This is a genomic window from Pseudoxanthomonas sp. Root65, assembly GCF_001427635.1.
GTDB lineage: Bacteria > Pseudomonadota > Gammaproteobacteria > Xanthomonadales > Xanthomonadaceae > Pseudoxanthomonas_A.
Genome location: NZ_LMHA01000002.1, coordinates 844,355 through 902,025, shown reverse-complemented (window position 1 = coordinate 902,025; position 57,671 = coordinate 844,355). Strand labels below are relative to the sequence as shown.

Annotated in this window: 43 protein-coding genes (2 of these 43 running past the window's edge); 11 read left to right on the top strand and 32 right to left on the bottom strand. The window is 67.6% G+C overall.

Going from position 1 to position 57,671, the window contains the following annotated elements; all coding sequences use genetic code 11:
• The 10 genes from ASD77_RS14650 to ASD77_RS14605 all read right to left on the bottom strand — a co-directional run.
• Nucleotides 1-2,199, bottom strand: partial view of a di-heme oxidoredictase family protein gene (locus ASD77_RS14650; RefSeq protein ID WP_055943273.1) — the 5' portion only. The gene continues 633 nt to the left of window position 1, outside the view; only the first 2,199 of its 2,832 coding nucleotides appear in the window; the start codon lies at nucleotides 2,197-2,199; the stop codon falls past the left edge of the window.
• 224 nt (nucleotides 2,200-2,423) lie between these two features.
• A complete protein-coding gene (locus ASD77_RS14645; RefSeq protein WP_055943268.1) occupies nucleotides 2,424-3,440 on the bottom strand; it encodes a glycoside hydrolase family 43 protein in 1,017 nt (338 codons plus the stop codon).
• Nucleotides 3,437-4,414, bottom strand: coding sequence for an alpha/beta hydrolase (locus ASD77_RS14640; protein ID WP_235578546.1), 978 nt, complete (start codon nucleotides 4,412-4,414; stop codon nucleotides 3,437-3,439). Before ASD77_RS14640 ends, ASD77_RS14645 begins: the two co-directional genes overlap by 4 nt.
• Nucleotides 4,415-4,469: 55 nt before the next feature.
• Nucleotides 4,470-5,315, bottom strand: coding sequence for an aldose epimerase (locus ASD77_RS14635; protein ID WP_055943262.1), 846 nt, complete (start codon nucleotides 5,313-5,315; stop codon nucleotides 4,470-4,472).
• A complete protein-coding gene (locus tag ASD77_RS14630) occupies nucleotides 5,305-6,342 on the bottom strand; it encodes a glycoside hydrolase family 43 protein (protein WP_055943259.1) in 1,038 nt (345 codons plus the stop codon). Before ASD77_RS14630 ends, ASD77_RS14635 begins: the two co-directional genes overlap by 11 nt.
• A 17-nt stretch (nucleotides 6,343-6,359) precedes the next feature.
• A complete protein-coding gene (locus ASD77_RS14625; RefSeq protein WP_055943256.1) occupies nucleotides 6,360-7,844 on the bottom strand; it encodes an MFS transporter in 1,485 nt (494 codons plus the stop codon).
• Nucleotides 7,845-7,907: 63 nt separating this feature from the next.
• Nucleotides 7,908-10,547, bottom strand: coding sequence for a glycoside hydrolase family 3 protein (locus ASD77_RS14620; protein ID WP_055943566.1), 2,640 nt, complete (start codon nucleotides 10,545-10,547; stop codon nucleotides 7,908-7,910).
• Nucleotides 10,548-10,600: 53 nt separating this feature from the next.
• Nucleotides 10,601-12,289, bottom strand: a complete 1,689-nt coding sequence (locus ASD77_RS14615) for a glycoside hydrolase family 43 protein (protein WP_055943563.1) — start codon at nucleotides 12,287-12,289, stop codon at nucleotides 10,601-10,603.
• A 62-nt stretch (nucleotides 12,290-12,351) separates the two neighbouring features.
• Nucleotides 12,352-14,235: a sialate O-acetylesterase gene (locus ASD77_RS14610; protein ID WP_235578556.1), complete on the bottom strand. Its 1,884-nt coding sequence runs from the start codon at nucleotides 14,233-14,235 to the stop codon at nucleotides 12,352-12,354.
• 104 nt (nucleotides 14,236-14,339) lie between these two features.
• The gene (locus ASD77_RS14605) at nucleotides 14,340-16,526 is read right to left on the bottom strand and encodes an alpha-glucuronidase family glycosyl hydrolase (RefSeq protein ID WP_055943250.1); all 2,187 of its coding nucleotides are present in this window, start codon (nucleotides 16,524-16,526) and stop codon (nucleotides 14,340-14,342) included.
• A gap of 113 nt (nucleotides 16,527-16,639) precedes the next feature.
• Between ASD77_RS14605 and ASD77_RS14600 the strand changes: the two genes are divergently transcribed.
• Nucleotides 16,640-17,701, top strand: a complete 1,062-nt coding sequence (locus ASD77_RS14600; protein ID WP_055943247.1) for a LacI family DNA-binding transcriptional regulator — start codon at nucleotides 16,640-16,642, stop codon at nucleotides 17,699-17,701.
• 106 nt (nucleotides 17,702-17,807) lie between these two features.
• Here the strand turns inward: ASD77_RS14600 and ASD77_RS14595 are convergent, their stop codons facing one another.
• The 9 genes from ASD77_RS14595 to ASD77_RS14555 form a co-directional block, all read right to left on the bottom strand.
• Complete coding sequence (locus ASD77_RS14595; protein ID WP_055943244.1) at nucleotides 17,808-20,375, bottom strand: exo 1,3/1,4-beta-D-glucan glucohydrolase; 2,568 nt, start codon at nucleotides 20,373-20,375, stop codon at nucleotides 17,808-17,810.
• Nucleotides 20,372-21,784, bottom strand: a complete 1,413-nt coding sequence (locus ASD77_RS14590; protein WP_055943239.1) for a sugar porter family MFS transporter — start codon at nucleotides 21,782-21,784, stop codon at nucleotides 20,372-20,374. Before ASD77_RS14590 ends, ASD77_RS14595 begins: the two co-directional genes overlap by 4 nt.
• 44 nt (nucleotides 21,785-21,828) lie before the next feature.
• Nucleotides 21,829-23,163, bottom strand: a complete 1,335-nt coding sequence (gene xylA / locus ASD77_RS14585) for a xylose isomerase (protein ID WP_055943235.1) — start codon at nucleotides 23,161-23,163, stop codon at nucleotides 21,829-21,831.
• Nucleotides 23,164-23,204: 41 nt separating this feature from the next.
• Nucleotides 23,205-24,698, bottom strand: a complete 1,494-nt coding sequence (gene xylB / locus ASD77_RS14580; RefSeq protein WP_055943232.1) for a xylulokinase — start codon at nucleotides 24,696-24,698, stop codon at nucleotides 23,205-23,207.
• 229 nt (nucleotides 24,699-24,927) lie between these two features.
• A complete protein-coding gene (locus tag ASD77_RS14575) occupies nucleotides 24,928-25,626 on the bottom strand; it encodes a DUF6445 family protein (protein WP_055943229.1) in 699 nt (232 codons plus the stop codon).
• A gap of 21 nt (nucleotides 25,627-25,647) precedes the next feature.
• Nucleotides 25,648-27,180 (bottom strand): tryptophan halogenase family protein, encoded by a 1,533-nt coding sequence (locus ASD77_RS14570; RefSeq protein ID WP_055943226.1) that lies wholly within the window; start codon nucleotides 27,178-27,180, stop codon nucleotides 25,648-25,650.
• 13 nt (nucleotides 27,181-27,193) lie between these two features.
• Nucleotides 27,194-28,213, bottom strand: coding sequence for a cupin-like domain-containing protein (locus tag ASD77_RS14565; protein ID WP_055943223.1), 1,020 nt, complete (start codon nucleotides 28,211-28,213; stop codon nucleotides 27,194-27,196).
• Nucleotides 28,214-28,216: 3 nt separating this feature from the next.
• Nucleotides 28,217-28,975, bottom strand: coding sequence for a SapC family protein (locus ASD77_RS14560; protein WP_055943560.1), 759 nt, complete (start codon nucleotides 28,973-28,975; stop codon nucleotides 28,217-28,219).
• Nucleotides 28,976-29,132: 157 nt separating this feature from the next.
• Nucleotides 29,133-32,273, bottom strand: coding sequence for a TonB-dependent receptor (locus ASD77_RS14555; RefSeq protein ID WP_055943220.1), 3,141 nt, complete (start codon nucleotides 32,271-32,273; stop codon nucleotides 29,133-29,135).
• A 449-nt stretch (nucleotides 32,274-32,722) separates the two neighbouring features.
• Here ASD77_RS14555 and ASD77_RS14550 point away from each other — a divergent pair, with 449 nt between their 5' ends.
• Nucleotides 32,723-33,781, top strand: a complete 1,059-nt coding sequence (locus ASD77_RS14550) for a LacI family DNA-binding transcriptional regulator (RefSeq protein WP_055943217.1) — start codon at nucleotides 32,723-32,725, stop codon at nucleotides 33,779-33,781.
• Between the two features lie 98 nt (nucleotides 33,782-33,879).
• Here ASD77_RS14550 and fdhD read toward each other — a convergent pair whose 3' ends face one another.
• On the bottom strand, nucleotides 33,880-34,689 hold the full coding sequence (gene fdhD / locus ASD77_RS14545; protein ID WP_156383658.1) for a formate dehydrogenase accessory sulfurtransferase FdhD: 810 nt from the start codon (nucleotides 34,687-34,689) through the stop codon (nucleotides 33,880-33,882).
• A complete protein-coding gene (locus ASD77_RS14540) occupies nucleotides 34,679-36,979 on the bottom strand; it encodes an FdhF/YdeP family oxidoreductase (RefSeq protein ID WP_055943212.1) in 2,301 nt (766 codons plus the stop codon). The genes fdhD and ASD77_RS14540 overlap by 11 nt, the downstream gene beginning before the upstream one ends.
• A gap of 172 nt (nucleotides 36,980-37,151) precedes the next feature.
• Here ASD77_RS14540 and ASD77_RS14535 point away from each other — a divergent pair, with 172 nt between their 5' ends.
• Together ASD77_RS14535 and hemN are read left to right on the top strand one after the other, a co-directional pair.
• Nucleotides 37,152-38,390, top strand: coding sequence for an MFS transporter (locus tag ASD77_RS14535; RefSeq protein WP_055943553.1), 1,239 nt, complete (start codon nucleotides 37,152-37,154; stop codon nucleotides 38,388-38,390).
• Nucleotides 38,391-38,435: 45 nt separating this feature from the next.
• Nucleotides 38,436-39,842 carry an oxygen-independent coproporphyrinogen III oxidase gene (gene hemN, locus ASD77_RS14530; RefSeq protein ID WP_200947404.1) on the top strand — a complete coding sequence of 469 codons (1,407 nt, stop codon included), beginning with the start codon at nucleotides 38,436-38,438 and terminating at the stop codon, nucleotides 39,840-39,842.
• A gap of 9 nt (nucleotides 39,843-39,851) precedes the next feature.
• Here hemN and ASD77_RS18190 read toward each other — a convergent pair whose 3' ends face one another.
• Nucleotides 39,852-40,301: a hypothetical protein gene (locus ASD77_RS18190; RefSeq protein ID WP_156383657.1), complete on the bottom strand. Its 450-nt coding sequence runs from the start codon at nucleotides 40,299-40,301 to the stop codon at nucleotides 39,852-39,854.
• Between the two features lie 155 nt (nucleotides 40,302-40,456).
• On the opposite strand from ASD77_RS18190, the gene ASD77_RS14525 reads away from it, so the two are divergent.
• Nucleotides 40,457-40,831, top strand: a complete 375-nt coding sequence (locus tag ASD77_RS14525; RefSeq protein ID WP_055943208.1) for a hypothetical protein — start codon at nucleotides 40,457-40,459, stop codon at nucleotides 40,829-40,831.
• Nucleotides 40,832-40,840: 9 nt separating this feature from the next.
• On the opposite strand, the gene ASD77_RS14520 is transcribed toward ASD77_RS14525, so the two are convergent.
• From ASD77_RS14520 to ASD77_RS14480, 9 genes are all read right to left on the bottom strand, one after another.
• Nucleotides 40,841-42,379 carry a transporter gene (locus ASD77_RS14520; protein ID WP_235578545.1) on the bottom strand — a complete coding sequence of 513 codons (1,539 nt, stop codon included), beginning with the start codon at nucleotides 42,377-42,379 and terminating at the stop codon, nucleotides 40,841-40,843.
• A 40-nt stretch (nucleotides 42,380-42,419) separates the two neighbouring features.
• Complete coding sequence (locus ASD77_RS14515; RefSeq protein WP_055943204.1) at nucleotides 42,420-42,923, bottom strand: hypothetical protein; 504 nt, start codon at nucleotides 42,921-42,923, stop codon at nucleotides 42,420-42,422.
• A 1-nt stretch (nucleotide 42,924) separates the two neighbouring features.
• Complete coding sequence (locus ASD77_RS14510; protein ID WP_055943200.1) at nucleotides 42,925-43,629, bottom strand: C39 family peptidase; 705 nt, start codon at nucleotides 43,627-43,629, stop codon at nucleotides 42,925-42,927.
• Nucleotides 43,626-44,048, bottom strand: coding sequence for a hypothetical protein (locus tag ASD77_RS18520; protein WP_235578544.1), 423 nt, complete (start codon nucleotides 44,046-44,048; stop codon nucleotides 43,626-43,628). The genes ASD77_RS14510 and ASD77_RS18520 overlap by 4 nt, the downstream gene beginning before the upstream one ends.
• Before the next feature lie 117 nt (nucleotides 44,049-44,165).
• Nucleotides 44,166-45,692: a hypothetical protein gene (locus ASD77_RS14500; RefSeq protein ID WP_200947403.1), complete on the bottom strand. Its 1,527-nt coding sequence runs from the start codon at nucleotides 45,690-45,692 to the stop codon at nucleotides 44,166-44,168.
• Nucleotides 45,693-45,895: 203 nt separating this feature from the next.
• Nucleotides 45,896-46,303, bottom strand: coding sequence for a fluoride efflux transporter CrcB (crcB, locus tag ASD77_RS14495; protein WP_055943536.1), 408 nt, complete (start codon nucleotides 46,301-46,303; stop codon nucleotides 45,896-45,898).
• A gap of 28 nt (nucleotides 46,304-46,331) precedes the next feature.
• Nucleotides 46,332-47,696 (bottom strand): replication-associated recombination protein A, encoded by a 1,365-nt coding sequence (locus tag ASD77_RS14490; RefSeq protein ID WP_055943197.1) that lies wholly within the window; start codon nucleotides 47,694-47,696, stop codon nucleotides 46,332-46,334.
• 48 nt (nucleotides 47,697-47,744) lie between these two features.
• Nucleotides 47,745-48,368 carry an outer membrane lipoprotein chaperone LolA gene (gene lolA, locus ASD77_RS14485; RefSeq protein ID WP_055943194.1) on the bottom strand — a complete coding sequence of 208 codons (624 nt, stop codon included), beginning with the start codon at nucleotides 48,366-48,368 and terminating at the stop codon, nucleotides 47,745-47,747.
• A gap of 166 nt (nucleotides 48,369-48,534) precedes the next feature.
• Nucleotides 48,535-50,898 (bottom strand): DNA translocase FtsK, encoded by a 2,364-nt coding sequence (locus tag ASD77_RS14480; protein ID WP_055943191.1) that lies wholly within the window; start codon nucleotides 50,896-50,898, stop codon nucleotides 48,535-48,537.
• A gap of 289 nt (nucleotides 50,899-51,187) precedes the next feature.
• Here ASD77_RS14480 and trxB point away from each other — a divergent pair, with 289 nt between their 5' ends.
• From trxB to ASD77_RS14450, 6 genes are all read left to right on the top strand, one after another.
• Entirely contained in the window at nucleotides 51,188-52,141 is a 954-nt protein-coding gene (trxB, locus tag ASD77_RS14475; RefSeq protein ID WP_055943188.1) for a thioredoxin-disulfide reductase, read from the top strand.
• A gap of 22 nt (nucleotides 52,142-52,163) precedes the next feature.
• Nucleotides 52,164-53,051, top strand: coding sequence for a metallophosphoesterase (locus tag ASD77_RS14470; protein ID WP_055943184.1), 888 nt, complete (start codon nucleotides 52,164-52,166; stop codon nucleotides 53,049-53,051).
• Nucleotides 53,052-53,062: 11 nt separating this feature from the next.
• A complete protein-coding gene (locus ASD77_RS14465; RefSeq protein ID WP_055943181.1) occupies nucleotides 53,063-54,199 on the top strand; it encodes a GNAT family N-acetyltransferase in 1,137 nt (378 codons plus the stop codon).
• A gap of 33 nt (nucleotides 54,200-54,232) precedes the next feature.
• The gene (gene aat, locus ASD77_RS14460; protein ID WP_055943178.1) at nucleotides 54,233-54,979 is read left to right on the top strand and encodes a leucyl/phenylalanyl-tRNA--protein transferase; all 747 of its coding nucleotides are present in this window, start codon (nucleotides 54,233-54,235) and stop codon (nucleotides 54,977-54,979) included.
• An 86-nt stretch (nucleotides 54,980-55,065) separates the two neighbouring features.
• Entirely contained in the window at nucleotides 55,066-55,284 is a 219-nt protein-coding gene (gene infA / locus ASD77_RS14455; RefSeq protein WP_055943174.1) for a translation initiation factor IF-1, read from the top strand.
• 188 nt (nucleotides 55,285-55,472) lie between these two features.
• The gene (locus ASD77_RS14450) at nucleotides 55,473-55,841 is read left to right on the top strand and encodes a hypothetical protein (RefSeq protein WP_055943170.1); all 369 of its coding nucleotides are present in this window, start codon (nucleotides 55,473-55,475) and stop codon (nucleotides 55,839-55,841) included.
• An 81-nt stretch (nucleotides 55,842-55,922) separates the two neighbouring features.
• Here the strand turns inward: ASD77_RS14450 and clpA are convergent, their stop codons facing one another.
• On the bottom strand, nucleotides 55,923-57,671 hold the 3' portion of the coding sequence (gene clpA / locus ASD77_RS14445) for an ATP-dependent Clp protease ATP-binding subunit ClpA (protein ID WP_055943168.1). 531 nt of this gene lie beyond the right edge of the window; the window shows 1,749 of its 2,280 coding nt (coding positions 532-2,280); its start codon lies off the right edge, out of view; its stop codon occupies nucleotides 55,923-55,925.

The window sequence follows — 57,671 nt, the reverse complement described above, 5'->3', positions numbered from 1 at the left end:
CTGTTCCAGCGTGGCGGCGGCGGCCTTCCAGCCGAAGCGGCCCACGCGGCTGACACCGGCATCGCGCGGATCGGCGACGATCTGCAGCCGCCCGGCCACGCCGTCCGGATCACCGCGCTGCGCGAGCGCCAGACGCTCCAGTTGCTGCTCAGGCACCGCCTCCAGCAGACCCAGGCCGATCAGCGACGGCGCCACGCGCACCGACAGCGCCGTCGGCAGCGCCAGCGGTTGGCCGGCGCGATCGCGCAGCGCGTAGTTCGGCCGGCGCAGCACATAGCCCGTGCCGTCGGCATAGCGCCCCGGAAGCTCGGTGTAACCGGTGAGCACGAGTTCGGCTTCGCGCCCGTCGATGTTGGCGCCGGCCTCGCGATAGGTGCCCTGCTGCAGGCGTAGCCCGAAGCGCGCGTCCGCCGCCTGCCCCCCTGCCCCGGCGACGCCGACGAAGACGCCCAGCCGGTTCAGCGGCGCACCGACCACGGGCGAACTGCGGCCGTTGCCGGCATGGCAGTCCACGCAGCGCGTCTGCGAGAAGCGCGGCGCGGTCTTGCCCGCATGCGCGGTGAAGACGGTGTTGCTCTCCTCGGAATGGCGACCGCTGGCGAACGAGGTGTGGATCAGCCGGCGCCCTTCCGCCCACGGCTGCATGTTGTAGCCGGCGATGTTGTGCGAGGCCTGCTGCAGCATGCGGAACGGTTCGCTGGACGTGTCCTCATGCAGGGTCATCCACGGACCGGCGCTGAGCGCCTCGCCCGGCATGGGCAGCGAATCCAGCGGGCGTTGCACGCCGTAGCCGGGGCCGCGGAACCACGACACGATGCCGTGCGAGCCGGCGCGGTAGACCAGCGCCTCCGCGTAGTAGTTGAAGCGGCCGATCACGTCCGGGTTGCCCGCCAGGAAAATGCCCAGCTCGAACTCCACCAGGTCGCCCTTGCGCATCGGCCGATGGGACTCGTTGGCGGCCGTGCGGATCTCCTTCACCAGCACGAACGCATTGCCGGGCGTGCCGGCCGGTGGCGTGTAGTTGCTGTTGGGGTCCTGGCCGAACTGCGCGTAGTTGGCGATGGGGGTCTGCGCCACCACGCCACCGGGCAGCACCTTCATGCCGCCGTTGTCCGCATACAGCGCCACGGAAGTGGGCTCGAGCGGATCCTCGCTGCGCCGACCGATGTAGCCATGGCGGAAGTTGGTGCCGTACCAGTAATGCTGCGGCTTCACCACGACCGTCAGGATGCGCTGCTCGCCGGAGGTGCCGGGCACGGCGTCGTCGTGGATGACGATCTCGTGCGTGCGCCGTTCGAAATAGTGCGGCGGGAACACCTGGTAACTGTCGTCAACGATGGGCTCGCGCGCATGCCGGTCGCGTACGCGGCCGCCGACATGCGTGACCAGCGTGCCGTCGTCCTGCGTGTAGTGGATGGGCGCGGCATCGTCCGGCCACAGCAAGGGCTGGTAGGTGGCCGACGGCGGCACCGGCGGCGGTGGCGGGATCAGCGGCTGCGACCCGTTCTGCCGCACCGCTTGCGGCTCGCCCGCGCCCAGGCGGAACTGCTGCGCGGCGACCGTGGCGCACGTGACCTGCTCGACGCTGGCACCGGCCGTCGTCGATGCACCCACGATACCCAGGCACTTGCCGCTGTTGACGTTGACGATGCGGTAGCGGTCGCTGGTGTCGACCCTCTGCAGGCGGAAACGTTGCGCGCCGCTGCCGTTGTCGTCCCACTGCTGCACGATCACGTGATCGGCACCGGAGCCTGCGGGGATGTCGGCCGACTTCTGCGTGGCCAGGTTGCGCAGGCGGTACTGGCCGGTGGTGGTCTCGGCGATGTCGAAGAACTGACGGTGCAGCGTGGCGTCGCAGGCCGATTGCACCAGCGGGGTGCCGTTGGCCGAGCTGCCCTCGCGGATCTCGATGCACAGCCCACTCGATGCGCTGGCGATGCGGTAGCGACCGGAAGGCACCGGGTCCACGTTGATGTTCTGGGGTGGCGCGACCTGCGCCTCCGCTGCGGCCGCCGTGGCGCCATTGCCCATGGACAGGTGGGGCAGCGCGGGCGAGGCACTGGTCGGCCGCGTACTGCTCCAGAAAGGTGCATCGCGTGCCTCGTCGGTCTGCGCGGTGCAGGCGGACAGCGACAGGGCGGACAGCAGGACGAACACCACCGGCACGCGGCGGCCGCGTTCATGGGCAAGGGGATACATCGGGGACCGACTCCGTGGGGACGCGTGGGGAACGCCGGCGACGCTTCCGCTTCATTCCCCAAGCGAAGGCGTGCCATCCGAAGACTGCAAGCCGTATGGTCGCAGAGGTTCGTTACGCCTCACTGTGACCCAGGGCGCATAACCCGCGCGTGCGCACGCAGCTACCTTCGCGGGATCGTAGATGCCGCGCGTTCGCGCTTGTCCCTCGTCGCGCGACGGCGCCGCTACCGCGGAGGCGGAACGGAGATGCCGGCCTCCGACTGCACCACCGGCCTCATGCTGCCATCGGCGTTGTACTGCAGGTGCTCGACCGTGACCGCGCGCCGGCCGATGGCGCCGTGCTGGTCGCCGATCGCGAGCGCGGCGTTGTGCAGGAACAGGTACCAGCGTCCCTTGAACTCGGCGATGCCGGGATGGATGGTGAAGCTGTACTTGCCCGACCCGGTCAGTTCGCCGCGGTACGTCCACGGTCCCTGCAGCGAGGTGGCCGTCGCATAGGACACCTTCTCGTCGCGGTGGGTCGCCCGGTCGAGCGAGGCGTAGGTCAGGTAATAGAGATCGCCGCGTTTGTGGAGCCACGGACCTTCTTCGAAATGCGGCGGCGTGATCTCGGTGATCGGACCGTCGATCTCGATCATGTTGGGCTTGAGCCGGGCGATGTAGCACTGCCGGTTGCCCCAGGCGATCCACGGGGTGCCATCGTCGTCGGTGAACACGGTGGGATCGATGTCCTCCCAGCTGTGCGTACCCTTCGGCGTCATCGCGTTGGTGATGAGTGCGGAACCCTTCGCATCGACGAATGGACCGGTCGGGCTGTCCGACACGGCAACCGCGATGGCCTTGCCCGGCTGCGTGCCGTCGTGCTCGACCGCGGCGTAGAACCAGAACTTCCCGTCCTTCTCGATGGCTTGCGAGGCCCAGGCATCGGCCTTGGCCCAGGCGAAATCCGCCACCTTCATGATCGGCCCGTGGTCGACCCAGGTCGCCATGTCGGTGGTCGAATAGACCAGCCATTCCCGCATGTTGAACATCTCGTCGCGCTGCGCCTGGTCATGCCCGACATAGAGATACAGACGATCACCGACCACCAGCGGCGCCGGATCGGCGGTGAACTTGTCGCGGATCAGCGGGTTCGACCGTGGCGTGGGCGGAGCAAGCGCCTGCCCGGCGGCGGCGCTTGCCCAGATCAGGGCCAGCCACGCGACAAGAAGTCGGTCGAATACGGTGCGATGCGATTTCATGGTGCTTTCTCCTCAATGCTGGCGCGTTGCTCCTCCCCTACCCGTTCAAGCCAGCCGTGCATCTTCATCCAGCTCGCGAAGGCGTCGAACCAGCCGGTACTCGTCGTCGGCTTCGCGTACATGCCGAAGCCATGCCCGCCCTGTTCGTACAGATGGAACTCGACCGGGCGGCGCGCCGCACGCCAGCGTTCGACCAGGCCGAATCCGCCATCGGCGAACAGGCCATCGTCGGCGGCGATCGCCACGAACAGGGGCGGCGCATCCGCCGGTACGTCCAGCGGTGCCAGCGGGCCGTAGATGTTGCCGATGAAAGCCGGTTTGGCGTCTTCGCCTGCGAGCGTCGTGGCCAGCGTCAGCATCGCGCCCGCAGAAAAGCCCACCATGCCGATGCGCTGCGGATCCACGCCCCACGCGTCCGCGCGGGAACGCACGAGCGCGAACGCGGCGCGTGCGTCGGCGATCTGCGGGCCGAGCCGGGCGATCGATGCCGCGGGATCGATCCTGTGCGGTGGCACCGGGCCGGACAGCATGTCGCGCATCGAACGAGCAAAGCCCTCGAGGTCTTCCGGCGTCGGGTCCAAACGGTACTTCAGCACAAACGCAGCGACGCCACGGTCGGCCAACGCGCGCGCGACGTCCCAGCCTTCGTTCTGCATGGAAAGCGAGCGGAAGCCGCCGCCCGGCGCGACGATCACCGCCGTGCCGGTCGCCTGGGCGGGATCGGGCAGGAACGGCGTGAGCGTGGCCACGCTGACGTTGCGCGCGAACACGCTGCCGTACTGGCGATGCCAGGCCTCGGCATGCCGCGCCGCCGGCAACGGCCCCGTGCCGAGCACGATCGCCGTGGGCTGGTCCGGCGTGGCGATGGCGCTCATCGCATCGTCCTGTGCACGGGCCGGTGGGGCACTCAGCGATGCCATCGCCATGAGCGCGACGCAGAACAACGTGTTCGGGTAACCGCGACTCGGGCGCATCGTCATTCTCCAATGTCTGGGGCAGGCAGCGTGGGATCCGCCCTGCCCTGCGCTGTCATTCGTCGACCGTGTGCCACGCAAGCCCGAAGGAAAGTCGCTTGTGTTGCCCCGGATGCAGCACGCGCGGGGCGAGCGTGAAGGCATCGGGCGGGCCGGTCTGTGGCTCGACGCACGTCGCATGCGCGGCGGCGTCGTAGACAACCCAATGATCGGTGTCGGCCATGAGGCGAAGACGCTGGCCTGCGCGCGTGAGCGCAATCTCGCCCCCGGCAATGAAGCAGTCGTCCCACGGGCCGGATACGGGCGCCACGCACGGCAGCGTGGCGATACCCTCGCCGTCGCGCGGATACATCGCCGTGGGCGTGAATTCCAGCCGCTCGGGTTTGCGGAACCAGGGATGCCAGCCCAGCACCACGGGCATCGCCTGATCGCCCGCCTGCACGGCGAGCTCGAGATGCAGGCGATCGCCCAGCAGGCGTACCGATTGCGTCGCGGTGCCACCGAAAGGCCAGTAGGCATCGCGCGGAAGCGCAAGCGACAGCGTGGCGCTATCGGCGTCGAGCGTAGCGATCCGCCACGGCCGCGAGAAGCCGACACCATGGATTGCGTGCCCACCGAAGTTCACCGGCAACGCATGGGGGCGGCCGTCGAAGTCGAAATGGCCACCGCGTACGCGCCCGGCCCAGGGCACCATCGGATAGCACCCCCAGGCGATGGTCGCGGGCACGCCGTCGTCCGGTCCAATGAGCCAGTCCATGCCGTCGTAGCGGATCTGCGCGATGCGGCCGCCGGCCTCCGGCGCCAGCGAGACCTCCAGCCGCCCTGCGCGCAACCAATGCAACGAGCCCGGCGGCATCGGCGCCAGGGCATCGTCGCGCGGCGACAGCAGCTCAGCCGCCATACGGATCGATGGTGCGGATACGGCCGTCGGCCTCGTGGTGCAGCGGCGTGCACTTGACCGATCGCAGGTGCGTCACCCCGCCCGACAACAACGCGTCGTGGTAGAACAGGTACCACTGTCCGTCGAATGCGCAGATCGAGTGATGCGTGGTCCAGCCGACCACGGGCTCTAGGATCACGCCGCCGTAGGTGAACGGACCGTAGGGACTGTCGCCTACGGCGTAGCACAGCAGATGGGTGTTGCCGGTCGAATACGACAGGTAGTAGCGGCCGGCGTACTTGTGCACCCACGGCCCCTCGAAGAAGCGGCGCGCATGATCGTCCGCGCGCAACGGCTGGCCGTGCTCATCCAGGATCACGATCTCGCGCGTGGCTTCGGCCAGTGTCGTCATGCCCGTGTCGAGCCGGCCGACACGCGGCCCGAGCGCAGGCGCATCGCCCACAGGTTCTTCATGCGCCGCGTCGTACGCATTGTCGCGATACTTCTGCAGCTGACCGCCCCAGATGCCACCGAAGTACAGGTAGTGCGTGCCGTCGTCGTCCTCGAACACGGCCGGATCGATCGAGTACGCCCCATCGATGGGTGCCGGCTCAGCGACGAACGGACCTTCCGGACGATCGGCGACCGCCACGCCGATGCGGAACAGGCCGCCGCCGTCCTTGGCGGGGAAATAGAGGTAGTAGCGACCCTCGCGACAGGCCGCGTCCGGTGCCCACATCTGCTTGTCGGCCCAGGGGACGTCGCGCACATGCAGGGCCATGCCGCATTCGGTGACCTCGCCCCCGGGGCTGTCCATCCGCAGCACGTGGTAGTCCTCCATGCCGAAGTGACCGCCTTCGTCATCGAAGGCACCGCCGCTCTCGATGTCGTGCGAGGGATAGATGTAGAGCCGCCCCTCGAACACGTGCGCCGAGGGATCGGCCGTGTAGATATGGGTGACCAGCGGTGGGGAGATGGCCCGTTCCGCCAGATGTGCGAGCTCGGCTTCGCTCGGCAGGGTTTCTTCTTGGATGGCAGTGTCGTTCATGGTGTCAGAGGTAGGAGTCACGCGGCCGCACCCGCGGCACGGCGACGCTGGTCGAGGTCGTGTTCGATGCGCGTCTCCATCCGCTTGTCGATTTCGTAGATGAAGAGCAGCGCCACGGCGACCAGGAAGGGAATGGAGCAATAGACGCTGACGGTCATGCGGATGCCGTCGACGACGGCCGGGGACTGCGAAGCAGCGCCGGCCTGGTAGCCGTAGTGCGCCAGGATGCCGGCGACCAGCGCGCCGCCGACGCTGAGCCCGATCTTCAAACCGCACAACATGGCGGAGAAAATGATGGCGGTGGCGCGACGATGGTTCTTCCACTCGGAATAGTCGGCCACGTCCGCGATCATCGCCCACAGCAGCGGGATGGTGATGCCGTAGCAGAACCCGTGCAGCATGAACGCGCCGAACGCCAGCGCCACCGCGGTCGGCGGAAACGCATAGAACGCCAGCAGGAACAGCGTGGATACCAGCAAGGCGCCGCCAAAGACGTCGCGCTTGCCGAAGCGGTCGGCCAGCCGCCGCGACATGCCGATGCCCAGGATCATGCAGAGGATCCCGCTGCCGTTGAACAGGCTGAAGGTGGAGGTGGCCGGATCTTCCGGCCAGGTGAAGCCGGCCAGGCCCGCGCCGGTGAGCGCGGCATTCACGGTCGCGATGAAACCGTTGAAGCCCGAGTTGTCGAGGAAGGCGGCAAGGGCCGCTTCGCTCATGTAGTACTGGAAGTAGTAGATGTAGGTGCCGCCCTTCAACGCCAGGTTGATGAACACCAGCACCGTCAACGCCAGCATCACCTGCCAGGGTCGATTGCGCACCAGGTCGGCGAGGTCCTGAATCACCCCACCGGACTGTTCCTTCGTGGGCACGATGCGTTCGCGGGTGGTCGCGAAGGTGATCAGGAAGAACACCGTACCCACCACGGCGAAGAGCGTCATCACGCGTTCGAAGCCCTGCACGCGGTCACCGTCGCCCAGGATCAGCACCAGCGGCATCAGCAGCACCTGGATGATGAACTGCGCGATCATCACCGCCACGAACCGGTACGCGGACAGGCTGTTGCGCTGGGCCATGCTGCCGGTCAGCACGCCACTGAGGGCGGAGTACGGCAGGTTGTTGGCCGCGTAGACCAGCACCAGCAACGTGTAGGTCGCCAGTGCGTACACCACCTTGCCGCGCTCGCCGAGGTCCGGCGTGCTGAAGGCCAGCAGCGACAGTACGCCGAACGGGATCGCCGTCCACAGGATCCACGGCCTGAACCGGCCCCACCTCGTCGCCGTGCGGTCGGCGAGGATGCCGATGATCGGCGTGAACACGAACGCGCCGAGCAGGCCCACCACGAAGATGATGGTCGCCGCCGTCGCCGGTGGCAGCCGGTAGACGTCCGTATAGAAGAACGCGAGGTAGGTGATCAGCGTCTGGAAGATCAGGTTCGCCGCCAGATCGCCCAGGCTGTAGCCCAGCTTTTCCCGGATCGACAACGTGTGGTCAGTGCTGGACATGCGTCAGGGATCCTGGGCGAACGGAAAGGATGCAACGGGGATGGCGCGTGCGATGCGGGAGGCTCATCGTGCCTCTACCTCGAACGTCGCGCGTGCACGGGCATCCGCGCTCGAGCCACCCACGCGCACTTCGTAGCGACCCGGTGGCACGGTATACGCGCCACGGACTTCGTCGTAACCGCGCAAGGCCTGCTCCGGCTGCAGCTCGAAGGCCACCGTACGGCGCTCGCCCGGCGCCAGATGGATACGCTGGAAGCCGCGCAGTTCCTGTTGCGGATCGCCGGGCCCGGCCTGCAACGGACGCACGTACAGCTGCACCACTTCGTCGCCCGCTCGCTTGCCCGTGTTCGATACGTCGACCTGTACGCGCACGCGGCCGTCGGCGCGCACCTTGGCCGCGTCGGTACGCAGCCCGCTGTAGTCGAAGCGCGTGTACGACAGGCCATGCCCGAACGGATACAGCGGCGTACCGCGGAAGTAGCGGTAGGTGCGGCCTTCCATCGTGTAGTCGTCGAACGCCGGCATTGCCTGGTCGGCCGTGTAGAACGTCACCGGCAGGCGGCCGGCCGGGTTCGCGTCGCCGAACAGCGTTTCCGCGACCGCCGTGCCGCCGCGCTGCCCCGGATACCAGCTCATCAGGATGGCCGGCAGGTTCGCCTGCGCCCAGTCCACCGCCAGCGCCGAACCACCGGTCAACACCAGCACCACCGGCTTGCCGGTGGCGTGCAGCGCTTCCAGCAGGGCACGCTGCGTGGCAGGCAGGCGCAGGTCGGTGCGGTCGCCACCGGCGAAGCCCGGATAGTTGACCGTCATCTCCTCGCCTTCGACATCGCCGGTCAGGCCACCGACGAACACCACCACGTCCGCGTTGCGTGCGATGTCCAACGCCTCCTCGAACGGCGGCTTCGCGCCCGGCATGCGCCAGGCCAGCCGCACGCCGGCATCGCGTTCGGCGTCGTAATACTCCAGCCGCAGGTCGTAGGCGCGTCCGGCCTGCAGATCCAGTTCCACACCATCGCTGCGCAGGCGGTCGCTGTTGGTCCAGTGGTCGAGCACGCGCTTGCCGTCCACATACAGCCGGTAGCCGTCGTCCGCAGCCGCCTCGATCCGGTAGCGACCGGATACCGGCGGCAGCAACTGGCCGCTCCAGCGGATGCTGAAGCGGTCGTTCGGCACGCCCTGCCCCGGACCTGCCTCGCCGCGCGCCTGCAGGTTGTCGGTCGGCGAACCGCGATCCCAGCGGAAGCCGATCTGCGCATCGGTGCGCACCAATGCGGGTGCGCCGGACAGGTCCTGGGTGCGGAAGTACTCACCGCGCAGACCGCGCTCGGGAGAATCGGCGGACGGTCGCAGGTAGGCCGCCTCGATCAGCGGCGTCGCGGCGGGATCGTCGCGCCCTTCCACCAGGTCCACGCCGCGCGCATAGCTCACTTCGATGCCTTTCGCAGCCTCGCGGATGCCTTGCAGGATCGTCACCGGCGCGGCCGGCGTACCGAAGTAGTTGCCCAGCAAGGCCATGGTGTCGTCGGCCGTCGGGCCGACCACGGCGATGCGCTTCAGGTCGCGCGACAGCGGCAGGATGCCATCGTTCTTCAGCAGCACCAGCGAGTGGCGCGCGGCCTTCAGCGCCAGCGCATCGTGCGCCGGCGCCTGGTTGACCGAGTACGGGATACGCGCCCAGCGCACGCGCTCGGGCGGATCGAACATGCCCAGCCGCATGCGCGCGGCGAACAGGCGGCTGACGGCATCGTCGATCTCCGCTTCGCTGATCAGGCCCTGGCGCACGGCGGCGGGCAGCGTGGAATACTCTTCGCCGCACTCCAGCTCGGTGCCGTTCTTCACCGCCAGCGCCGCGGCTTCTTCGCGGGTGGCGACGATCTTGTGGTTCTTCCAGATGTCGACGATGGCCCAGCAGTCGGAGACCACATAGCCCTTGAAGCCCCAGTCGCGGCGCAGCACGTCGCGCAGCAGGAACTTGCTGGCACTGGCGGATTCGCCATAGACGCGGTTGTAGGCGCCCATCACCGCGTCCACGTCGCCCTCCTTCACCAGTGCCTCGAACGCCGGCAGGTAGGTGTCGTACAGGTCGCGCTTGCTGGGCCTCGCATCGAAGTGGTGGCGGTCCGCCTCGGGACCGCTGTGGACGGCAAGATGCTTGGCGGTGGCGTCCAGCTTGCGGTAGACCGGATCGTCGCCCTGCAGGCCGCGCACGAAGGCCACGCCCATGCGCGCGGTCAGGTAGGGATCCTCGCCGTAGGTTTCCTGGCCCCTGCCCCAGCGCGGATCGCGGAAGATGTTGATGTTCGGCGACCAGAAGGTCAGGCCCTGGTAGCGGCCGTGCTGGCCGTCGCGGACGAACTGGTGGTGCTTGGCACGTGCCTCGTCGCTGATGGTGGTGGCCACCTCGCCCATCAGCGGCACATCGAAGGTCGCCGCCAGGCCGATGGCCTGCGGGAACACCGTCGCCTGCCCGGCGCGCGCCACGCCGTGCAGCGCTTCGTTCCACCAGTCGTAGGCGGGAACGCCAAGACGCTCGATGGCCGGCGCGGCGTTCTGCATCTGCGCCGCCTTTTCCTCCAGCGTCATCTCCGCGACCAGCGCAGCCGCGCGCGCCTCGAAGCTGCGTGAGGTGTCGAGCCACGGTTTCGCGTCGGCCGCGTGCGCGGAAGGTGCCGCCCACGTGGCCACACACAGGGCCAGCATGCACAGGCCGGGCGCGATGCGCCGGGCGATGGAAACGGAAGGCTTCGTCGTCATCATTTGCTCCTCGAAGCGCGCTCGTCGCGCGCGAACGGTCCCAGCAGGGCGCCGACGAAACCGCCGGCTCGATCGGTACTCAAGACGGTGCCATCGACCTTGCTGGCCAGGGTCTGCCACCCGCGGCCATCGCCGGTGTCGAAGGCGAAACCGTAGTCGCCTTCGTCGCCCTCGATCTTCAGGCGAAGTGCGTCGGTGGCCTCGACTTCGCGCGTGGCCAGCGTGCGCGTGGCGCCGCTGCCGTCACGGCCTTCCAGGAAGATCGCCACACGATCACCGTCCATGCGTCGCACGCCGAGGAAGTACCAGTACGCCTCGCTCTGGAACGCCGCCAGGCCGGCCGCCACGCCCGCTGCAGGCGTGCTCATCGCGGTGCTGGCCTCGAAGCGCAGGTGCTGCTGGCGACGGCCGAGGAACGCGGGGTTGCGCAGGGTGTCCAGCCCTTCCGTCAGCGGGTGCACCGCGAGTGCGCCGGGACGCACGGTCAGGTCCGCCCATGCCTGCTTCGGCACACGCACGCGAAACCAGTCGGAAGCGAGTGCCGGACCGTCGAACTCGTCGCGATGCACGAAGTTGCCGGTGGACGGCGCCTGCGTCGCCTCGCCGCGCATCCACGAAGGCGCCTTCACGACATAAGGAATGGCCTGGTCGGCCGGCAGGATCTCCGGCCAGCCATCGCGCCACTGCACCGGCAGCAGATAGGTTTCGCGACCGGTGTTGTAGTGGCGCAGTTGATAGTTGCGGCTGGCGAGGAACACCGCCCACCACGAACCGTCCGGCCCTTCCACCAGGTCCGCATGACCGGCATTGGTGATCGGCAGCGGCCGGTCCGCCGGCAGGTCGCGCTGGGTCAGGATGGGATTGCCCGCGTACGGCACGTACGGGCCCCACACGTCGCGGCTGCGCAGGACGACCTGCGAATGCTGTGGCCCGGTGCCGCCTTCGGCATCGGACAGGTAGTACCAGCCCTTGCGTTTGTAGATGTGCGGACCTTCGATCCAGATCGGTTTCTTTTCCGGTTCCACGCCGCCATCGATCAGCACCTTGCGCGGCCCGACCGGCTGGAAGCGTGCCAGGTCGATCTGCTGCATCCAGATGGCGCGATGGCCGTCGTAGCGCGCCGGTCCGGGCGGCTCGTCGTTGTTGAGCAGATAGACCTTGCCGTCGTCGTCGAAGAACAGCGACGGATCGATGCCGCCGATGGTCGGCAGCCAGTGCGGATCGGACCACGGACCGGCGGGGTCACGCGCGGTGGCGATGAAGTTGCCGCCGCTGTCGGTCGCGGTGGTGACCACGTAGAACACGCCATCATGGAATTCGATGGTCGGCGCGAAGATGCCGCGCGACACGCTCAGCCCGTCGAAATCCAGCTGCGTGGGACGGTCGATGACGTTGCCGATCTGCTTCCAGTGCACCAGGTCCGTGCTCTCGAACACGGGAATGCCCGGGAAGTAGGTGAAGCTGGAGTTGACCAGATAGAACTTGCCGTTCGCCGCGACGATGCTCGGATCCGCGTGGAAACCCGCCAGTACCGGATTGCGGTAATGGCCGGCCGGCAGCGGCGCCTCGAACGCGACATCGTGACCGGCGTATTCGAACCAGTCGAAGTACACCGGCGGCGCGGCGAGCGTCTGTGCGTGCCCGCTTGCCGCCAGCACCAGCAGCGCGCCGGCCAGCAAGCCGCGCACGCTGTTCCGTCGCACGGGTGTCTTGCGGCGGTGGTGCTGGGGGATGCGCAGGGAGAACAGCTTCATCGGGACACCTCGGCAGCAGTGAGGGGAAGTTCGAAGGGACCGGCCGGCAGCCCGGCGGCATCGCGCAGCGTGCAGACCGGACCATCGGCCCAGCAGTAGCGCACGTGGGTGGCGGTGTCGGCATGCGGGCCGCGCAGGACTACATGAGCGCCGTCGAGCACGGCATCGGCGTAGTCGCAACGCTTCGTGCCGGCATCGCACAGCTCGAAGCCGATGGGCCCGTTCGCGCCGGTCGTCACCAGCGCGCCGGTGACGCCATCGAAGGTGATCCTCACGCCATCCGCCGAGCGCGATGCCGTGCGTGCGGTCGGTCCGGACGGGACCAGCGCACGCTCGCCATACACGACATGGCGGGCCGCGCGCGCGAGCCGGCGAGCGAGTTCCTGCTTGTTCGGCGGGTGGATGTCGTAGGCATCGCCGATGTCGATGGCGACCACCAGACCCGACTGCGTGTCTTCCGCGACCACCTGCCGCTGCGCGTCGCGCAGTTGCGCCCAGCCGCTGTCGACCGGTGCGGTCGGCGGCATGCCGTAGCCGGCCAGTTGCACCACCAGCAGCGGCACGCGGTAACCGAACTGCTGTCGCCAGTCGTCGCGCAAGGTGCGCAACAACGCGGCGTAGGCGCCAGCCTCGCCCGTGTTGGATTCGCCCTGGTACCACAGCAGGCCGCGCAGGCCGTAATCCCCGAGCGGCGCGATCATGCCGTTGTGCAGTGTCGACAGGCCCGTCGCGGCCTGCCACGGCGCGCCCGGTGGTGCCTCGGCGGCTGGCGCGACGCGGTAGCGCCATCGCGCATCGAGCACGGCGCGGGTACCGTCGTCGAAGCGCAGCGCCTGCGCCTCCACCGGGCCGGCGAGGCCGCCGTCGCGATAGGTGTCCAGCACGTTGACCACGACGGTATTGATGCCGGCCTTCAGAACGCCCGCTGGCACGCGATACCGTCTCGCCTCGCCCGCGCCGTAGCGGCTGCCGACGGCCACGCCGTTCACCCAGGTCATGTCGGTCTCGTCGGCCGCGCCGAGTTCCAGCGTCGCGCCGGTCACAGCCTGTGCCGCCGTCAGCGTCACCTGCGTGCGGTACCAGACCATGCCGTTGTAGTCCGCCAGGGCCGGCACGCCCCAGCGCTCCCACGCGCCGAGCGACGCAGGCGCCTCGTGCCAGTCTTCAACGGATGCGTCGGGTTGCCACGGCAGGTCACCGGGAACGGCGTCCTTGCGCGTGGTCCACCAGTTCTCCCAATGTCGACTCCACTGCGCGATCCCTGCCGACGGATCGTCCGCGTAAGTCACCAGCACATCGAGGACCTCATCGCGGCCACCGCCGGCACGCAAGGCGGCGGCACCGGTCCAGGCCTCGATCCGTGAGCCGCCCCATGCGGCCTGGATCAGTCCCATCGGCACGTCGACCGTCTTCTGCAACTCGCGCGCGAAGTACAGGCAGGCAGCGGAAAAATCGCGCACCGTGTCCGGCGACGCGGGCTTCCATGCGGTCGCGCCGGCGAACGAGGCTTGCGGCGTCACGGCCGCCGCCTGCGGCACGGTGAACAACCGGATGCGCGGATACGACGCCGAGGCGATCTCGCTGCTGGCGTCGAGCGCACGCCAGACGGGAAGCTCCATGTTCGATTGCCCGGAACACAACCACACGTCGCCCACCTGCACGTCGCGCACGACCTGGGTCGCCTGCCCTGCCCTGACCGTCAGGGTGTGGGAGCCGCCGGCTGCGAGCGGTCGCAGCGCCACGCGCCACCGGCCGTCCGCCGCCGCACGTGTCGTAACCGTCTGCCGCGCAAGCGTCACCGTGACCGTGTCGCCTGCGCCGGCCGTGCCCCATACCGGGATCGGCCTGTTCCGCTGCAACACCGCGTGGTCCTGGAACATCGCATGCAGCAGCGGCGCCTGCGCTTCATCCTGCGCACGCGTGCCCGCGCTGCAACACAACAGCACGAGCGCCAGCGCTTTGCCTGTCATCACACCCGCACGGCTCATCGCCCATCCCCCGGTGCGAACGGAAACTGCAGGGACTGGTAGTAAGCAAGCGGATGCGGCGGCGCCGCTTCCCCGGCTGGCAATGCGCGTCCGTTGAGCGACTGGAAGTAGGCCACGCTGGCGTCGCGCCACCACTGCGCCTCGTTGCGCTGGATGCGCAGGAAGGCGGCAACGTGCGCATGCCGTGGTGCATCCACCTTGTCGCGCAGGCCCTCCCACGTGGCCTGCATCGTCTCCACCTGGCGCACGCCGCGCGTGTAGCGATGCACCAGTTCGTCCCAGAGCGGACGCCCGGATGCCATGCGGTGGTCCCACGGCACATGGTGGAACCACAGCAGCAGCGATTCCGGCACGCGCTTCACGTCGTCGAAATCGCGTGCAACGACGGGCGCGTACTGCGACACCGCATTGCTGCCGCGCGCGGTGCGGTCGAAGCCGATGCCGCCGCGATCGGCGCGGTGGTAGTACACCGAGGTCCAGTCCGGACGCGGCCCGCCGTCCACCCAGGGACCGGGACCGTAGTGGTGACCGCGCGCCATCACGTGGTGCAGGCCCAGCGGCGTCATGTAGTCCACCGCCGCGTCGCGCGAAGCCATCATCATGTCGACGACCGGCTGCACCACGCCGGGATCGCGCGAGAACGTCATCGCCACCCAGTCTGCGGCGATGGCGCGCGAGGATTGCCTCGGATTCCACGCCAGCCGGCCGAACACATACCAGTTGGCCTGGTCGAAGTGCGATCCGCTCCAGGTGCGGTCGTCGCCGATGTTGGCCACGCCGGCGATGCCGGTCAGCCTATGGCCGTCCAGCGAGCCGTCGACCACCAGCGCGACGGTGGAACCCGGACCGCGTGCATGCGTGTCGGCGCGCAGCACTTCCTCGTACAGCGGGCCTTGGTAGACGAGGTGGGTGGCGAATCCGAGGTATTCCTTGGTGATCTGGAACTCCATCATCAGCGGCGTTTTCGGCATGGCGCCGAACAGCGGGTGGAACGGCTCGCGCGGCTGGAAGTCGATGGGGCCGTTCTTCACCTGCAGCAGCACATTGCCGCGGAACGCGCCGTCGAGGCCGACGAATTCGTTGTAGGCCTGCTTGGCGCGATCTTCCGGCACATCGTGGGCGTAGACGAAGGCGCGCCACATCACCACGCCGCCGTGCGGCGCCAGTGCATCGGCCAGCAGATTGGCGCCATCGGCATGCGAGCGGCCGTAGTCCTGCGGACCGGGCTGGCCTTCCGAATTGGCCTTGACCAGGAAGCCGCCGAAATCCGGGATCACCGCGTAGATCTCGTCCGCCTTCTTTCGCCACCAGCGCTGCACATCCGGATCGAGCGGATCCGCCGTCGCCAGCCCGCCGATCTCGATGGGCGCACTGAAGCGCGCACTGAGATACACGCGGATGCCATACGGGCGGAACACGTCCGCCAGTGCCGCCGCCTTGCGCAGGTAGTCGGGCGACAGACTCAGCGCGTTCGCGTTGACGTTGTTGAGAACGGTGCCGTTGATGCCCAGCGATGCATTGGCGCGGGCGTAGTCGGCATAGCGCGGATCCTGCCAGTCCGGCAGCGTGTGCCAGTCCCACAGCGAGCCGCCGGCGTAGCCGCGCTCGACATAGCCGTCGAGGTTGTCCCAGTGGTTGAGTACGCGTAGCCGCATCGCCGGTGACTCGCGGAGGTCAAGCCCTTCCAGCGATGTTCCGGTCTGCAGCAGGCGCAGCAGGTGAAAGACCCCGTAGAGCACGCCGATGTCCTGGCGTGCCGCCACCAGCAGCACGTCGCGCCCTTCGACCTGGGCCTGCCGGAGCAGATAGCCCTCGTCGCCCAACACGTCCAGATCATGGCGGAACGGTGCGACCCATCGCGACGAATCCGGGGTGCCCAGGATCAGCATCCGCTGCCCGGCCCCTTCGTTCTGCGTGCGCGGCGCGCTGCCCAGCAGGCCGGACAGGCCGCGCATCAGTTCGTCGCGGGCGACGCGCTGGGTCGCGGTCGCGTCTGGCGCAACCACGTCACCGAGGCGCGTGCGGTACGCCCCCGCCAGAGTGGATTCGACCGGCGTGTAGCGCAGCCACAGGTCGTAGCCATCTTCCGCACGCACGCTGCCCATGCAGCCGAGCAATACGACGACGACGGCCAGCAGCCAGCCCCGCCGCCCGTCGCCGCGCCGGAGGGTTAGCGGTAACATTCGGATGTCCAGGGGACAGGCGGGCGCGAACTGTTCCATCATCCCCCCTGGTACCCGCTCCGTGCCGGCCCATCGCCGTGCGGCGCCGCCATCGTGGAAGAAGGGAACGCGTATTGGACAAGCCGAAGAAGTCGATCCGCCGCAAGAGCAGCGGCGTGACGATCGATGAGGTGGCCGCCCTGGCGGGTGTGTCGCCGATGACCGTGTCGCGGGTGATCAACAACCAGGGCAAGGTCCGCGACGCCACCCGCGAGCGCGTCATGCGCGCCGTCCGGGAACTCGACTACACGCCCAACCTGGCCGCCAGCTCGCTGGCCGCCGCGCAGCACACGCGCATCGCGCTGATCTACACCAATCCCAGCGGCGCCTATCTGCGCGAACTGCTGGTGGGCCTGCTGCGTGTCGCCTCGCGCACCGCCGTGCAACTGGTGATCGACTACTGGGACGACCTGGATGCCGAAGCCGAACGCAAGGCCGCGCGTGCGCTGGCCGGGCGCGTCGACGGCGTGATCCTGCCGCCGCCGCTGTGCGAATCGCGCGCGGCGGTGACCGAACTCGTCAAGGCCGGCATCCCGGTGGTCGCCATCGCTTCCGGCCGCTTCAGCGACGACATCTCGTGCGTGCGGATCGACGATTTCCGCGCTGGCCGGGAAATGGCCGAACACCTGATCCAGCAAGGCCACAGCCGGATCGGCTTCATCCGCGGACGCAGCGACCTGAGCGCCAGTTCGCGGCGCTACGACGGCTTCATCACCGCCCTGCACGAGGCCGGGCTGGAGGTCGAGCCCGCCCTCGTCCAGCAGGGCGACTATACCTACCGCTCCGGCCTGAAGGCCGCAGAGAAACTGCTGGCCCATCGCAAGCCGCCGACCGCCATCTTCGCCAGCAACGACGACATGGGCGCGGCGGCGATCTCGGTGGCGCATCGTCGCGGCCTGGACGTGCCGCGCGACCTGTCGGTGGTCGGCTTCGACGACACCTCGGCGGCCACCACCGTCTGGCCGGAACTGACCACCATCCACCAGCCGATCGCGTCGATGGCCAACGCGGCCATCGACATCCTGCTGCGCGGCATCAAGCGCAGGACCGACAGCACGCGCGTGCTGATGGACCACGTGGTGCCGCACCGGCTGGTCGTCCGCGATTCGGTGGCAGTGCCCCCCAAGCGGCGATAGCGCGCGGCGGGCGCTCACGCGGCTCCCGTCCCCGGGTCACGCAGGCGGAGGACCGACGCCCCGATGACGCCGGCCTGCGGCGTCATCGACTGCGGATGCACGGGGCTCACGCGCCCGGGCATGCGACGGTGGCCTCGGCTTCGTTCAACGCACCCAGCGCCACGCGGGACACGGAGACGGTCATCGTCCCCGCGGTACCGATGGCCCAGGGGCGATCCAACTTGCCGACATCGGCACCGGCCTTGGCCAGGCACTTCAGGGGCACACCGACACGCGTCCACTGCCCGACCGGCAGCGTGGCCAGCGTCGGCGCGATCGCGATCCGCGCAGAGCAACCGGTGCCGCACCCGACGGAGAGCCAGGCATCCCCGGTCGGCGCCGCATCCACGCGCAGTGTGGTCAGCAGCATCACGTCGCCGTTGCTTTCACGCTGAAGGTCGAGCGCGGTGTGCGACGGCAACGCGACGGTCGCCTCGCCCTTGCCGGACCAGGCGAAGCGACGCGCGTCTTCCTGCGCCAGATGGTCCACGCCGGTCGCGCGCAACAGGTCGCCCTCCAAGGCTTCAGGCACCTTGGTGACGGTGACGCCCTGCCCGTCGGCGGTTTCCAGTCGCATCGCGATGCCGGCGCCGGTGTCGCCGCGCGCGAAGAACACGCCCGGTGCACCTTCATCGCCGGTCACACCCGAGTCTTCCGGCAACGCGGCCAGGTCGCCCTTGTCGGCGTAAGTCAGGCCGTAGCCGAACGCGAACACCGGGTCGTAACCATCCTGTCCCACATTGTTGGCGTACTGCACGGCCGTGCGCGGCCAGCTGAAACTCAGCTTGCCCTTGAAGTCGTGCTGCACGCTGTCGTCGACCTTGCGCAGCAGCACGTCGGCGATGCCGCCACCTTCCGACCCCGGCAGCCACGCCGCCACGAACGCATCGGCCGCATTGATCTCGCGATTCATCCACAGCGGGCGGCCGCTGAGGAACACCGCCACCACCGGAATGCCGTCGGCCTTCAGCCGCTTGATCAGCGCCAGATCGGTGTCGTCGCCCGGCTTGTACAGCAGCGTCGGCAGGTCGCCCTGGAATTCGGCATACGGGTTCTCGCCGAACACCACCACCGCCACGTCGGGCTTCTGCGTGTACTTGCCGTCGACGGCGAGGATCGCTTCGCCACCGGCCGCCTTGGCCTGCTGCGCGATGCCCTCGTAGATCGAGTCGGCGTTGGGGAAGTCCTTGCGCGTGGTGCCGGTGCCCTGCCAGTTGAGCGTCCAGCCGCCGGCCTGCTTGCCGACATCGTTCGCACCATCGCCGGCGACGAGGATGCGCTGCTTCGGCGCCAGCGGCAGCACGCCGCCCGCGTTCTTCAGCAGCACCAGCGATTCGCGCACCGCCTGCCGTGCGACCGCACGATGCTCCGGCGCGCCGAGCAGGGCGAACTGGCCACCCACGGCACGCGACGACGGCTTGCCGGCCTCGAACAGGCCCAGGCGGAACTTCACCCGCAGGATGCGGCGCACCGCATCGTCCAGCCGGGCCTGGGTGATGGTGCCGGCCTTCACCGCCGCCAGCGTGCTCTCGTAGAAGCCCTTCCAGCTGTCCGAGGCCATCGCCATGTCCAGGCCGGCGTTGATCGTGGCCGGGCAATCGGTATTCGTGCAGCCCTTCACTTGGCCGTGGCCGTTCCAGTCGCCGACGACGAAGCCGCCGAAGTTCATCCGCCCTTTCAGCGCATCGGTCAGGTACGGCTTGTGGCCGTGCATCTTCTCGCCGTTGACGCTGTTGAACGAGGCCATCGCCGTCTGTGCGCCCGCGGCGATCGCCGGCGGGTAGCCGGCGGCGTGGATGCGCACCAGCTCGGCTTCGCCGATCTTCGTATCGCCCTGATCCTTGCCGTTGGTGGTACCGCCATCGCCGAGGAAGTGCTTGACCGAGGCGATCACGTGGCGACCGTCCAGGAAGTCCGGCGTTCCGACCTTGCCCTGCAGGCCTTCGACCACCGCCGCGGAATAACTCGCCACCACCTCCGGCGATTCCGAATAGCCTTCGTAAGTGCGGCCCCAGCGGTCATCCTGCGGCACGGCGACGGTCGGTGCGAACGTCCACTCCATGCCGGTGGCGCGCGTTTCCAGCGCGGTGATCTCGCCGATCCGGCGCAGCAGCTCGGGATTGCGCGCCGCGCCCAGGCCGATGTTGTGCGGGAACAAGGTGGCGCCGACGATGTTGCTCTGCCCGTGCACGGCATCGATGCCGAAGATCACCGGGATCGCCTTGCCGCCCTGCGAGGTGTCCATCGAGGCGTCATAGAACGCATCGGCCAGCGCCAGCCACTCGGCCGGCGTGGCGTCGTAGCGGCCGCCGGGATCGGAGTTGCCGCCCGCCAGGATCGAGCCCAGACGGTATTTGCGCAGGTCCTCCGGCGTAATGCTCGCGATGTCGCCCTGCACCAGCTGGCCGACCTTTTCCTCCACCGTCATCGTGGCCATCAGGTCGGTGATGCGCTTTTCGAGCGCGGCGTCTTCGGCCAGCGGCCAGGCGACCTGCGGCCACGGGTTGGTGTCGGGCGCGGCAGCGGGCGCCGCCGCCTTGTCGTCGCCCTTGCAGGCGCCCAGGGCCAGCACCAGGGCGGCCAGCAGCAGGCCGCCGCGGGCGCGCGGGATCTTGCGGAGGTTCATCGTCTTCATCCTTCCATCTGCTCCAGTTCACGACCTTTGGTCTCGTGAACATACTTCAGCACGAAGAGCACCGAGATCGCAGCCGCCAGCGTGTAAAGGCCGTAGGCGCCGGCCAGGCCGATCCCCGTGAGCAGCATGGGGAACGTCCAGGTGATCAGGAAGTTCGCGCTCCACTGCGCCAGCCCGGCCACCGCCAGGCCCGAGCCGCGGATCTGGTTGGGGAACATCTCGCCCAGCATCACCCACATCACCGGGCCCCAAGACAGGTTGAAGAACACCACGTAGAGGTTGGCCGCCACCAGCGCCAGCACGCCCATGTTGTCGGACAGTTGCAGCTTGCCGGCGGCATCCAGCGTGCCGGTGGAGAACGCGAAGGCCACCAGCCCCAGCGTCACGGCCATGCCGGCCGACCCCGTCCACAGCAGCGGCTTGCGGCCGATGCGGTCGACCAGCAGCATCGAGACGACGCAGGCGCCGATGCTCAACGCACCGGAGATGACGTTGATCAGCAGCGCGTCGTTCTCGGAGAAGCCCACGGCCTGCCACAACACCGCGCCGTAATAGAACACCACGTTGATACCGACCAGCTGCTGGAACGTAGCCAGGCCGATGCCCACCCAGACGATGGGGCGCACCTTGCCGGTGGCCTTGCTGATCAGGTCGGACAGCCGCGGCGCATGGTGGTCCGACGCGAGCGACGCATCGATCTCGGCCAGCTTGCGCACCCCGGTCGCGTCGCCATAGAGCCGCTTCAACACGGCGAGCGCCTGCTCCTTCCTGCCCTTGGCGGCCAGGTAGCGCGGACTCTCGGGGATGAACAGCAGCGCGCCCAGGAACAACGTCGCCGGCAGGATCTCCACCCAGAACATCCAGCGCCACGCTTCATACCCGAGCCACAGCGGGGCCAGCGAGGAACTGGCGAACTTGGCCAGGAAATAGTTGCTGAGGAACGCCGCGAACAGGCCCGAGATGATCGCAATCTGCTGCACCGTGGCCAGGCGCCCGCGGTAGCGCGCCGGCGAAACCTCGCTGATGTAGGCAGGCGACATGACGCTGGCGGCGCCGACCGCGAATCCGCCGATGATCCGGTACACCACGAACTCGACCGACGACGTCGCGATGCCCGAGCCCCATGCGGAGACGAGGAAGAACACCGCCGACCACAGCAACATCGTCCGCCGACCGTAGCGGTCGGCCAGCGTCCCCGCGAACCAGGCGCCGACGGCGCAGCCCAGCAGCATGGACGCCACGTTGAATCCGGTCACCGCCGCATCGGACCCGAAGGCCACCTTCAGCCCGTCCACGGTGCCGTTTATGACCCCGCTGTCGAAGCCGAACAGGAAGCCGCCGATCGTCGCGACCAGGCTGATCAGGATAATCAGCCTGGTGTTCTCTCCCCCGGTCATTGCCTGGTTCATCGCCTTCCCCTTCCCCAATGCTGGTGTGTCGATGCGCGGCGCGTTCAGCGCAGCAGGTACTGGTTGAGCAGGTTCTCGTAGCGCTCCTGCTTGCCGCTCACCTGCTTCGGCTCGCCCTGCCCGGCCGCCAGCGCGGCAAGATCAGCCAGACCCAGCGTGCCGTTCTCGAAGTCCTTGCCCTTGCCGCTGTCGAAGCTGGCGTAGCGCTCGGCGCGCCACTGTTCCCACGGCGACTCGATGAGCAACGCGTGCGCCACTTCCAGACCACGCGCGAACGCGTCCATGCCGCCGATGTGGGCGATGAACAGGTCTTCCAGATCCGTCGATTCGCGACGCACCTTGGCGTCGAAGTTCAGGCCGCCTTCCAGCCCGCCCTGGCGCAGCACCACCAGCATCGCGCCGACCGTGTCGTACAGGTCGGTCGGGAACTGGTCGGTATCCCAGCCGTTCTGCGCATTGCCGCGATTGGCGTCGATGCTGCCCAGCAGGCCGTGGTCGGACGCCACCTGCAGGTCGTGCTCGAAGGTATGGCCCGACAGCGTGGCGTGGTTGGCCTCGATGTTGAGCTTGAAATCCTTCGCCAGCCCGTGTTCCTTCAGGAAGCCGGCCACGGTGGCGCTGTCGAAGTCGTACTGGTGCTTCATCGGCTCCATCGGCTTGGGCTCGATCAGGAAGTTGCCCTTCAAGCCGATGCTGCGGCCGTAGTCGCGCGCCATGGTCAGGAAGCGGGCGAAGTGTTCCACCTCGCGCTTCATCTGCGTGTTGACCAGCGAGGCATAGCCTTCGCGACCGCCCCAGAACACATAATGCTCGCCGCCCAGTTCGACGGTGGCATCGAGTGCGGCCTTCACCTGCACCGCCGCGCGGGCGACCACCGCGAAATCGGGGTTGGTGGACGCACCGTTCATGTAGCGCGGATGCGAGAACAGGTTGGCCGTGCCCCACAGCAGCTTGATGCCGGTGGCGTCCTGGCGCGTCTTGGCCAGCGCCACCATGTGCTTGAGGTTCTTCTCGTACTGGCCGATGTCGTCGGCATCCGGCGCCAGGTCGATGTCGTGGAAGCACCAGTACGGCACGCCCAGCTTGGTGAAGAACTCGAACGCCGCATCGACCTTGGCTTCGGCGGTGGCCATCGGCGAGCCGGCCTCCCACGGGAAATGGCGCGTGCCCGGGCCGAACGGATCGTGGCCGGCGTTGCAGAAGGTGTGCCAGTAGCAGACCGCGAAACGCAGGTGCTCCTGCATGGTCTTGCCACCGATCTTCTTCTGCGCGTCATAGACCTTGAAGGCCAGCGGATTGTCCGAGCCGCGGCCCTCGAACGGGATGCGGCCGATGCCGGGGAAATATTCCTTGGCGCCGATGAAGGGCTGGGTGCTCATGATGCGAGGGTCCTGTGGTTAGGCATGTGTCGGGGGAAACGTCAGCCGCGCTGCAGCGGCGAGACGGCGTCTAAGTAGTGGAGGAAGCGCTGGTAAGCCGCGGCATACGCCGGCGTGCGCGCGGGATCGGGCGTGGCGGACAGCGCGGGATCGATGGCGATGTGTTCGCGGGTGATGTCGGCGATGGAGGCACCTTGCGCTTGCGCGCGGCCCCGTGCCCACAGCGCCTGCAGGGCCGCGCCCAGCGCGGCGCCCTCGGCCTGCGCGGGCACGTCGACCGGCAGCCCGAACACGTCGGCCACCAGTTGCCGCCAGGCCGCGCTGTTGCTGCCGCCGCCGGTCAGCACGATGCGCTCGAAGCGCATGCCCGCACGCACGAACGCGTCGTAGCCGTACTTCAGGCTGTAGGTGGCGCCCTCCATGGCGGCGCGGTAGACGTGCGCCGGCGTCATGTTGATGGTGTCGATGCCGGCCAGCACGCCCTTGCCGCGCGGCAGGTCCGGCGTGCGTTCGCCATTGAGGAACGGCAGCATCACCAGACCGTCCGCACCCGGTGGCGTGGCATGCAGGTGGGCATCGCCCTCGCGCGAGCTGAAGCCGAAGGCGCTGGCCACCTGTTCGGTCGCCACCGTGCAGTTCATCGTGCAGATCAGCGGCAGCCAGCCACCGGTGGACGAACAGAAGGCCGCCCAAGCGCCCTGCGGATCCACTACCGGCGTGTCGGAATAGGCGAACAGCGTGCCGGAGGTGCCCAGGCTCATCGCTAGCCGGCCCTCTTCCACGCAGCCGGTGCCGATGGCCGCCATCATGTTGTCGCCGCCGCCGACCGCGACCTTGACCGTGGCGGGCAGGCCCAGCTGAGACGCCGTGGCGGAATCGATGTCGAACAGCGCATCGGGCGCCGCGATCGGCGGCAGGCAGTCGGCGAGATCACGCTCCGGATCGGTGGCGCGCAGCAGATCGGCCGACCAGGTGCGCGTGCGCACATCCAGCCAGCCGGTGCCGGACGCGTCGCCGTACTCGCAGAAGCGCTGCCCGGTGAGCACGAAGTTGAGGTAGTCGTGCGGCAGCAGGATGGTTGCCAGCTGCCCGTAGGCGTCCGGTCGATGCGTTTTAGTCCACGGCAGCTTGGACGCCGTGTACCCGGCCAGGATCGGATTGCCGGCCAGGGCGATGGTGCGCGTGGCACCGCCCACTGCGGCCATGATGTGCTCGCACTCGGCCGTGGTGCTGGTGTCGCACCACAGCTTGGCCGGTGCCAGCACCTCGCCGGCCGCGTCCACCGGCACGAAGCCGTGCTGCTGCCCGGAGACCGCCAGTGCGCCGATGCGCGCGCGCACCGCAGGCTCCAGGCGCGCGAAGCAGACCCGCATCGCCACCACCCAATCGGCCGGATGCTGCTCGCGACGGCCATCGTCCCCGCTCATCAGCGCCAGCGGCTCGCTGGCGCTGGCCACGATCACGCGCGCGGCGGGGTCATAGACCACCACCTTCAGGCTCTGCGTGCCCGCATCAATCCCGGCGACCAAATCCATCGAACACCGCCTCCGACCCGCGAAAAGTTAGCGCTACCATTTCAGCTTTCAAAAAAAGGGAACCGCCCATCCGCTCCCTTCCTGCGCACCGCCCTGTTGCTCGGCGGCCGCGATGCCGCACTGTAACCAGCAGCCGCAGAAAAAGCCTGCTGCGCCGCAAAAACCATTTCCCCACAATGACTTGCACCACCCCAACACCCGCCCCACTGGCAACGCCGGAGCGTGCAGGTCACCGCGCGATATCGATGAAGGCATTGATCGACAGCCGGCCCTGCTGCGGGTCGGCCGGCAGTGGCCTGCCGCTGTCGATCCGTCCCGAGTGCAGCGAGTTGCGCCGGTACACCACAAGCCGGTTGAACACGCCCTCCACATCGCCGACGCGCTCGTACAGCGCCGTATCGCCATCGATGTATCCGTTGGCTAGCGCGGCCTGTTCGCGGCTCTCCTGCGCGAGGCACTCGAAGTAGGCCGCGTGCCGGCTTTCGTCGACGTACTCGAACCCGCTGCGTCGATGCCGGTAGAAATCCGTGCCACCCCATGGGCCACGGAACAGGTAGTGCACCGTGGCAAGACCCTGCCCGCTGACGGAATCGATGTGCGGCACCCGCTGCAGGAAATGCAGCGTGTCCGGTGGCTGCGTCACCAGCGAGAAGTGGCACATCGGGAACACGAAGCGGCCCGGTTCCAGATCGAAGGTCTCGCGCAGCAGCGGATTCAACAATGCTTCCAGGAACGACTGATAGGACAGCGGTGCCGGCGACCGGATGCCGGGGAACATGCCCGGCATCTTCTCGAACGACCGGCTCGCCGCCTTGCGCAGCATGCGCTCGGGATCGGCCAGCACGTTGTCGACGACCAGCAGCGGCGCATGCTCGCGGCCAATGACGTGTCGGCTGATCCGGATCTCCGGATGCGGCGAGATCAGCATGCGCCAGTGTCCCCGCCCCGGCTATGCGGTCACGGCGCGGGGGGACGGCCACACCTCTGGCGCGGCCTTGCAGTAGCGCTCGATGAAGGCCTGCTGCGACGGCATCTGCGCGACGGCGCGCTCGATGGGTTGCCGGATCGACTGCAGCAACGTGCGCAGATCATCGTCCGCCAGGGCGCGCGCGAGCGGATGCGGGCTTCCCGGCTGGATGCCCTGGCCGAGCAGCACGTGGGTCCAGGAATCGACGCGGAACAACTCGTCCGCATCCTGCCAGGCATGTGCGCGCTCGCGCCAGGCGCGCAGCCGTATCTCCAGCGAATCGGGTAGCGCCATCTCGCGACAGGCCTTCCACATGGGCTCGTCGCGCTGCGTGGCGTGGTAGTGGAGGATGATGAAATCCCGCACGTGCTCCATTTCCGCGCGGCTGACATCGTTGTACAGGTCCACCAGTGACGAGGCGATGCCGTCGAAGGGAAACAGCTGGATCAGCCGCACCACGGCGCTGATGGCCAGATGGATGCTGGTCGATTCCAGCGGCTCGATGAAACCGCTGGCCAGGCCCAGCGACACCACGTTCCTGTTCCACGCCTTCAACCGGCGTCCGGTACGGAACGGCACCAGCCAAGGATCACGCAGGGCCGGTGCACCGACATCGCGCAGCAGCTTGGCGCGCGCCTCGTCATCGGACATGTGCCGGCTGGAGAACACCAGCCCGCAGCCCACGCGGTGCTGCAGCGGGATATGCCAGCGCCAGCCCGCCTCGTGCGCGATGGCGCGGGTGTACGGCACGGGTGGTCCTACCGATTCGGTCTGCACCGCGACGGCGCGGTCGCTGGGCAGCCACTCATTCCAGTCCTCGTAGCCGGTATGCAGCGTCTGTTCGATCAGCAGTCCACGGAAGCCCGTGCAATCGATGAACAGATCGCCTTCGATGACCTGGCCGTCTTCCAGCACCAACGATTGCACCGCGCCGTCATGCGCATGTTGCCTGACCTCGCGGATCTTCCCTTCCACCCGCCGCAGACCGTGGCCCTCGGCGATGCGCCGCAGGAATTTCGCGTACAGCCCTGCATCGAAGTGGTAGGCGTAGTTCACCTGCGGCTGGGTCTGCAGCGAGAACAAGTCGCCGCGCGAGGCGACGGTTTCCAGGCAGAAGTCGCCCAGTTCCGACGTCATGCCGCGTCGCAGGCTGTCCAGCCAGAAATGATGGAACGCCGCCGCCCACGTGCCCTGCCCGGTGATGCCGAACGGATGGATGTAGCGCTCGCCGGGACGGCGCCAGTTCTCGAACGAGATCGAGAGCTTGAACGTACCGGCGACGGCACGCAGGAATTCCTGCTCGTCGATCTGTAGGAAACGATGGAAGGTGCGGATCGGCGGCACGGTGGATTCGCCCACCCCGACCGTGCCGATCTGCTCGGATTCGACCAGGGTGATGTCCAGCCGGTCGCGGAACTGGTGCGCCAGCGCGCAGCCGGCCAGCCATCCGGCAGTACCACCACCGGCGATGACGACCTTGCGGATACGTCCTTCGGGTGTCGTAGGAGAGTCCAAGGCAATGCTCCCGTCAGCGGTTGAGTCGAGCCAGCAGCATGGCGCGGATGCGACGCGCCTGCGTTTCATCGATCGGTCCCAGCAGGTCGCGGGCCTGCTCGGGCAGGTGCTCGCCCGCCCGCTCGCCCGGACCGAATACGTAGTAATCGAAGATCTTCGCCCACGCCTGCTTCTCGTGCGCCGGCAGGTCGCGCAGCGTCCACAGCGCGTGATGCAGCGCGGGCAGCGGCGAGGACAGGAACGCAGGTGAACGGCGCCACCAGTAATTCACCAGAACGTTGAACGGCTCGAGGCTGCGCACGTGGTGCCACCACATGCTGGGGATGAAGAGGGCATCGCCGGGTTCGAGCAGTGCCGTCCGTGCAGATGCCAGCGCTGTACGGAAGCGCGGATAGCGCGCGAAGTCGGGCCTGTCGAAATCGACCACGCTGACGACCTGCCCGCCCGGCGTGGGCTCGAACGGTCCCGGGTAGAGATTCTCGATCTGCTCGGGCGGAAACAGGGTGAACTGCCGCCTGCCCACCGCGCAGCACGCCAGGTTGTCCGGCGCATCGAAATGACAGGACGCCACCACGCGATTGCCGATCCAGATGCTGGGCGGCGCCTCGATTCCGCGTGCGGCCAGGCCCAGATCATTGGCTTGCGAAAAGCCCGGCAGCGCCCGATCAATCAGCAGCGAGGCGATGTAGTACGTCGGCGGCCGGGCATCCTGCAGATGGTCGGTGATCTCGTCCAGCACCTGCGCCAGCAGGCCGCGCCGGACCTCGAAATTCAAGCAGGTGAAGTCGTCGTTGTAGAACGGGCGCCCCTCTATCTCGGGGTCGCTGAACGAGTACTGGATCGGCACGCCCGCATCGAAGCCGCGGAGATAGGCCATGGCCTCCTGCGTGGAGCGCGATCCCGCGTGTACCAGGCCCCAGTCGCGCGCGATGCCGCGCAGTACCACCGGTTCTCCGTCGGCCAGCAACGCATCCAACGGCAGCGCGTCGGCATCGACGGCCTCCAGCGTGCGTATCGGGCTGCCGTCCGCCATGGGTCAGTTGTTGCCGGCAGAGGGCGCGGCGTCCTGCGTGCGCAGGCGGCGCTGCTTCTCGGCCATCAGGCGGCGCATGTTGTGCAGTGATGCCAGCATCAGGTATGCACCTTCCAGATAGCCGGCACGGTTGAGCTCCAGCAATGCCGGACCGTCCAGCGCGGCCAGCCGCTCGCGGTCGATGCCGTGCAGACCGTTGACGACCACGCGGTGACGCTCGTCGACCTGCACGTCCAGGTTGACGGGCTGTATCAGGCCCTTGGCGTCGAGCGCGGCGAACATCGCCGTGCCGTAGGCGCTGCCATCGCGGATGCCGCGCAGCACCGTTGCGATGTGGTCGAGATACGGGCTGGTACCGCCCTGCGGCAGGAACACGGGTTCGCCGCTCGCGGTATTCACGCGCGGATGATCCAGATCCACGTGCATCACCGCTTCCTGCATGAGCTCGCCCTCGATGCGCTGCTCCTGGAAGCCGATCAGGAACGGGCCCTTGGCCACCGCTCCGGGCAGGTAGGTGGCATTCCAGCGGCCATCCTGCAGGAAGAGGTTCTCGCGCTGCTCGAAACCCAGCAGCACGACGGACTGCCAGTCGCCGGTCGTGGCGTCCTTGCGAAGGAAGATCGGGTATTCGCGCTGCAGTTCGGCGAACTCGCTGGGGAATGCCGGCACCATGCCCACGTCGTCGCCGTACTCGGGACCGAAGGCGGTCGCCACGCGCAGGTCGCGGTGCGCGATGTTGTTGAGAAGTTCGTAACGGCCCATCGTCTTGTCCAATCCCGTCGGAAGACATGCGTCGACATGGTACCGCCGGCGGACGATCCGCGGGACGGTACGTCGGGGCGACACACCTGGAAAAAAGGACCGCTGCTTGCGCAGCGGCCCCCTTGGCGACATCCGGAGAGGGCGTCTGTCGCCAAACTCAGAACTTGTAGCGCACCCCCACCATGTAGCGCGGGCTCTGGTCGGCCAGCTTGACGATCATCTGATCGGTACGGGCGTGCCAGCGCACGTCCTCGCCGGTCAGGTTGATCGCTTCCAGGCCAAACGACCAGTGATCGTTGAGCGTGTAGTTCACGCTCAGGTCCCACTGCTCGTACTCTTCCACATAGTACGGATTGCGGCTGGCGCCCTGGTTGGCGAGGATCAGGTACTCGTCGCGCCAGTTCCATGCCAGGCGCACCGACCAACCGTACTTCTCGAACATGAACATCGCGTTGGCCGTGTCGCTGAGGCCGGTGAGCGCGAACTGGTCGATGCCCGGATCACCGGCGTTGTTGTATCCCACATCGCCGTTGACGACGGTGTAGTTGGCCAGGATGCCGAAACCGCTGTCGCCGAAGAAGTACTGCCCGCCGATCTCCCAGCCGCTCAACTTCGCCTGGTTCTGGTTGACCGGACGGTTGACGTTGAACAGGTACAACGGATCGTCGGCTTCGCCCACCAGGTTGTAGGCCGCTTCCGTCGCCAGCGCCTGCGCTCCGGTACCGTCGAACGCAGCCAACCCGGCAGGATCGTTGCGCAACAGCGCCAACGCGGTGAACAGCGAGGTGTCGTTGCCCGAGCAGGCGGCCGCATTGGCCGGGCCCACCTGGACTGCACAGGCGGCGCTCTGGAGGAAGGCCAGTGCCGCTTGGGCATCCGGGCCGGACGTCGGGTCGGTCAGGCCGTACAGCGATTGCTGGTTCACGCCGTTGCCGATGAAGTTGGCGACCGACTTGTTCCAGTACGTCACCGACAGGTAGCTCGCGTCAGCGAAGTACCACTCCAGCGCGAGATCCAGGTTGTCCGATTCCAGCGGCTTCAGCATCGGATTCTGATCGTTGCCGCTGGCGCGAACCGAGGGATCGAGCAGCACCGAGCCGAACGGCTGCTGGGCAGTACCGGGGCCGGCATAGAGATTGCCGTACGGCGCGCGTGCGATGCTCTTGCCGAACGAGGCACGGCCCTTCAGCTCGTCAGTGAAGTCGATGCTGAAATCCAGGTTGGGCAGCACGTAGCTGTAGCTGGCCCTTTCGCTGAAAGGCTGCTTCTCATCGGAAAGCACGATGCGGAAGTCGTTGTTGGCCGACCACTCGATGGCCTCGGGAATGGCGATGACCGAGCTCGATACCACCTTGGTCGTCTCGTAACGCACGCCCACGCGGGTATTGGTCCGCATGCCGCCCAGTTCGCCCTCGAACTCCACCTGCACGTATGCGGACTTGGTGTCTTCCTCCACCCGGTCGTCGGCCGAGTTCTGCGGACTCACGCCAATGCCGGCGCCATAGTTGTCGGCGGCCCACTGCGCCAGTTCACCGGCGTCGCCCCGCCATGCACCATTGCTGCTGCCGACGCTGTAGTCGTTGAACAATCCGGCGATGTCGTACGGCTTGATCAGATCCATCAGCCCGTCGGCGACGTCGCCGTTCACGTTACCCACACCCCAGTCGCCCAGGGTCGAATAGTTTTCTGCGGCCTGCAGCCGGTGCGTCGAGGACTTTGAGCTGTCGACACCGAACTGGAAGCGGCCGCTGTCGAAGTTCCATTCGCCGTCGATGCGGCCCTGCTTGATCTCGCTGACCTGGGTCTGCGCGTTGATGCGCAGCACCTGCGAGCCGATCTCACCTTCCACGAAGCCCGGATTGACCACGCCGTTGGTACCGGCGATCGCGTCGGCATTGGTCGGATACCAGGTCTGCGTGCCGAACGGCAAGCCATTGTTGAACTGCAGCTCCTGAACCCAGGTGCCGCCGCAATGCGGACCGGTCGTGCAGTTGTTGGTACCCGCGATGCTCATGAAGATCGAGCCGCCACCGGTCAGCGGATCGTTCGGCCGGCTTTCGTTCTTCGAGTTATGCGCATCGAAGCTGAGGCGCAAGCGGTCGTTGACGTCCCACACCGCGTTCAGGCCCAGCGAACCCAGCTTGTACTTCTGCATGGTGCGCTGCTGCTCGAGGCCGAAATCCTTGGTACCGGCGATTTCGCGGATGTAGATCGGCGTGGCCACCGCACCGCTGGTGTCGAATTCGACGTCGGTGTAGTTGCTGTTCTGCAACCACATCGCCTGCTCGCCGCGGTTCTCGGTGATCTCGTTGGTCGAATAGGTGTAGTCCAGCGTCAGGGTCAGGCTGTCGGTCGGGGCGAACTGCACCACGGCCTGGCCGTTGACGCGGTCGCGCTCGAACTCGGAGAAGGCATAACGCAGGTCGTTCGGCCGCGCGTACAGGTCGCCGACGCCGGGCGCGTTGACCACCGTCGGATTGCCCGGCATCGTCCCGGTCCACGGCTGCACGTTCCAGTAGTTCTCGGTCGCCTGCACCGAGCCGCCCTTGCGCTTCTGCTGGCTCGCGCTGAGGCTGACACCGAAGGTCTTGTCCGGGTTGCTGTAGCTGAAGATGCCGGACAGCTCGGGCGTCAGATCGTTCTCGAACGGCTGGCTGCGGTCGGAGACCAGCTTGGCCCCGGCGTTGGCGACGAAGCCGTCGTAGTTGAACGGGCGCGCGGTCAGGATGTTGATGGTGGCGCCGATGCCGCCGCTGGGCACTTGGGACTGGCTGGTCTTGTAGACCTCGATGCCGTTGATGGCTTCGGCGGCGAGCTGGGCGAAGTTGAACGCGCGGGTACCGCCGTCCACGCCGCCGATGGCGACCTGGCCGGAAGCACCGAACGCATCCGCACCCGGCATCTGGCGGCCGTTGAGGGTGACCATGTTGAACTGCGGACCGAAGCCGCGCGCGGTGACCTGCGCGCCTTCACCATCGCGGCGCTCGATCGAGATGCCGGTGATGCGCTGCAACGACTCGGCCAGGTTGGTGTCGGGGAACTTGCCGATGTCCTCGGCACTGATCGCATCGACCACGCCGGCCGAGTCCCGCTTGATGTCCATTGCCTGGCTGAGGCTGTTGCGGATGCCGGTCACCACGACCGTGTCCAGATCGGTGGCTTGCTGGGACTGCGTCTGTTCCTGCGCGGCCGGCGCCGGTGCGGGCGCGTCCTGTCCGAAAGCAGGGTTGATGACCAGCACGCCCCCGACGAAGGTGAACATGGCCCTCGATTTGAATTTCGCCAGCTTACGGCTCATTGACGTGCCCTCAGGTCTGGAGTGGTACGGAAACTGCACGCGTTCATGGATCTCCCCTCTCGCTACGGTCTATGTGATGTACCGCCCCTCCCGGGGGCGCCCACGGGCAGTGCCCGTCTTCCAGGCCGGAGGGCGAAGGTGGGCCCCCGAAGGCCCCTGCTCCGCATTCCGGATTCAAGCGTGGTAAGACGACGTTCGCGCGATGGACAGGCAACCGCTGATCCCGTTGGATGGTGATCGAGTGGTAGCGCTACCATCGCGTTGGAGCGCAGACTAATCACGCGTGTTCGTGCTTGTCACCATGCAGCGCAACAAAGCGCACATGGCCGCATGCCGCCACGCCGGAAGAAGCATCAAGGCCGCGTGGAAACCCGCTTCCCTCGCGGTCCGTGCGCAAGTAATCCTGATTTCGCCAACCCGCCAACACTGAATCCAACGGAAGTAACTGCGTGAAGAAGACCAGCAAAGCAGTGCGCAGGAAGGGCGGCGCCGTCACCATCGACGAGGTGGCGGCGCATGCCGGCGTGTCGCCGATGACCGTCTCCCGCGTGGTCAACGGCCATGCCGGTGTGCGCGATGGCAACCGCGAGCGCGTCATGCGCAGCGTGCGCGAACTGGGTTACCGCCCCAATCTGGCCGCCAGTTCGCTCGCGGCGGCGCAGCACACCTGCATCGCGTTGATCTACACCAATCCCAGCTCCAGCTACCTGCGCGAGCTGCTGGTCGGCGCACTGCGTGGATCGGCACGGGCGGCGGCGCAGCTGGCGATCGCCACCTGGGATGGCCTGGACGCCGACGGACGCCGCGCAGCGGCACGGCAACTGGCCACCAGCGTGGCCGGTGTCATCCTTCCGCCCCCGCTCTGCGAGTCGAAGGCGATCGTGTCGGAGTTCCGGCATGCCGGCGTGCCCGTCGTGTCCATCGCGTCCGGCCACTTCAGCGACACCATTTCCTGCGTGCGCATCGATGACCATCGCGCGAGCCATGACATGGTCTCGTACCTGATCGCACGCGGTCACACACGCATCGGCTACATCAAGGGCGACCCCAACCAGACCGCCAGCGCGCACCGCTGGCAGGGCTACCGCGACGCGCTGGCCGAAGCCGGCATCGCCTACGACGACAAGCTCGTCCAGCCCGGCTACTTCACCTACCGGTCCGGCCTGGACGCGGCGGAGAAGCTGCTCGCGCTGCGCCGCCCTCCCAGCGCGATCTTCGCCAGCAACGACGACATGGCCTCGGCAGTGGTGTCGGTGGCGCATCGTCGCGGCCTCGACGTGCCGCGCGATCTCTCCGTGGTCGGTTTCGACGACACCTCGGCGGCGACGATGGTGTGGCCTGAACTGACCACCATCCACCAGCCGGTCGCCGCCATGGCCGACGCTGCCATCGACATCCTGTTGCGCGAGATCCGGCGCACCGCGCCGTCCCCGCGCGTGATCGTCAACCATGTGGTGCCGCACCAGCTGGTGGCGCGCGACTCGGTCGCGGACAGGACCGGCGCCTGAAAGGAAGCCGCCCGGCAGGGACGCCGGACACGCGATGAGCGCACCGGCTGCGCAATCATGGGCGGGAAGCCGCGCCGACTAGCGCGGCCGCCGGATACTCAGGCGTCCGCCAGGCGCCACGCATGGCTGTAGACCACGTGGCGTCGCGTGCGCACGAAACCGGCCAGGGTCATGCCGCATCCGTTCGCGAGATCCACCGCCAGGGCGGTCGGCGCCGACATCGCCGCCAGCAGTGGAATGCCGGCCATTGCCGCCTTCGCCACCATCTCGTAACTCGCCCGGCTGGTGACCAGGGCGAATCCTGATCCGGCGTCGATGCCGCGCTGCTGCATCGCGCCGATCAGCTTGTCCAGCGCGTTGTGGCGACCGACGTCTTCCCGCACCAGCACCAGCGTGCCGTCGGCCTGCGCCCATGCGGCCGCGTGGATGGCGCCGGTGGCGGCATTCAGGGGCTGCCGCTGCTTGATCCCGACCAGCGCGACCTGCAGTGCGGATGGATCGATGCCCCTACCCCGTGGCACGTTCTCCAACGTCCTGACCACATCTTCGAGATGACGCTGACCGCAGATGCCGCAGCCACTGCGCCCCGGCAGCCAGCGTTGTTGTTGCGCGCCGCGCGTAGCCACGGAATGGCGCGTGCGCAGATCGAGCCGGATGCCTTCCAGCAGCGATTGCGTCTCCACCGCAACCAGCTCATCCGCCGCGAGGCCGAGCTCGGTCATCGCGAAGCCCTGGCCGAAATCCAGCAGGTCGCACGGCGACACCATCATCACCGCCAGCGGTTCGTCGTTGCAGTGGATCGCCAGCGGCACTTCTTCGGCCAACCGGTCTTCGCGCATGGTCGACTCGCCGCCGGTGACGTCGACGACATCGCGCCGCGCCAGGCCCTCGATGCGATCAGCCGGCATCGGCATGCGGATCGCGCAGCGTGCGTATCGTGACCGGAATCGACTTGTAGGCCGGCGTACCGGATTGCGGATCGTGGCTGTCCAGCGGCACCAGCCGGTTGCCTTCCGGGTAGTACATCGCCGCCGATCCGCGAGGCAGGTCGTATTCGACCGCGATGAACCCCGACACCGTGCGCGACGCGCCTGCCACCTGCGACACGATCTCGATCGGATCGCCATGCGCCACGCCGCGCGCCTTCATGTCGTCGCGATTGAGGAACACCACGTCGCGCCGGCCGCTGACGCCACGGTAGCGATCATCGAAGCCGTAGATCGTGGTGTTGTACTGATCGTGCGAACGGACCGTGGTCAACGTCAGCAGCTCGTGTCCGCCGCCGACGGGATCCTCGCCGAGTCCGGGTGCGACCAGGAACCGGGCCTTGCCACGCGGCCCCCAGTCGCGCTCGGACGCGCCGATGTACAGGCGGAAGCCGCCCGGCTCGCGCACGCGGCGGTTGAAATCGCGGAAGATCGGGAACACCGCTTCGATGTCGTCGCGGATGCGGTCGTAGTCGCCGACCAGTCCGTCCCAGTCCACCTTGGTGTGCGGCAACGTGGCCTTGGCGATGCCGGCGACGATGGCCGGTTCCGACAGCAGGTGCTCGGAGGCCGGTGCCAGGCCGCCCTGCGAGGCGTGCACCATCGACATCGAGTCCTCCACCGTCACCGATTGCGGGCCGCTGGCCTGCACGTCGCGCTCGGTGCGGCCCAGGCACGGCAGCAGGAAGGCCTGCCTGGCGGGGATCAGGTGCGAGCGGTTCAACTTGGTGGCGATGTGCACGACCAGGTCGAGCGTGCGCATCGCGGGGATGGTCGTTTCCGGGTCGGGCATGGCGACCGCCAGATTGCCGCCCATGCACACCAGCGCCCGCGAGCGGCCATCGCGGATCGCGCGCACGGCTTCCACCGCATCATGGCCGTGGGTGAGCGGAAACTCGAACCCGTAGGTCCGCTTGATCGCATCGACCAGTGCCTGCGTGGGCTTTTCGGTGATGCCGACCGTGCGGTCGCCCTGCACGTTGGAGTGCCCGCGGATCGGCGCGATGCCGGCACCGGGCTTGCCGATGTTCCCGCGCAGCAGCATCAGGTTGGCTATCTGCTGGACGTTCTGCGTGCCACGGCGGTGCTGGGTCATGCCCATGCCGTAGCACAGGATCACGCGTTCGGCGTTTGCGTAGAGCTGCGCGGCGGCGGCGATATCCTCGCGCTTCAGGCCGGCATGCTCGACGATCTGCTCCCACGTCGTATTCGCCAGATCCTCGCGCAGCGCCTCCAGACCTTCGGTGTGTTCGGCGATGAAGGCATGGTCGAGTAAGCCCTTCCCACCCGCAGCGAGATCGTCCGCATCGGCGTCCAGCAGCCACTTCATCATGCCCTTCAGCAGCGCAATGTCGCCGCCGATCTTCACCTGGTAATACGTCTGCGCGATCGGTGTGGCGGTGTTGGTCAGCATCTCGGCGGGATGTTGCGGCGAGGTGAAGCGCTCGAGACCGCGTTCGCGCAGGGGATTCACCGCGACGATCGGCACGCCACGCTTCGATACCTCGCGCAGCGTGGACAGCATACGCGGATGGTTGGTGCCGGGGTTGTGGCCGAAGCTGAAAAGCAGATCGCAGTGGGCGAAATCGTCCAGCGTGACCGTGCCCTTGCCCACGCCGATGGACTCGGGCAGGCCCACGCTGGTCGCCTCGTGGCACATGTTGGAGCAGTCGGGGAAGTTGTTGGTGCCGTACTCGCGCACCATCAGCTGGTAGAGGAAGGCGGCCTCGTTCGAGGTGCGGCCGGAGGTGTAGAACTCGGCCATGTCCGGATGCGGGAGCGCGCGCAGCGCCTCGCCGATGCGGCTGAACGCGTCCTCCCAGCCGATCGGCACGTAGCGGTCTGTCTCGCCGTCGTACGCCATCGGGTGCGTCAGCCGGCCTTCGTCTTCCAGCGCGTGGTCGCTCCATTCCCACAGCTCGGACAATGTGTGCTCAGCGAAGAAGGCAGGCGTCGCGCGCTTGCCCGTGGCTTCCCACGACACTGCCTTGGCGCCGTTCTCGCAGAACTCGAACGACGAGGTGTGCTTGGGATCGGGCCACGCGCAACCCGGGCAATCGAAGCCAGCGGGCTGGTTGACTCGACGCAACGCCGAGGTCTCGCGACCGACCGCCATCTGGCTCTTCACCGCACGTGCGACAGCAGCCAGCGCGCCCCAACCACCGGCCGCTCCCTCGTACTCGTCGATGCCGGGAATCTTGCGCTCAGTCATCGGAACATTCCGCCATGCAGCCATCGTCGTTATCGCCGCAGGATACCTGAAGGCATCTCGCGACACGCATGCATTGCGTTGCTGGGCGAGCGTGAACCGGTCGCTCAGCGTCGGCTTGCTAGCATGTCGCGTGTCGTCATCGAGGAACCGTCCGCGCCCCGTGCTCCGCATCCTGCTTCCGATCACCGCCCTGCTCGCCAGTGTCGCCCTGCTGCTGGCCGGCAACGGACTGTTGGGCACCCTTCTCGCCATGCGCAGCCAGGCCGAGGGATGGGGCGAACGTACGACCGGCCTGGTGATGTCGGGTTACTTCATCGGCTTCTTCCTGGGAACGTTCACCGCGCCGCCGTTGATCCGGCGTGTGGGCCATATCCGTGCCTTCGCCTTCCATGCCGCGCTCGCCGCCGCCGCGGTGCTGGTCTACCCGTTGTGGCTGGAGCCCGCCGGCTGGATGGCGCTGCGCGTGGTCACCGGCATGGCGCTGGTCGGGCTGTGCACGGTGATCGAAAGCTGGTTGAACGCGCAAGCCGCGCCCGAACATCGCAGCCGTGTGTTCGGGGTGTACATGGTGGTGTCGCTGCTGGCGCTGGCCGCGGGCCAGTTGCTGCTCGACCTGCAGCCCCCGTGCAGCCCGGTACTGTTCAGCGTGGTGGCCATCCTGTTCGCGCTGGCCATTCTCCCCGTCAGCGCGACGCGACTCACGCCACCGGTACTGACCGTGGCACCGAAGATCCATCTGCTGGAGATCTGCCGCGCGGCGCCAAGTGCCGCGGCAGGCGCCGTACTGGCGGGTTTGGCACTGGGCGCGTTCTGGGGTTTGGGTGCGGTGTATGCCGCCTCGCTGGGGCTGGATCGTGCCGGCATCGGCGTGTTCATGGCCGTTACGATTATCGGCGGCGCCGCGCTGCAGTTGCCGATAGGACGCCTGTCCGACCGTGGCGACCGGCGCAGCACGCTGGCGCTGGTGGCCGCCGCAGGTGCAGCGACGGCGTTGCTCGTACTGCGCTTCGATGGGCAGGCGCAGGCGCTGTTCTTCCTGTTCGGGGGGCTGGCGTTCGCGCTGTATCCGCTGGCCGTGGCGCACTTGCTGGACCGCCTGCCGCCAGAGCAATTGCTGGCCGGCTGCAGTGCGTTGTTGTTGCTCAACGGCATCGGCGCGGCGATCGGGCCTGCCGCCGCTGGCGCGCTGATGCAGCGTTTCGGTCCGCAGGCGTTGCCGGTGTTCTTCGCCAGCACGCTGGGCCTGCTCGCGGTGGTGGCGGGCGGACGCCGCCTGTTCAAGGTGCGCGATCTGCTCCATCCGGCCCGTTTCCATCCGATGCTGCGCACCACGCCTGCCGCGCTGGAGATGCTGCCCGAAATCCCGGATGCCGCCCCCGAGGCCAAGGTCGACGATCCGCGCGCGAATTGATTCCGATCAATGCGGCCGCAAGGTACGACCCCTAGCCTGTACGCCATGGGCATCGACTCTCCCTCCCCGCTGTTCGATGCGGACCTGCTGCGGCGCTACGACACGCCGGGGCCGCGTTACACCTCTTATCCGACCGCGCCGCAGTTCAGCGCCCGCTTCGGGGCGCAGGAACTGCGCGAGCACGCCTCGGCGAGTAACCGCCAGGAGCATGCGCGCCCTCTGTCGCTGTACGTCCACGTGCCGTTCTGTACCAGTCCGTGCTTCTACTGCGGCTGCAACCGGGTGATCACGCGCGACAAGGCGCGCGGCGAGCTTTACCTGGACTACCTGTACCGCGAGATCGCACGGATGGCGCCGCTGTTCGACAGCGGCAGGCCGGTGGTGCAGCTGCATTTCGGCGGCGGTACGCCGAACTTCCTGACCCCCGTGCAGATTGCGGACTGCGTGGCGGAACTGCGCAGCCAGTTCAGTTTCGCGGCGGCCGCCACGATGGACTTTTCGATCGAACTGGATCCGCGCTTCGTGACGCCGGCGGACATCGGCGAACTCGCACGGGTCGGTTTCAATCGTGCCAGTCTGGGCGTGCAGGACTTCGATCCCGTCGTGCAGAAGGCGGTGAACCGTTTGCAGGGAATCGACGAGACGCTGGCCATCATGGCGGCGTGTCGTGAGCATGGCCTGCGTTCGGTGAACATCGACCTGATCTACGGCCTGCCCCGGCAGACGCGGGAAGGATTCGCGCGGACACTGGACATCGTGGTGGGCGCGCGCCCGGACCGCATCGCGGTGTACAGCTATGCGCATCTTCCGCAGCTGTTCAAGCCACAGCAGCGCATCACGCAGGAGGAACTGCCGGACCCGGAGACGAAGCTGGCGCTGTTGCAATGCGCCATCGAACGCCTGGTCGCAGCCGGCTATGTCTACATCGGCATGGATCACTTCGCGCTGCCCGGCGACGACCTGGCACGGGCGCAAGCGCGTGGCGACCTGCACCGGAACTTCATGGGCTACACCACCCATGCCGAAAGCGACCTGGTCGGCTTCGGCGTGAGTGCGATCAGCCATGTCGGCGACAGCTTCAGCCAGAATCCGCGCGACATCCCCGGGTGGGAGCGGGCCATCGATGACGGCAGGCTGCCGGTGTGGCGTGGCATGCCACTGGATCGCGACGATGTGATACGCGCTGAAGTGATACAGGAACTGATGTGCCACGGGCGACTGGACTATGCGCGTATCGGCAACCGGTTCGGACTCGACTTCGCCACGTACTTCGCCGATGCCCTGCCCCGCCTGCAGGCGCTGGCGGACGACGGCCTGCTGGCATTCACGCGGGTCGGCTTCCAGGCCACGCCGAAAGGCCGGCTGCTGCTGCGGGTGATCGCCATGTGCTTCGACCGTTACCTGGCGCCCGCGGCCGCGCCGGACGCCTCCCGGTTCTCGCGCACGGTCTGAGCTGCGCCTTCAACGACAGGCCGCATTGACCCGGTCGTCCAGCTTTCGGCTGGTCGCGAAGTCCCGCTTCAGGCCGAGCCTGGCATACGTCTGGTCGCGCGCCTTCTTCGCACGCGCGCAGGCGGCGGCATCGCGATGCATCGAGATCACCGCGCCGGTGGCTGATGCGCTGGAGCGGCGAGTTCCCGTGCGGCTAGGCTTGTGTGGGCTTTCCGCGCGTCGCGCCGTACGCGCTTCCCGTGTGGACGTCGCGGCGGCGACGGGAGCCGGTGGATCGGGTGGGTACTCGCGTACCCATTCCGTGCGCTGTGTCGATGCGCACGGCGCCGACTGGTAGTGCGACTGCCCGTCCGCACCGCGGCATTTGTGGACGGGATCGTTGCCCCAGGTGGCGCTGCCCATGGCCACGAGCACACAGGCCAGCACGATGCGCCCTGCGCAGGAGGAGGATCGGGACACGGCAGGCTCCTTCGGAAGGAGCCCTCAGCATCCGGTTATGACAGGTGGCGGTGGATCGGCGCATACCGCGCGGCGTTGTCGGGATTCTCCGCATGTTCACCGGCTCGTCACCAGTCGCCCGGCGAGATAGGCACGCATTCCTACCGGGACCTCCCATGACGGCTTTCTACCTCTATCTCAATGCAGTGGTCTACCTGCTCCTGGCAGGCTGGTGCACGTTCGCACCTGCCCGCACCGCCACGGCACTGGGCTACACGACGCTCAGCCGCTCGGGCCAGACGGAATACCTGACGATCTACGGAGGCCTGCAACTCGGCCTGGCGTTCCTGTTCGCCTGGCTTGCGTGGAGCCAGCAGATGCGTACCGGCCTGGTGCTGGCGCTCGCGCTGTATCTGCCCATCGTGCTCTACCGCAGCGTCAGTCTGCTGCGCTGGTGGCCGGTGGAATCCACCACGCTGCTGCTGGCGGCAACCGAATGGCTGATGCTCGCGGCGGCGCTGTGGCTGTGGTGGCAGGGCCGGGCCAGCTGACCTGACAGGTCAGAAGTTGATCGGCAGGCGCGCGGTGAAGGTCACGTCCGGCGTATCGCGGGTGACGCCCACGCCGAGCGCGACGTTCAACGACATGCGGTCGCTGAAGCGGTACGTCCCGCCCAGCAACAGCGTGCCCAGGGTCGTGCGTACGGCGCCTGCGACCTCTTCACCGTCCTGCTCGGTCTTGTCGACGATGCTCTGGTCGTAGCCGATGCTGATGGCGGCCTTCTCGTTGAGCGCCAGGCCCATGCCCAGGTTGAAGCCGAGGATGTCGCCGGCCTTGATGTCGCCCAGGAACTCGGTCTGCCCGCCCAGCACGCGCCGCGACACATCGCTGCGCTTGAAGTTGTGCAGATAGCTGAGGCTGCCGAAGAACACCACTGGATCTGAGGGATACAGCCAGGTGATGCCGGGTTGCAGCGCATTGAAGCCACTGCCGGTGGGCAGGTCCAACGGCAGGCCGGTGCCGGTGGTATTGGCGACGCAGCGGGTCACGCAATCGGTGGTGACGTCGAACAGATCGCGCCCGGTGCGGCTCTTGTAGCGCAGCCACGCGATGTAGAACGGCTTGTCGGCGCCGCCACGATTGAGCTGGTAGCGCCCGGTGACCTCCACGTCGCCCATGCCGCTGCCGCGCGCATTGAACACGCGGTCCTGCGCTGAACCGGTGAAGATCTCGCGACTGACGGTATCGCTGTGGATGTAGACATAGGGCAGCTTGGCTTCCAGTTCCATGCGCCGGCTGACGCCGTAGCGCCCGGTCAGCGTGGCGACCGCGGTGGTGGTCTTCACCTGCCGCACATCGATCAGCCCGATCAGGATGGCCGGAATGATGGTGTAGCCGACCAGCGCGACGCGGTCGTTCGCCGAATAGCCGTACTGGATGGCCGGTTCCAGCACCAGCTTGCCCTTCGGCGTCAGCACGCCGGGCTGGTCGAAGATCTGCGCCACTTCCGGCGGCCGCGAGTCACTCTCCGGCGCCTGCCCTACCCGTTGCGGAGTCTGCGCGTCGCTGCCGGACGCGGCCGGTGATTGCGCCTGCGCGCTCGACGTAGATGGGGTGCCGCGAGGCGCCCCGGCCTGCGCGACCTGCGTGGCGTCATGGACGGCAGCGGCTCCCTCTGCGGGCGCCGCACGTTCCGGTGCCGGCTGCGGACCGACGACAATGTAGCCCGGCGCGCCCGCCGGGGTATCGCGGAACGTCGGGGCTTGGTTCAGCGATGGCACGATCACCGGCGCAGGCGCGCCACGTGCGCGCGCGTTGGCGAGGATCTCCTCGTTCAACGCATTCTGCAGACCGAAGATCTGTTGCTCCTGTGCCTGCATCAGCTCACGCATCTGCTGCAGGCGCTGGGTCTGCTCGTTGAGCTGCCGTTGCAGGGCGTCCAGCCGCGCATCGGCGGTGATCTCGTAAGGCTGCGTCGGGATCGGCGGGGGCGGTGTCGCGGGTGCGGCCACTTCCTGCGCGGTCGCCTGCCCCGCATGCACGCCCAGCCCGACCGCCAGTGCCAGCGGTGCCACGTCCATCAGAGACGTCCCTTTCATGTCCTTCCCCTTGTCGTGTGCGAGGTTCGCGACGCGTGCGTCATGGACCGCCGGGTGCGCGGACCAGCGCATCGGTCAGCGCGCCGCTGGCGTTGAGGTTCTGGTAGGCACCCAGCGTGTCGACGCCGACGTCGATGCGGGTGAGCGTGCGGATGTCCTGATCATCGAGCGTGTTCTGGATGACCAGGCCGCCGGCGACCTGCGCGGGATCGAAGCGATTGCCGTCGCCGATCTGCACGACGAGGCCGCGGTTGAAGTCGGCCAGGGCCTGCGCCTGTTCCGGCGTGATGCGCGCCACATCGGGAATCTGGACCGCGATGCGCGCCGTCAGTTCGCCGTTGACCAGCACCACGCGCTCGATGCCGAACGAGAGCATCATGCCCGACGGCATCTGGAAGCCGCCGCGCATGTTCGCCAGCCGGCCGGGATCCACCGGCTGCCATTCGCTGCCGAGGTCGCCGCCCTGCCCGCGTGCACCGGCAGGCGCCAGCAGGATGACGGCCAGCAGGATGGCGCGCCCCATCGGATGTCGATTGGCATGCATGTCAGATGTCTCCCGGACCGCGCCGCGGCACGGTGATGTTGCGCAGGCCATCGCGCTGGATTCCCATGTCGAGCGGCGCCGGAGGTGCGGTCTTCCAGTCGCTGGCCTGGTTGAAGCGGGCGCGCTCCCGCTGGTTGTGCACCACGAACATCACGCGGTTGTCCCACAACGCCTCGAAGCGCGAGCGCGGCATCGCGCGCGTGCCACGCGCGGGGTCGCCGAGCAGCACGCGTCCATCCCGCAGCCCCTTCACCACCACGAAGTGCCGGTAGCCGCGATCGTTGAGCAGCACGATCGCCGGCACGTTCTCCTGCTGCAGCTTGTCCAGCGGCAGTTCGAAGCCATCGGCTTCGTATCCTTTCGAACGCAGGTAGCGACGCATGTCCAGCAGCGAGAAACCTTCCTTGCGGATGCGCGCCTGGTCGCCGTTGTTGTACATCTGCACGAATACGTCCACCTCGGTGACGGGATGCCCGTACTGGTGCGTCAGCAGCGTCGCGGTCGCCGCCGAGCCGCAGCTGAAGTCGTACTGTTGCGGCAGCGTGGTCTTGAAGCGCGCTTCCTTCAGGCTGGTCAGGCGGACGCTGTAAGCGCCACCGGGCACGCGCAGGTCGCTGGTCGCGGCCGAGGCCCCGCCCAGCGTGGTGAACGCGCAGGCCAGTGCGAGGTGCGCCAGCCAGCGCCCGCGCCGCACGCTGCGTTTCATTGCGGACCGCCGGCAAAGTCGACCGTCACGATCATCGCGTTCTGGATCAGCACGTTGCTGCCGGTGTTCTGGATAACCGTGTTGATCCCGCTGGCGTTGCTGAAGGCGCCGTCGGCGATGCTGTTGGAACCGCTGACGATGTGGTGCGCCGTGTTGCCATCCACGGAACCATCGACGTCGATCAGATTGTCCACCACGTGGCTGTCGCCACCGCGCAGGACGGAAAGGCGCTCGATGGCGACTGCCCGCCCGAGTTCGCTGATGGCGATGTCCGGCAGTTCCGCGCCCCCATTCGCGACGTCGGATACGGGCACGGTGGCGATGCGAGGTGCTCCCTCGTCCGTGGCCCACGCGCCGACGGCGACGAAGAAACACCCGCCGGCCGCGACGCGCAGCCAGATCTGGTGGTGCGTATGCATGGTCATTGCTCCCTTGCCATGCGTCCGCCGCGCGACCCCGCGGTGTCCTGCACTGGCAGGACACCGTTGCCCACGCGGGATGTCCCGGCCAAGGTGGCCGGGACATCGGCGGAGCGCTTACGGGCCGACGGTCAGGTTGGCCTGGACGGTGATGCCCTGCTGGATCAGCGAGGCCATGCCGCTGTTCTGCGCGGCGACCATGATGCCGGCCGCCGACTGGCCGACGCTCGTCATGTTGTTGGACATGTCGAACGCGCCCGCATCGACCGCGACGGAACCGCCTGCACCACCGGCGCCACCGGTCGCGCCGTTGCCGACGCCGCCGTTGCCGTCGCCACCCATGCCATCGCCGCCGTTGCCGACGCCGCCGGCACCGCCGGTCGCACCGACCGCGCCACTGGCGCCGTTGCCGGCCGTGGCATCGCCGTTGCTGGCGGTGGAGGATGCGCTACCGTTGCTGGCATCGCCATTGCTGGCATCGCCACCGTCGCCGCCGTCGCCGGCGGTCGCGGTCAGCGTGCCGCCTGCGCCGCCGGTGCCGGTGCCTGCGCCACCGCTGGCGGTCGCGTCGCCGCCCGTGCCGGAGCCGGCTCCGCCAGTCCCCATGCCGTCGCCGCCGGTGCCGGTCGCATCACCCGACGTGCCCGTGCCGGCGGTCGCGGTGCTGGCGCCGCCCGTGGCGGTTGCAGCACCGGAGGTGCCTGCGCCGCCGGTCGCGGTGCCGTCGCCACTGGTGCCGTCACCGGCGCCGCGCTCGCGCACGTTGCCGCTGCCCGCACCGGCGTCACCACCGGACGCGCCAGCGATGGAACCCGTATCGCCGCTCGAACTGCCCGCATCGCCACCGGAGGCGCCGGTCGCGCCGCCGCCGTCACCGCCCCAGCCACCGGCATCGCCGCCGCGGCCACGACCGTTGCCGGCCGTCGCATCGCCGTCGCCACCCCAGCCGCCGGCATCGCCGCCATTCGCGCCGCGTGTGTCGTCGGCATTGCCGCCCCGTCCGCCGTTGCCTGCGGTGGCGTCGCCGATGGTGGCGCTGCCGTTCGACGAGTCGCCCGCCGTGGCGCTGCCATTGTTGGCATTGCCACCGCTGCCGCCATTGCCGCCATTGCCGCCGTCGCCGCCATCGCCACCGTTGCCGGTACCGCCCGCGGCGTTGCCGCCATAGCCCTTGCCGCCATAGCCCGCGCCGCCCTTGCCGCCGTCGCCACCGTTCGCATCGCCCCAGTTCTTGGCGACGTTGCCGATGTCGTGCACCGTCACGCCCGAAACGGCGCCGATCAGCTTCGTTTCGGCCACGGCCTTGCTCTGGTTGAACGAGTTGGAGAACGTCGAGGTCGCGGTGCTGCCATTGTTCGCCGCGGTGGAGCCGTAGCCCTCCGCATTGGCGCGTCCGCGGTTGTCGCGGTTGTCACCGTCGTAGGAACGGTTGTCGCTGTTGTCCGAACTGTCGGAATTGTCCGAGTTGTCGCTGTCGTCGGAATTGTCGGTGTTGGTGCTGTTGTTGCTCATGTCCGCCGCGAGGTTGACCAGGATGTCGTCTCCCCGGCCGTTCTCGGTGTTGGTCTGTTGCGCGAATGCCTGTCCCGTCGTGCCGAGCGCCAGCAGTACCGCCGATGCGATCAGTGTCTTGCGAATGCACATGTGGAGTCTCCTTGTGGCCGCTCCGGAGCCCAGGGGAAGCTCCTAAAAAGCGACGCGGGTCACGGTTGCATGGCAATCGTTAGCCCCAACCCGGTGCAAGGTTAAATTTTTGTTCCGGCGCAGACCGCTCGTCCGCACGGTACCGGGGACTGTCATACAGGAAGACACCCTGGCCGGCCACGCGGTGGCAGGCCGTTGTACGCCTACCAGGTGGGCGCGCGGACCGCGCCGGCGACACGCGCACCCAGCCACACCAGTAGTAGCCCCATCACCAGCGTGACGGCGAGATAGCCGAGCGCACTGCCCTGCCGGTCGGATCGCGCGAACACCAGGCATTCGACCATCAGCGCGGAATACGTGGTCAGCGCGCCCAGCACGCCGACCATAAGGAACGCGCGCCAGTAGAGCGCCGACGGACCGCGTGCTTCCAGCCAGATCGCAAGAAAGCCCGCGGCAAACGATCCGATCATGTTCACCGCGAACGTGCCCCACGGGAATCCGCTGCCGAGCTGCCGCAGCAGCATGCCGCCCAGCCAGAAGCGCATCGCCGCCCCCAGCGCGCCGCCGGCCATCACCAGCGCCAGTTGTTGCCACCACACGGCTGCTTGCACCGGCATCGTCGTGTCCTGTCGAAAAGGTTCAGTCGTCGCGAACGGCGTCGCGTGCCTGCTGGCGTGAGGCGCGCAGGCGATCGAGCTTTTCCTTCAGCTTGATTTCCAGCCCGCGTTCGACCGGCGCGTAGTACACACGCTCGCCCATGGCATCCGGAAACGCGGTCTGGCCCAGCGCGATGCCGCCTTCCGCGTCGTGGTCGTACTGGTAGCCGGTGCCGTAGCCGAGCGACTTCATCAGCTTGGTCGGCGCATTGCGCAGGTGCATCGGCACGTCCTGGGTACCGTACTCGCGCACGTCGGCCTTGGCGGCGTTGAACGCCTTGTAGCCTGCGTTGGATTTCGCGGTACTGGCCAGGTAGATCACCAGTTGCGCCAGCGCCAGGTCACCCTCGGGACTGCCGAGTCTCTCGTACGTGTCCCATGCATCGATCGCCATCTGCAGCGCGCGGGGATCGGCCAGGCCGATGTCCTCCACCGCCATCCGCGTCATCCGCCGCGCCAGGTAGGCCGGATCGCAGCCACCGTCCAGCATGCGCGCCAGCCAGTAGACCGCGCCATCGGGATTGGAACTGCGCACCGACTTGTGCAGCGCCGATATCTGGTCGTAGAACTGCTCGCCGCCCTTGTCGAAGCGGCGCGTGCGATCGGCGAGCACCTGCGCCAGCGTCTGCGGCGTGATCTTCCCGCCCTCATCGGCGGCCAGTTCCGCCGCGATTTCCAGCAGCGTCAGCCCGCGGCGGACGTCGCCGTCGGCCGCCGTGGAGATTTCCAGCAGCGCCGCGTCATCAACCTCCAGCGCCAGATCGCCGAGCCCACGCTCTGCATCGGCCAGGGAGAGGCGCAGCGCGTGGCGGATGTCCTCCGGCGACACCGCTTCCATCACGTGCACACGGCAGCGCGACAGCAGCGCGGAGTTCAGTTCGAAGGAAGGGTTTTCCGTGGTGGCACCGACGAAGATGATGGTGCCGCGTTCGATGTGCGGCAGGAACGCATCCTGCTGCGCCTTGTTGAAGCGGTGCACTTCGTCGACGAACAGCACCGTGCGGCGACCGCCGGCGAACCGCTGCGCGGCCTCCGCCAGCACCTGCCGCACCTCGGGCAGGCCCGACAGCACCGCCGATATCGCCTTGAACTCGGCATCGGCGTAGCGCGCCAGCAGCAGCGACAAGGTGGTCTTGCCGCAACCGGGCGGCCCCCACAGGATCATCGAATGCACGTGACCGGATTCCACCGCACGCCGCAACGCGCTGCCCGGTGCCAGCAGGCGCCGTTGCCCGACCATGTCGTCGAGCGTGCGCGGCCGCATGCGCTCGGCCAACGGCCGCAGCGCGTCGTTGTCCGTGCTCAGCAGGTCGGTCTGCGGTTCGAGAGGGGTGCGTGTCCTGGCCACGCGTCATTGTAGCGTCGCGTGCGGCGAGGCCTGCACGCGACGGCGACGTCAGGGACCGCCGACGACGTCAACGCCCTTGCCAGGCGCGTACTTGAAGGTACCGGCGGCGAACGACGGATTGCGCTTCCAGCCGGCAAAACTGATCTCGGTGCGCTGTCCCACGGCATCCTTCACCTCCATCTTCACCAACTGCCCGCCCGTGAACGCGAGGCGCGCGGTCTGGAAGCTGGCATCGCCTTCCTGCTTCGGCGTCAGCGTCAGCCATTGCACGCCACCCTGCCCTGCGGTCTCGGCGACGTTGAACTGCTTGTCCAGCTTGCCGGGATCGATCAGTGCAGCCAGCGGACTGTTCTCTTCCTCGATGCCCTGCTCGCGCACGGTGGCCTGCTGCAGGTCCGGATCGTAGACCCACACCTGCTTGCCGTCGGCGACGATGAGCTGCTCGTACGGCTTGTTGTATTCCCAACGGAACAGGCGCGGCGCCGAAAGCGCGACGCGGCCGTTCGAGGTCTCCTTCAACTTGCCGCCACCGTCGTAGACCTTCTGCGTGAACTGGCCATCCAGCCCCTTCAGGCCGGTGGTGAAGGTCTTGAGTTCGTCACGCGCGCCCGCAAAGGCGCTGGTGGCGAACAAGGCAGTGGCGAGGACGGCATAACGAGCGGTGCGGAGCATGGTGCGTTCCGGAGTGAAAGACGTTGGGCGGAGTGTGGCCGGACGAAACTGAACGGGGGGTGGGCGGGTGAGCGGTCCCTTTGGAAGAGACCTCAGTCGCGATCAGCGGGCGCGGGAAGTCGATCGCGACTGACGTCGCTCCCACACCAAGCCCCCTTGACCAGAATCAGCGCGGCGGCGGCGGCGCGAGCACTTGGCGATCGCCGTTGTGCTCGGGCGGTGTCACCACGCCGGCGGCTTCCATGGCTTCGATCAGACGGGCCGCGCGGTTGTAGCCGATCTTCAGGCGGCGCTGCACGCCGGAAATCGAGGCACGGCGGCTCTCGGTGACGATCTTCACCGCCTCGTCGTACAGCGGATCGGATTCGTCGCCGCCACCGCCGCCGGACTCCGGCAGACCGGTCGGCCCGACGACGGTGCCATCGCCCATGGTCTGGATCTCTTCCAGCACGCCTTCGATGTAATCGGCGGTGCCGCTGGCCTTGAGGTGTTCCACCACGCGGTGCACTTCCTCGTCGCTGACGAAGGCGCCGTGGATGCGCTCGGGCATGGCCGTGCCCGGCGGCAGGTACAGCATGTCGCCGTGGCCGAGCAGGGTTTCCGCGCCGGACTGGTCCAGGATGGTGCGCGAGTCGATCTTCGAGCTGACCTGGAAGGCGATGCGCGTGGGGATATTGGCCTTGATCAGGCCGGTGATGACGTCCACCGACGGACGCTGCGTGGCCAGGATCAGATGGATGCCGGCCGCACGCGCCTTCTGTGCCAGGCGGGCGATGAGTTCTTCGACCTTCTTGCCGACGATCATCATCATGTCGGCGAATTCGTCGATGAAGATGACGATGAACGGCATCGGCTCCAGCGGACGCGGCGCTTCGGCCAGGTCCGGATTGGGCTTGAACAGCGGGTCCATCAACGGCTGGCCCGCATCCATCGCGTCCTTGACCTTCTTGTTGAAGCCGGCCAGGTTGCGCACGCCCACCGCGCTCATCAGCTTGTAGCGGCGCTCCATCTCCGCCACACACCAGCGCAGGCCGTTGGCGGCCTCCTTCATATCGGTGACCACCGGCGCCAGCAGGTGCGGGATGCCCTGGTAGACGCTGAGTTCCAGCATCTTCGGGTCGATCATCAGCATGCGCAGATCTTTCGGCGACGCCTTGTACAACAGGCTCAGCACCATCGCGTTGACCGCCACCGACTTGCCCGAACCGGTGGTGCCGGCGACCAGCAGGTGCGGCATGCGCGCCAGGTCGGCCACGGTCGGTCGGCCGGCGATGTCCTTGCCCAACGCCAGCGTCAGCGGACTGCCTGACTTGTCGTACTCCTTCGAGCGCAGCAGCTCGGAGAGGAAGATCATCTCGCGGCTGGTGTTGGGAATCTCCAGGCCGATCACCGACTTGCCAGGGATCACGTCGACCACGCGCACCGACTTCACCGACAGGCCGCGGGCGATGTCCTTGTCCAGCGAGCTGATCTGGCTGACCTTCACGCCCGGCGCCGGCTCCATCTCGAAGCGCGTGATGACCGGGCCCGGGTAGGCACCGACCACCTGCACGTCGATGCGGAAATCCTTGAGCTTGAACTCGATCTGCCGCGACAGGGTTTCCAGGGTCTCTTCCGAATAGCCCTTGGTCTGCGGCTTGGGATCGTCAAGCAGCGACAGCGGCGGCAGGCCGGATTCGTCGCCACCCGTGCCATGGAACAGCGGGATCTGCTGCTCGCGCTTGGCACGTTCGCTTTTCTCGACCACGGCAGGCGCAGGCGGCTCGATCTTCACCGGCTCGCGCCTGGCGCGCTGCACGGCATCGGTCTTGCGGACGACTTCGCGCTCTTCGCGCATCGCCCGGGTCTGCTGCCACTCGTTCGCCTGCTGGCTGCCACGACGGAACAGGTCGGGCAGCATCAGCACGTACTTGCCGATGCGCTCCATCACCGCGAACCACGACAGGCCGGTGGCCAGCGTCACCGAGGTCAGGAACAGAACCAGCAGGAACAGGTTGCCGCCCAGCCCGCCGAACAGTTTCAGCAGCGACTTGCCCACCAGCGTGCCGAGAATGCCGCCGGCGCCGTCGGTGAGCGCCTCGGCGGGCACGCCGCGCATGAACAGCAGGCCCGTCGACGAGATGAGGAAGGCCACCATGCCGATCAACCGCAAGGCCGGACCCAGATCCGCCTGTCCATCGCCATCGGTATCCAGGCCGAACAGGGCGATCCACGCGATGGCGCCCAGGATGAAAGGCAGCACGAACGCCACATAGCCGAACAGCGACAGCAGTAGGGCCGACAGGTAAGCGCCCGCCAGCCCGCCCATGTTGTGCACCGGCGCGGTCAGGCTGCCAGACTGCGACCAACTCTGGTCCTGCGGCGAAAAGGTGAAGAGGCTGGCCAGCAGATACAGCAGCAGAGGCGCGATGGCGATCAGCGCGAGGTCGCGCCACAGGCGCTGCCGTCGCGGATTCGGCGGCGACGCCTGCTTGCGCGCGGCCGCATTGCCACCCTTGGATTTGCCGTTGTCCGGGAGCTGCTTCGCCACCTTTGGACCAGACCTTAGGAAATTTCTGTTAGTGATTGATAGTAAACGAATCGTCTGCGCTACAACAGCAGGCCATTCCGGCCAGGGCCGGTCTGCGTCGAAGACCTCATAGCAAAAACGCCGCGCGTTCGCGCAGCGTCTTGATTCGATCCGTCCGGGGTCCGGCCTGCATCACCGCTTTCCATCTGCGCGCCTTGATTCGCCGGATACGCACCGCCACTCTATGTGCCTGCGGACGATGCGCCAAGGTGTCGTTGCCTGCCCGATCACCCCCTTTTCGCGAGTATACATGAGCACTTCGAAGCACTGCCGCCTGTTGATCCTGGGCTCCGGCCCCGCCGGCTGGACTGCGGCCGTCTACGCCGCCCGCGCCAACCTCAAGCCTGTCGTGGTCACCGGTCTGCAGCAGGGTGGCCAGCTGATGACCACCACGGAAGTGGACAACTGGCCCGGCGACGCGCACGGGCTGATGGGCCCGGACCTGATGGCGCGCATGCAGGCGCATGCCGAGCGCTTCGAGACCGAAGTGATCTTCGACCATGTGCACACCGCAGACCTTTCCCAGCGCCCGTTCAAGCTGATCGGCGACAGCGGCGAATACACCGCCGACGCGCTGATCATCGCGACCGGCGCCACCGCCAAGTATCTGGGCCTGCCGTCCGAAGAAGCCTTCAAAGGCCGCGGCGTATCGGCCTGCGCCACCTGCGACGGCTTCTTCTATCGCGACCAGGACGTGGCCGTGATCGGCGGCGGCAATACCGCCGTGGAAGAAGCGCTGTACCTGTCCAACATCGCCCGCAAGGTCTACCTGGTGCACCGGCGCGACACGCTGCGGGCCGAGAAGATCATGCAGGACAAGCTGTTCGCCAAGATCCAGGCCGGCAAGATCGAGCCGGTGTGGCACCACACCGTCGACGAGGTGCTGGGCAACGACGCCGGTGTCACCGGCATCCGGGTGAAGTCGGTGCAGGACGGCAGCACCCGGGACATCGACGTGCACGGCTTCTTCGTGGCCATCGGCCATACGCCGAACACCGGCCTGTTCGAGGGCCAGCTGGACATGAGCAACGGTTACCTGAAGATCCGTTCCGGCATCGAAGGCAACGCCACCGCCACCACCATCCCCGGCGTGTTCGCCGCCGGCGACGTCACCGACCAGCACTACCGCCAGGCCATCACCTCCGCCGGCTTCGGCTGCATGGCGGCGCTGGATGCCGAGCGCTTCCTGGACAAGGACGGCTGATCCCTGCCCTGTCGCTGCCCGCGTGGACAAGCTGCTGATCAAGCAATGCCTGTTCTACGGCAGCTGGCTGGTCTGGCCGTTCATCGCCTGGCTTCTCTGGCGGCTGCGTGAGCGGCGCGGCCGATGGCTCGTCGCGCTGTTGCTCGCAGCCTGCCTATTGTTCGCCTGGGCGCGCTTCGTCGAACCGCAACGCATCCATGTGCAGGAGACCGTACTCACGGGTACCGGCGCGCATGCGCGTCTGGTGTTGGTCAGCGACCTCCACCTGGGGGTCTACAAGGACAGTACCTACCTGCAGCGCATGGTGGACCGGATCAACACGCTGCAGGCCGACGCCGTGGTGATCGCGGGCGACTTCACCTACGAGCCCGATGGTCAGTCGCTGGACGCCATGTTCGCGCCGCTCGGCGGACTCCGCCTGCCGGCCTATGCGGTGCTGGGCAATCATGACCAGCAGGCCCCTGGTCCGGACATCGACGCGGAGCTTCGCGCCGCGCTGGCAACCCACCGCGTCGAGGTGATCGAAGGGAAAACGGTGCGGCTCGGTGGTTTCCGCCTGGCCGGACTCGGCGACCGTTGGGCGAACAAGGACGATCCGGCCTTCCTGTCGGTGTCGTCTTCGCCCATCCCCACGTTCGTCCTCAGCCACAACCCCGACAGCGCGATCGACCTCGGCCCCGACCTGGCCACCTTGGTACTGGCAGGTCACACGCACGGTGGCCAGATCCGCATCCCCTGGCTTTACCGGCATGTGATCCCGAGCCGGTACGGCTTCGACCGCGGCGAGCAGTTCCTAGCGACGCCGCGAGGGCGCGTGCGCGTCTACACCACGGTCGGGACCGGCGAAGTGGGTTTGCCCTTGCGCTTGTTCAATCCGCCGACCATCGACGTGCTGGACCTGCGTCCGTAGCCCCCTCGCCGATGACCGACATCCGCTTCCTTTCATCGCTGACCGAGGTCCCAGCCTCTGAATGGGAGGCGCTGCACGACGGGACCAATCCATTCGTATCCCACGCCTTCCTGCACGGCCTGGAAGCCCATGGCTGCCTGCGCGAGGACTGGGGATGGACGCCGCACCACGCGACGCTTTGGGAGGGAGAGCGGCTGGTCGCGGCCGCACCCGGCTACCTGAAGGACAACTCGCACGGCGAGTTCGTGTTCGACCACGCCTGGGCGCACGCCTATGCGCAGCACGGTCTGGAGTACTACCCGAAGTGGCTGGGGGGCGTACCTTATTCGCCGGTCACCGGCCCCCGCCTGCTCGCGCGCGATGACTCCGCACGCCTGCACCTGCTGACGGCGATCCAGGACGAAGTCCGCCGGCTCGACCTGTCGTCGGCCCACATCAATTTCCCGACGGCCGCCGAGGACGCCGGGTTCCCGGCGTCATGGCTGCCCCGCATCGACGTGCAGTATCACTGGCGGAATCCCGGCCACTGGCAGGACTTCGAGGGCTTTCTCGCCGACGTCGAGCGCAAGCCCCGCAAGAACATCCGCCAGGAGCGCGCCAAGGTGCAGCGCGCCGGCGTGACCGTCCGCACCGTGCACGGTGACGAGGCCAGCGACGCGGACCTGCAGGCCATGTTCGGCTTCTACCTGCAGACGTTCCACGATTACGGCAACTCGCCGGCGCTGACCCTCGCCTTTCTGCGGCATCTCGCGACCGCCATGCCGCGCAAGCTGGTGATGTTCCTCGCCGACCACGGCGGCCGCACCATCGCGGGCGCCCTGTGCCTGCGCGGTGGCGACACGCTGTACGGACGCTACTGGGGCGCGCTAGCCAGCATCCCCGGACTGCATTTCGAGACCTGCTACTACCAGGGGATAGACTACTGCCTGCGGGAAGGCCTCTCCGTCTTCGAACCGGGCGCGCAAGGCGAGCACAAGATCGCGCGCGGGTTCCTGCCCACTTTCGTGCATTCGCGGCACTGGATCGCCCATCCGGAGTTCTCGCAGGCCCTGGCGCGCTGGTGCGGCGAGGAAGCCGTGGCCGTACGCCGCTATGCCCACACCCTGCAGGCCCACACACCGTTCAAGCTTCGCGACGGCGTCGACTGAGCCGCGCCGGGATAGCGCCCGTACAATCGAGGCATGCGCCACCGGCCGTTCGTCCTGTCCCCCGACCCCCACGCGCCCTTCCCGCCCGCCGGCACCGCCATGCGCGATCCCGATGGCCTGCTCGCGATCGGTGGCGACCTTTCGCTGCCCCGCCTGCTCAACGCCTACCGGCACGGCATCTTCCCGTGGTTCTCCTCCGGCCAGCCGCCGCTGTGGTGGTCGCCGGATCCGCGCATGGTGTTCCGCACTGACGGCGTGCGCCTGTCCTCGCGCTTCCGCCGCCAGTTGAAGGACAGCCATTGGCAGGCGAGCGCGGACACCTGCTTCGAGCAGGTGATCACCGCCTGCGCGCAAGCGCCGCGACCCGGCCAACACAGCACGTGGATCACCTCCGGCATGCGCCAGGCGTACATCGACCTGCATCGGCAGGGACACGCCCATTCGATCGAAGTGTTCGAAGGCGACACGCTGGCGGGCGGCATCTACGGCGTCGCCATCGGCCGGATGTTCTTCGGCGAAAGCATGTTCAGTGGCCGATCCGGCGGCTCCAAAGTGGCACTGGCAGCCCTGGCGAGGCGACTGTCCGAGTGGGGATGGCCGCTGATCGATGCGCAGGTCGAGAACGGCCACCTGCATTCCCTCGGCGGTCGCCTGATGCCCCGCGAGGCCTTCCTCCACCAGGTCGCCGGGCTCGTGGACCTGCCTTCGGTCGAGGGGAACTGGACGCAGCGGTTCGGCGTGCTGCCTGCCGCCTCGCTGTCGCAACCCGTGGTCGCATAACGGAATTTTTGCACCGGAGGACCATCTGGCGTACAATGCCCGGCTTCATGGCACCCGCCATCCTTCGCGGCACAGCATAGGCTTACATGTCGAAAGACGATTCCATTGAATTCGAGGGCACCGTTGCCGAAACGCTGCCCAACACCATGTTCCGGGTCAAGCTGGAGAACGGGCACGAAATCATCGCCCACATCTCCGGCCGCATGCGCAAGAACTACATCCGCATCCTGACCGGCGACAAGGTGAAGGTCGAAATGACCCCCTACGACCTCACCAAGGGTCGAATCACCTATCGCATGAAGTAATCTTCATAAGTGATTGATCGAAAAGCGGCCAACGGCCGCTTTTCGCGTTCTGGGTGACCCATCTCCGATCCATGACCAAAGACACCGGGCCGGTGGTCACGCGGACTTCAGGCAGATTCATCGCCGCGGCCGCGGCCCCAGCATGGTGAGGCGTCCACTTCCGGGCGCAGACCACGAAGAGAGCCGCCATGAACTCCCGTCGCCCCACCCGCCTGCTGCTTGCCATGGCATTGGCCACGGCCCCCATCGCCGCTTTCGCGGGAGACGCCATCACCGAGTGCGTCGACCTGGGCGATGACCAGGAGATCGTGCGTGCCGGCGGAGGCCAGCAGTTCTTCCTCCGCAACGGCAGCGATCACTACCGGGTGTCGTTCCAGCACAGCTGCGACTCCATCCTGACCACACCCCGCGTCGACATCAGCACCCAGGGCCAGGCCAACCGCCTGTGCGCCGCCGATACGCGCGTGAAGACCAAGCGCGATACCTGTCGTGTCGCGTCCGTGGAATCCATGACCGCCGACGAGTTCGCCGTCCGCAAGAAGCGCGCCTCGCGCTGACGGACAAGACCCGGAGGGAAAAGAAAAAGGCGGCCCGCAGGCCGCCTTTCTCGTTTCAGGCGCGATGCCTCGCGCGCGAGGTCACACCGTCGCCGGCAGCAAGCGCTCCGGCTCGGCTTGCGCATCCACCACCAGTTCGCCATCGCGTACGTCGATGTTGACCCGTCCGCCGTTGACCAGCTTGCCGAAGAGCAGCTCGTCGGCCAGCGGGCGCTTGACCTTGTCCTGGATCAGGCGGGCCATCGGGCGGGCGCCCATCAGCGGATCGAAGCCGTGCTGCGCCAGCCAGTCGCGCGCCGCCGGCGTGGCCGACAGGCTGACGTGCTTTTCCTGCAGCAGCATCTCCAGCTCGATGACGAACTTGTCCACCACGCGCAGGATGTGGTCGAAGCCCAGCCCCTGGAACTGCACGATGGCGTCCAGGCGGTTGCGGAACTCCGGCGTGAAGCTGCGGCGGATCACTTCCATCGCGTCGGTGGAATGGTCCTGCTGCATGAAGCCGATGGTCCGCCGTGACGCCTGCGCCGCGCCCGCGTTGGTGGTCATCACCAGGATGACGTTCTTGAAGTTCGCCTCGCGGCCGTTGGTGTCGGTCAGCACGCCGCGGTCCATGACCTGCAGCAGGATGTTGAAGATGTCCGGGTGGGCTTTTTCTACTTCGTCCAGCAGCAGCACGCAGTGCGGCGTCTTGACGATCTTCTCGGTCAGCAGACCGCCCTGGTCGAAGCCCACGTAACCGGGGGGCGCACCGATCAGGCGGCTGACCGAATGCGGCTCCATGTACTCGGACATGTCGAAGCGCACCAGTTCGATGCCCAGCTGCAGCGCCAGCTGCTTGGTGACCTCGGTCTTGCCGACACCGGTGGGGCCGGCGAACAGGAAGTTGCCGATCGGCTTCTCGGGATTGGCCAGGCCACTGCGCGCCAGCTTGATGGACGAGGCCAGCGTCTCGATGGCCGGATCCTGCCCGAAGATGACCATCTTCAGGTTGCGCTCCAGGTGCTGAAGCACGTCCTTGTCGGACGACGACACCTGCTTGGCCGGGATGCGCGCCATCTTCGCGACGATGGTCTCGATCTCCTCGACGTCGATCAGCTCCTTGCGCGTGCCTTCCGGCAGCAGGCGCTGGCGGGCGCCGGCCTCGTCGATCACGTCGATCGCCTTGTCCGGCAGCAGGCGGTCGCCGATGTGCTTCACCGACAGGTCCACCGCCGCCTGCAGCGCATCGTCGGCGTACGTCACGCCGTGGTGCGATTCGTACTTGGGCTTGAGGCCCTGCAGGATCTCGTAGGTCTCGCCCACGGTGGGCTCGACGATGTCGATCTTCTGGAAGCGGCGCGCCAGCGCCCGGTCCTTCTCGAAGATGCCGCGGTATTCCTGGAACGTGGTCGAGCCGATGCAGCGCAGTTCGCCCGACGCCAGCGCCGGCTTGATCAGGTTGGACGCATCCATCGTGCCGCCGCTGGCGGAACCCGCACCGATGATGGTGTGGATCTCGTCGACGAACAGGATGGCGCCAGGGATCTTCTTGATCGCCGCCAGCACGCCCTTCAACCGCTTTTCGAAGTCCCCGCGGTACTTGGTGCCGGCGACCAGCGCGCCAAGATCCAGCGAGTAGATGACGGCGTCCAGCAGCACGTCGGGCACTTCGCCCTCGACGATGCGCTTGGCCAGCCCCTCGGCCAGCGCCGTCTTGCCCACCCCGGCCTCGCCGACGTAGAGCGGATTGTTCTTGCGGCGCCGGCACAGGACCTGGATGGTCCGCTCGATCTCGTCGCCGCGGCCGACCAGCGGGTCGATCCGGCCCTGGCGCGCCATGTCGTTCAGGTT

Coding starts and splice junctions, on each gene's coding strand:
- ASD77_RS14645 (WP_055943268.1), bottom strand. CDS start 3,440: ATGAAATCGCATCGCACCGTATTCGACCGACTTCTTGTCGCGTGGCTG.
- ASD77_RS14640 (WP_235578546.1), bottom strand. CDS start 4,414: ATGCGCCCGAGTCGCGGTTACCCGAACACGTTGTTCTGCGTCGCGCTC.
- ASD77_RS14635 (WP_055943262.1), bottom strand. CDS start 5,315: ATGGCGGCTGAGCTGCTGTCGCCGCGCGACGATGCCCTGGCGCCGATG.
- ASD77_RS14630 (WP_055943259.1), bottom strand. CDS start 6,342: ATGAACGACACTGCCATCCAAGAAGAAACCCTGCCGAGCGAAGCCGAG.
- ASD77_RS14625 (WP_055943256.1), bottom strand. CDS start 7,844: ATGTCCAGCACTGACCACACGTTGTCGATCCGGGAAAAGCTGGGCTAC.
- ASD77_RS14620 (WP_055943566.1), bottom strand. CDS start 10,547: ATGCTGGCCCTGTGTGTGGCCACGTGGGCGGCACCTTCCGCGCACGCG.
- ASD77_RS14610 (WP_235578556.1), bottom strand. CDS start 14,235: ATGTTCCAGGACCACGCGGTGTTGCAGCGGAACAGGCCGATCCCGGTA.
- ASD77_RS14605 (WP_055943250.1), bottom strand. CDS start 16,526: ATGTTACCGCTAACCCTCCGGCGCGGCGACGGGCGGCGGGGCTGGCTG.
- ASD77_RS14595 (WP_055943244.1), bottom strand. CDS start 20,375: ATGAAGACGATGAACCTCCGCAAGATCCCGCGCGCCCGCGGCGGCCTG.
- ASD77_RS14590 (WP_055943239.1), bottom strand. CDS start 21,784: ATGAACCAGGCAATGACCGGGGGAGAGAACACCAGGCTGATTATCCTG.
- xylA (WP_055943235.1), bottom strand. CDS start 23,163: ATGAGCACCCAGCCCTTCATCGGCGCCAAGGAATATTTCCCCGGCATC.
- xylB (WP_055943232.1), bottom strand. CDS start 24,698: ATGGATTTGGTCGCCGGGATTGATGCGGGCACGCAGAGCCTGAAGGTG.
- ASD77_RS14575 (WP_055943229.1), bottom strand. CDS start 25,626: ATGCTGATCTCGCCGCATCCGGAGATCCGGATCAGCCGACACGTCATT.
- ASD77_RS14565 (WP_055943223.1), bottom strand. CDS start 28,213: ATGGCGGACGGCAGCCCGATACGCACGCTGGAGGCCGTCGATGCCGAC.
- ASD77_RS14560 (WP_055943560.1), bottom strand. CDS start 28,975: ATGGGCCGTTACGAACTTCTCAACAACATCGCGCACCGCGACCTGCGC.
- ASD77_RS14555 (WP_055943220.1), bottom strand. CDS start 32,273: ATGAGCCGTAAGCTGGCGAAATTCAAATCGAGGGCCATGTTCACCTTC.
- fdhD (WP_156383658.1), bottom strand. CDS start 34,689: ATGCCGGCTGATCGCATCGAGGGCCTGGCGCGGCGCGATGTCGTCGAC.
- ASD77_RS14540 (WP_055943212.1), bottom strand. CDS start 36,979: ATGACTGAGCGCAAGATTCCCGGCATCGACGAGTACGAGGGAGCGGCC.
- hemN (WP_200947404.1), top strand. CDS start 38,436: ATGGGCATCGACTCTCCCTCCCCGCTGTTCGATGCGGACCTGCTGCGG.
- ASD77_RS14525 (WP_055943208.1), top strand. CDS start 40,457: ATGACGGCTTTCTACCTCTATCTCAATGCAGTGGTCTACCTGCTCCTG.
- ASD77_RS14520 (WP_235578545.1), bottom strand. CDS start 42,379: ATGAAAGGGACGTCTCTGATGGACGTGGCACCGCTGGCACTGGCGGTC.
- ASD77_RS14515 (WP_055943204.1), bottom strand. CDS start 42,923: ATGCATGCCAATCGACATCCGATGGGGCGCGCCATCCTGCTGGCCGTC.
- ASD77_RS14510 (WP_055943200.1), bottom strand. CDS start 43,629: ATGAAACGCAGCGTGCGGCGCGGGCGCTGGCTGGCGCACCTCGCACTG.
- ASD77_RS18520 (WP_235578544.1), bottom strand. CDS start 44,048: ATGCATACGCACCACCAGATCTGGCTGCGCGTCGCGGCCGGCGGGTGT.
- ASD77_RS14500 (WP_200947403.1), bottom strand. CDS start 45,692: ATGTGCATTCGCAAGACACTGATCGCATCGGCGGTACTGCTGGCGCTC.
- lolA (WP_055943194.1), bottom strand. CDS start 48,368: ATGCTCCGCACCGCTCGTTATGCCGTCCTCGCCACTGCCTTGTTCGCC.
- trxB (WP_055943188.1), top strand. CDS start 51,188: ATGAGCACTTCGAAGCACTGCCGCCTGTTGATCCTGGGCTCCGGCCCC.
- ASD77_RS14465 (WP_055943181.1), top strand. CDS start 53,063: ATGACCGACATCCGCTTCCTTTCATCGCTGACCGAGGTCCCAGCCTCT.
- aat (WP_055943178.1), top strand. CDS start 54,233: ATGCGCCACCGGCCGTTCGTCCTGTCCCCCGACCCCCACGCGCCCTTC.
- infA (WP_055943174.1), top strand. CDS start 55,066: ATGTCGAAAGACGATTCCATTGAATTCGAGGGCACCGTTGCCGAAACG.
- ASD77_RS14450 (WP_055943170.1), top strand. CDS start 55,473: ATGAACTCCCGTCGCCCCACCCGCCTGCTGCTTGCCATGGCATTGGCC.